This window comes from Mycobacterium sp. NTMscope_Eco_3, from assembly GCF_976985685.1.
The window spans coordinates 5,870,130-5,925,771 of the sequence record NZ_CDRJYZ010000001.1; the positions used below are offsets into that span (position 1 = coordinate 5,870,130).

Sequence of the window (55,642 nt, forward strand, 5' to 3'; positions counted from 1 at the left end):
CCCTCAAGGGCCTTGGTGGTCCCGGCCGTGAGCACGAGGCATTCGAGGAACGCCGGGCCTGGAACCAACATCTCGCCAAGGCCGGACTCACCTGCCTGGGCTGGCCGGTCGAGCACGGCGGCCGCGGTCTTTCCACCGCGCACCGGGTGGCGTTCTACGAGGAGTACGCCCGCGCCGACGCCCCGGACAAGGTCAATCACTTCGGCGAGGAGCTGCTGGGGCCGACGCTGATCGCGTTCGGGACGCCCGAGCAGCAGCAGCGTTTCCTGCCGCGGATTCTGGATGTCACCGAGCTGTGGTGCCAGGGTTATTCGGAGCCGGGCGCCGGCAGCGACCTGGCCAACGTGGCGACCACCGCCGAACTCGACGGCGACCACTGGGTGATCAACGGCCAGAAGGTGTGGACGTCGTTGGCGCACTGGGCGCAATGGTGCTTTGTGGTCGCGCGCACCGAAAAGGGCTCCAAGCGGCACGCGGGGCTGTCGTATCTGCTGGTGCCGCTGGACCAGCCGGGCGTTCAAGTGCGGCCGATCATCCAGCTGACCGGTGACTCGGAATTCAACGAGGTGTTCTTCGACGACGCCCGCACCGACGCGAACCTGGTGGTCGGCGAGCCCGGTGACGGCTGGCGGGTCGCCATGGGCACGCTGACCTTCGAGCGGGGCGTGTCGACGCTCGGGCAACAAATCCGTTACGCCCGTGAGCTTTCCAACCTGGCCGAGCTCGCGCAGCGCACCGGCGCGGCCGACGATCCGTTCATCCGCGAGCGGCTGACGCGGGCGTGGACCGGGTTGCGGGCCATGCGTTCGTACGCGCTGGCCACCATGGACGTCGAGCAGCCGGGGCAGGACAACGTGTCGAAGCTGTTGTGGGCCAACTGGCATCGCGATCTGGGCGAGCTGGCGATGGACGTCGTCGGCAAACCGGGCCTGACCCTGGCCGACGGCGAGTTCGACGAGTGGCAGCGGCTGTTCCTGTTCACCCGCGCCGACACCATCTATGGCGGGTCCAACGAGATCCAGCGCAACATCATTGCCGAGCGGGTGCTCGGCCTACCCCGAGAGGTCAAGGGATGAGTCTGTCCGAAGCTCCCAAAGAGATTGCCGGACACGGACTTCTGCAGGGCAAGGTGGTGGTCGTGACCGCCGCCGCCGGCACCGGGATCGGCGCGGCGACTGCGCGGCGGGCGCTGGCCGAGGGGGCCGACGTGCTGATCTCCGACCACCACGAACGGCGCCTGGGCGAGACGGCCGAGGAGCTGTCCGCGCTGGGCCAGGGCCGCGTCGAGCACGTGGTCTGCGACGTGACCTCGACCGCTCAAGTCGACGCCCTCATCGCTTCGACCACCGCCCGGATGGGCCGGATCGACGTGCTGGTCAACAACGCCGGGCTCGGCGGACAGACGCCGGTCGTCGACATGACCGACGAGGAATGGGATCGCGTCCTCAACGTGACGCTGACGTCGGTGCTGCGTGCCACGCGCGCGGCGCTGCGCTACTTCCGCGAGGCACCACACGGCGGCGTCATCGTCAACAACGCCAGCGTCCTGGGCTGGCGGGCCCAGCACTCGCAGTCGCACTACGCGGCCGCCAAGGCCGGCGTGATGGCCCTAACCCGGTGCAGCGCAATCGAAGCCGCCGAGTATGGGGTACGGATCAACGCGGTGTCGCCGAGCATCGCGCGGCACAAGTTCCTCGAGAAGACGTCCTCGTCGGAGTTACTCGATCGGCTCTCGGCCGGCGAAGCCTTCGGCCGGGCCGCCGAGCCGTGGGAGGTCGCGGCCACCATCGCCTTCCTCGCCAGCGACTACTCGAGCTACCTGACCGGCGAGGTCATCTCGGTATCCAGTCAGCACCCGTGAGCGCCGCCCGCTAGCCAAGCAAGCGCTTGGTTGATACTCTGGTCGAGTGGACCGAGTGACCGGTCAGGCCAACAGCCGGCGAGACGAGTTGCTGGAGCTTGCCGCGACCATGTTCGCCGAGCGTGGCCTGCGCGCCACCACCGTGCGCGACATCGCCGACAGTGCCGGCATCCTGTCCGGCAGTCTCTATCACCACTTCTCGTCCAAAGAGGAGATGGTCGACGAGCTGTTGCGCAGCTTCTTGGACTGGTTGTTCACCCGTTACCGCGAAATCGTCGACGGCGAGGCCAACCCCCTGGAGCGGCTCAAGGGGCTGTTCATGGCGTCGTTCGAGGCGATCGAGCACCGGCACGCGCAGGTCGTCATCTACCAGGACGAGGCCCAGCGGCTGCTGTCGCAACCCCGGTTCTCCTACATCGAGGACATGAACCGGCAGCAGCGCAAGATGTGGCTCGAGCTGCTCCATCAGGGCGTCGACGAGGGCTACTTCCGGCCCGACCTCGACGTCGACCTCGTCTACCGTTTCATCCGTGACACGACGTGGGTGTCGGTGCGCTGGTATCAGCCCGGCGGTCCGCTCACCGCGCAGCAGGTGGGTCAGCAATACCTCGCCATCGTTCTTGGCGGGATCACCAAAGAAGGAATCTGAACATGGCTCGTGTCGGCGACGATGCAGAGCGAAGCGATGAGGAGGAGCGACACAATGGCTGAGGCCTACGTCATCGACGCGGTGCGTACCGCGGTCGGCAAGCGCGGCGGATCGCTGGCCGGGGTGCATCCGGTCGACCTGGGTGCCCTGGGATGGCGCGGACTTCTCGACCGGGTCGACGTCGACCCCGCCGCCGTCGACGACGTGATCGCCGGCTGCGTCGATGCGATCGGCGCCCAGGCGGGCAACATCGCGCGGCTCTCGTGGCTGGCTGCCGGCTACCCCGAAGAGGTGCCCGGCGTCACCGTCGACCGGCAATGCGGATCCAGCCAGCAGGCCATTTCCTTTGGCGCACAGGCGATTCTGTCCGGCACCGCCGACCTCATCGTCGCCGGGGGCGTGCAGAACATGAGCCAGATCCCGATCTCGTCGGCCATGACCGTGGGCGAACAGTTCGGCTTCACCTCGCCGACCAACGAGTCCAAGCAGTGGCTGCACCGCTACGGCGATCAGGAGATCTCGCAGTTCCGCGGTTCGGAGCTGATCGCCGAGAAGTGGAACCTGTCGCGCGAAGAGATGGAGCGCTACGCGCTGACCAGTCACGAGCGAGCCTTCGCGGCGATCCGTGGCGGCCACTTCGACAACGAAATCATCACCGTCGAAACCGAATCCGGCCCGTTCCGGGTCGACGAGGGCCCGCGCGAGTCGTCGCTGGAGAAGATGGCCGGCCTCAAGCCGCTGGTCGAGGGCGGCCGGCTGACGGCGGCGATGGCCAGCCAGATCTCCGACGGGGCCAGCGCCGTGCTACTGGCGTCCGAGCGGGCCGTCAAGGAGCATGGGCTCAAGCCACGGGCCCGCATCCACCACATCAGTGCCCGCGCCGCCGACCCGGTGTTCATGCTGACCGGGCCGATTCCGGCGACCCGCTACGCGCTGGACAAGACCGGGCTGTCGATCGATGACATCGACACCGTCGAGATCAACGAGGCGTTCGCGCCGGTGGTCTTGGCGTGGCTCAAGGAGGTCAAGGCGGACCCGGAGAAGGTCAACCCCAACGGCGGCGCGATCGCGCTCGGGCACCCGCTGGGCGCCACCGGTGCCAAGCTGTTCACCACCATGCTCAACGAGCTCGAGCGCATCGGCGGCCGCTACGGCTTGCAGACGATGTGCGAAGGCGGGGGCACCGCCAACGTCACCATCATCGAGCGCCTGTAGCCTCTTGCGCCGAGTGTGAACCAGCCGACGCTTGCTCGGCGTGTCGCGTCGCAGAATTCACACTCGGCGGAGGCGTCGGTGGGTGGTGCCAGCATTCGCCCATGAAAGAACACCCGTGGCCATTCTTGGGCTCGGAGACGTTGGCAGCGAAGGCCCTGCCGGAGCGGGCGATGCGTGCCCTGCACGAACCCATCTATCCCGGCGTGTACGCGCCGGCCGGCATCGAGCTGACCGCCGCCCAGCGTGCATATGCGGCGTGGCTGTGGTCGCGACGCAAGGCAGTCGTCGCGGGCAATTCGGCGGCGGCGTTGCTGGGAACGAAGTGGGTAAGCCCGGTACTCGACGCCGAACTCGTGCACGACAACCGACGGCCTCCGCGCGGGATCACGGTCCACACGGATACCTTGAGCCCGCACGAAGTGCTCACGGTCAGCGACGTTGCGGTAACCACGCCGGCTCGAACCGCATTCGATATCGGGCGGCGCACCATCCCACGGCTGCAGGCCGTTCAGCGGCTCGACGCGCTCATGAACGCAACCGACGTGAAAGCCAGTGATGTCGAGGCCATCGCCGCCGAGAAAACCGGTGCGCGCGGTGTGGTTCGGTTGCGACGGATACTGCCGCTTGTCGACGGAGGCTCGGAGTCCCCACAGGAGACGCGAACTCGCTTGGTGCTCCTAGACGCAGGATTTCCTGTTCCTCGTACCCAGATCCCTGTTGTCGTTCCCGGCGGCTATCTCATTGCACGCATCGACATCGGTTGGGAGGAGTTCCTTGTCGGAGTGGAGTACGACGGCGCGCAGCATTGGACGGACCCGATGCAACGCAACCGCGACATCGATCGCCACGCCGAACTCTCTGAGAACGGCTGGACGATCATCCGGGTGAGCGGCGACATGCTCAGGTACCGCCAGGGCACCCTGACCCACCGGGTGGGCTCAGCGCTGACCGCCGCCGGCTGGCGTCCCTGACCGCCGATAGTGAATTCCGCGACGCCCCATCGGCGTGCCGCGTCGCAGAATTCACACTCGGCGGAGCTGTCAGTCCTCGATAAAGGACGAGGCTGCCCGCAGGTGCTCAATGGCGTCACGCACGATCGAATCGATCAGCTCGGCGCACGACGGCAGGTCCTCGAGAATGCCGGCCACCTGCCCGGAGGCCAGCACCCCGGCGTCCGTATTGCCATCCACCAGACCGGCTTTCAACAGCATCGGGGTGTTGGCCGCCATGACGACCTGCGACCAGGTCATCTCCTTGCCGTGCCGCATCGCCATGCCGTCGCTGATCATCGACCGCCAGGTCATCCGTGACATGTGCTTGAACTTGGCCGCGTTGCGCACCGCGGCGGTCAGACCCCGTACCGGCGACCCGTTTTCCAGCTTCTCGACCAGGCCGGTGCGCAGCACCCGGTGCGGCATGCCGTCGACGCGGGTGGTGACGACGGTGCCGTCCAGCGCCGATTCCAGGTAGCGCCGCTTGACCGCGTCGGGCACGGTCGAATCCGAGGTCAGCAGGAAGCGCGTGCCCATCGCGACGCCGGCGGCGCCGTAACTCAGGGCGGCCGCCAGGCCGCGCCCGTCGAAGAATCCGCCCGCGGCGATGACGGGGATGCCGGTGCCCCGCACGGCGTCCAGCACCGAGGGCAGCAGCAGCGTCGTGGCGACCGGGCCCGTGTGCCCGCCACCCTCGCCGCCCTGCACGATCATCGCGTCGGCGCCCCACCCGGCGACCTTGCGGGCGTGCTTGGCCGCGCCGATCGACGGAATCACCACCGCGCCGGCCTCTTTGAGCCGGGCGATGAGCTCCTGCTTGGGCGCCAGGGCAAAGGACGCCACCTTGACGCCTTCCCGGATCATCAGATCGACCCGATCGCCGGCGTCGGCTGCGTCGGCGCGGATGTTCACGCCGAACGGCTTGTCCGTGGCGGCCTTGACCTTGGCGATGGCCGTCGCCAATTCGTCCAGCGTCATGGTGGCCGACGCCAAAATGCCCAGCCCGCCCGCGTTCGCGGTGGCCGAAACCAGGCGCGCCCCGGCCACCCAGCCCATCCCGGTTTGCACCACCGGGTGCTCGACACCGACCAGCTCGGTCAGCGGCGTGCGCAATCTGGGCATCAGCGTATCTCTCGGTCGCGCAACGACTTCGGGTCGATCGTTTCGCGGATGAGGCGCAGTTCGTCCTCGGTGGGCAGCCGGGTCTCCTCGGCGTCCTCGAGCCCATGAATCTCGAACGAGGTAGCTTCGCGGACCTCCTCCGGCGCGACCCCGGGATGCAGGCTCAGCGCCCGCATAGTCCGGTCGGGCCCGCCGAAGTCGAACACGCCGAGGTTCGACACCACCCGGTACGTGTTGGCGAAGCGGAATGCCGGATTGCCGGAATCGACGTTGTCCCAGCCGATCCCGCAGACCACGTCCACCTTCTCGCTGAACACGCGCTTGGAGTGGTTACCCACCCAATAGCTGGTCGCGTGGTTGATGGCATTGCCGGGGGCGCCGCGGACGCCGAACATCTGACGTTTGGGCTGCTGCAACGGGCCGAACGCCGAGATGTTCTGATTGCCAAACCGGTCAACCTGATTGGCGCCCATCACCACGTGGCGGCGGCCCCAGGCCAGCGTCTCGAACACCCGGCCGAACGGCATCCAACCCTCCACGGCTCCGGTCGCACCGAGCGCCGGGGTGTCGGCCAGCAGCTGGGCCTCGCCGTCGGTCAGCAAGATGTCGGGGGAGAACGTCAATCGGGCCAGCCGCGCCCCGACCGAGGCCATGTTGGTCATCGGGCTGACCATGATCTCGCCTGCGTCCCTGAACAATTCGGCGCAGGCCACTGCGCACACCTCGGCGCGGGTGCTGCTCACTTGGACGCCTCCTCTGCGAATGCGCGGACCGCCGCCTGGTAGTCGTCCTCGCTGCCCGACAGGTAGGTCTGGGTGAACTTCTGCCAGCCCTCGTCGGTCGAGGCCGCCTCGGCGTAGTGCCGCTGGAATTTCTCGTCGCGCCGGTAATCCGGTGCGGCGGTGGTGAAGTGGGCCCCGTTGGGCGCCTCCACGACGCTGTCGACCATCATCCGGTTGACCAGCAGGGCCTGCGGTGGCACCGCCTTGACCAGCTCCTCGGTGGATACGACGCGCTCCACCGACAGGTGGCGCTTATCGGCGGCCATCAGGAACAGGTCGTCGAAGTACGGGTCGATGCCGGTGTAGGCGGCGTTGCCCTGGGCGTCGCCGAGGTTGAGGTGCACGAAGGCGGCGTCCAGGCGCAGCGCCGGCATGGCGATCAGCGTCTCGTGGCCGCCGCCGGGCGCCGGATACGGGCTGGTGACGGTCTGCAACTCGCCCTCCCAGAAGTCGGGCACCGAACTGCCCAGCCCGGCCCGGATCGGCAGGAACGGCAGTCGTTGTGCGGCGGCCTGCAGCCCGCAGCGCAGCATGCCCTCGTCCATTTCGCGGGCCTCGATCGCCCCGGCGGCCCGGGCCTTGGCGAACCACGGGTCGTAGAACGGCGGGGAGTCCAGCGAGACGAAGCCGTAGTAGACGCGCTTCACCTTGCCGGCCGAGCACAGCAGCCCCAGGTCGGGTCCGCCGTAGGTGACGACGGTCAGGTCGGTGACATCGGTGCGCAGCAGGGCGCGCACGAATGCCATTGGCTTGCGCCGCGATCCCCAGCCGCCGATGCCGATGGTCATGCCGCTGCGCACCTGCGCGACGGCCTCGTCGAGAGTGGTTCTCTTGTCGCTCACGCGTCCTTGCCCTTCGTCGTACCGGCGAACGCGTCGCGGTGCTCGTCGGCCACGCCGGCCAGGTTGAGTTCGAACGTAAAGCCTTGTTCCATGCGGTAACTCGAGTTGACCCGTTGCACGTCGATCAGGTTCAGCGCCTCCTTGGCCGCCCGGATGACCCGGGTGTCCTTGGCGGCGATGTCCCGCGCGACCCGCAATGCGGCCTCGTCCAGCTGGTCCCGCGGCACCACCTCATGCACCGAACCGAAGTGGTGCAGGGTGGCGGCGTCGACGGTGGCGGCGGTGAAGAACAGCCGCCGCATCAGGTGCTGGGGCACCAGCCGGGACAGATGGGTGGCCGCGCCGAGGGCGCCGCGTTCCACCTCCGGCAGCCCGAAGGTGGCATCCTCGGAGGCGACGATGACGTCGGAGTTGCCGACCAGGCCGATGCCGCCGCCGACGCAGAATCCGTTCACGGCCGCGACGACGGGCACCGCGCACTCATAGACCGCGCGGAACGCGGCGAAGCAGCCGCGGTTGGCGTCGATCAGCGCGGTGAATCCCTCGGTGCGCTGCATCTCCTTGATGTCGACCCCGGCGTTGAAGCCGCGGCCCTCGGCCCGCAGGATGACGACGTGGGTTTGCGGGTCGTGGCCGGCCGCAGTGATGGTGTCGGCCAGCTCGAACCAGCCGCGCGATGGGATGGCGTTGACGGGCGGGAAGTCGACGGTGACCGCGACGATGCCCGGTTCGGTGGTTTTGGATGTGATGGGCACGGTGCCACTTCCTTGTGGGGGTAACTACCTAAGCAAGCACTTGCTTGGTACGCTAGCACAGTGACTCGCGCCGAAGCATGCCCCCCATTTGAAGAAGTCATGAACTTGGGGCTGGCCGGGCGGGTGGTTCTGGTCACCGGCGGCGTTCGCGGGGTGGGCGCCGGCATCAGCGCGGTTTTCGCCGCCCAGGGTGCCACCGTCGTCACCTGCGCGCGACGGCCGGTCGAGGGGCTGCCGTATGAGTTCCACTCCTGCGACGTCCGCGATGACGACGCGGTCAAGGAATTGATCGACTCCGTCGCGGAGCGGCACGGCGGCCTCGACGTCGTGGTCAACAACGCCGGGGGATCGCCCTACGTGCTGACCGCGGAGTCCAGCGCCAAGTTCAACCGCAAGATCATCGAACTCAATCTGATTGGGGCGCTCTCGGTTTCGCAGCACGCCAACGACAAGATGCAAGGCCAGCCGCGCGGCGGGTCGATCGTCAACATCTGCAGCCTGTCCGGCCGGCGGCCCTCGCCCGGCACCGGCGCCTACGGGGCGGCCAAGGCGGGCCTGGAAAGCCTCACCCAGACCCTGGCGGTCGAATGGGGGCCGAAGGTCCGGGTGAACGCCTGTGTGGTCGGCATGGTGGAGACCGAGCAGTCGGAACTGTTCTACGGTGACGCCGAATCGATCGCCGCGATCTCGAAGAACGTGCCGTTGGGCCGGCTGGCCAAGCCCGATGACGTCGGTTGGGCCGCAGCGTTTTTGGCCTCGGACGCGGCCTCCTACATCAGCGGGGCCTCGTTGGAGGTACACGGCGGCGGCGAGCCGCCGCACTACCTGTCCACCACGACCGCGAGCGCGGTCAAGTAGAGGAGACAACAACTATGGGAGTGGTTGACGGCCGCGTCGTCATCGTCACCGGAGCCGGCGGAGGTATCGGTCGCGCGCATGCGCTGGCCTTCGCCGCCGAGGGTGCGCGGGTGGTGGTCAACGACATCGGGGTGGGCCTCGACGGTTCGCCGGCGGGCGGCGGCAGCGCGGCCCAGGGTGTGGTCGACGAGATCACCGCCGCCGGTGGCGAAGCCGTCGCCGATGGTTCCAACGTCGCCGACTGGGACCAGGCGGCCGGCCTGATCCGGACCGCGGTCGAAACCTTCGGCCGCCTGGACGTTTTGGTGAACAACGCCGGCATCGTGCGCGACAGGATGATGGCCAACACCAGCGAGGACGAGTTCGACGCCGTCGTCGCCGTGCACCTCAAGGGCCACTTCGCCACGATGCGGCACGCCGCGTCATATTGGCGTGGGCTGTCCAAAGAGGGCAAAACCGTTGACGCTCGGATCATCAACACCAGTTCGGGCGCCGGCCTGCAGGGCAGCGTCGGTCAGGGCAACTACAGCGCCGCCAAGGCGGGCATCGCGGCGATGACGCTCGTCGGCGCGGCGGAAATGGGGCGCTACGGCGTCACCGTCAACGCCATCGCGCCGTCGGCCCGCACCCGCATGACCGAGACCGTGTTCGCCGAGATGATGTCCACCCAGGACCAGGACTTCGATGCGATGGCCCCGGAAAACGTTTCGCCCCTGGTGGTTTGGCTGGGCAGCGCCGAATCGCGCGACGTGACCGGCAAGGTGTTCGAGGTCGAGGGCGGCAAGATCCGTGTCGCCGAGGGTTGGGCGCACGGGCCGGAGATCGACAAGGGGGCGCGGTGGGATCCCGCGGAGCTGGGGCGCGTCGTCGCCGACCTGCTCGCCAAGGCACGCCCGCCGGTTCCGGTCTACGGCGCCTAGCGCGGCGCCGAACGTGCACTCACGGCGATGATTTCGTCGATTTCTCGCCGTCAGTGCACGTTCGCCGAGGGGGTTCGCACACGACGAGCGGGATGACCCGGTCGGCGGCTTCGCGGTACCTGCGGTACGGCGGGTACATCCGCATCAGGGGCGGCCAATAGCGTTCGCGCTCGGCGTCGGTCGCGTCGCGCGCGATCAATTCCAGGCGCTGGGCACGGATCTGCACCCGCACCTCGGGATTCTCCTGAAGGTTGAGATACCACAGCGGATCCTCGTCGCGCCCGCCGAAGGAGGCGGGCAAGATCACCCGTTCTCCGTCGCGCAGGTAGAGCGTTGCGGTGGTCCGCGGCTCGTTCGACTTGCGTCCGGTCGTCGTCAGCAGCGCCGCCGGGAACCTCAGCAGTTTCGCGCCGATCCTGCCGTTGGTTCGGCGGTACACCCAAATGTGCGCGCGCGCGAAGTACTTGAGCAGCAGCGCAATCGGGCGAGAATTGCGGATCCAGTGACGGTCGGACATCTTGCCCAGGATGGTTCCCAATCCGGGCGAATCGAAACTTAGGGATCGCAGATGACGACCGGGATCACCCGATCGGTCCACGACTGGTAATCGTCGAACGAGGAATACATGGCGACCAACTTCGGCCAGTACTCCTTGCGCTCTTCTTCCGACGCGTCGCGCGCCTGCAGATGCAGCACCTCGTCCTTGATCTGCACCGAGACCTTCGGGTCCGCCTTGAGGTTGAGGTACCACAGTGGGTGCTTGTCGCGGCCGCCTTGAGATGCCACCAGGATCACCCGATTGCCCTCGCGCAAATAGAGCAGGGGGCTCACGCGTGGCTGCCCGGATTTGCGGCCCGTGGTGGTCAGCAGCGCGACCGGACTCTTCTGGAATGTGCCGCCCCACTTGCCCTTGCTGACGCGATACATCCAGGTGTTGACCCGCGACATCCACTTGATGAAGAAGCCGGTGACGGGCGAATTCAGAGATTTGGGCTTTTCCATTGCGGTCCTCTGTGCTCGATCTGGCCGGCTCCGCCGCACCCCGCCATGCGGGCCGCGTCGTTATCGGCGCTGCTGAATGAAGGGGTGGAAGCGAACCTTGATGTGGTGGATTTCGGCTTTCCCGCTTGGGCTTTCGGCCGGGATGACGAAGGTCTCGGTGACGTGCGCGGCGAGCCGACGGCCGCCGAACGCCGCCTTGGTCAGCACCTGGTACGCGGCGTGCACGTCGTCGCCGTCGATGCGGTACTCCGGCGTCGTCGTGTGCGCGAGCAACCGATACTGCGGCCCACGATTGAGGCTGCGCCGCAGATGATTTCCGGAGAACCCGTTCTTGATTCCCTGTTCGATGCGGGTGCAGCCGGCCGCGAACGGGACGGCGTCGCCGTCATGGCTGACCAGCGCGTCGATGTAGGACTGCGCCGCGGCGATGCGGCGCTCTTCGGAGACGAGCAAGGGGAACTAGATGCGCTCGATGATGGTGCCGGTCGACAATGCGCCGCCCGCGCACATCGTGATCAGCGCGGTGGTCTGGTCGGTGCGCTCCAGCTCGTGCAGGGCGGTGGTGATCAGCCGGCTGCCGGTCGATCCCACCGGGTGGCCCAGCGCGATGGCGCCGCCGTTGACGTTGACCCTGGCCATGTCCGGCTCGTGCACGCGCGCCCAGGACAACACCACCGAGGCGAAGGCCTCGTTGATCTCGACGAGGTCGATGTCGCCCATCTTCATGCCGGCCTTCTCCAGCACCTTGGCCGTCGACTGCACCGGTCCGTCGAGGTGGTAGTAGGGCTCGGCGCCGACCAGCGCCTGGCTGACGATGCGGGCGCGCGGCCGCAGCCCGAGGGCCTTGGCCTTGTCCTCGTCCATCCACAGCACGGCCGCCGCACCGTCGGAGATCTGCGACGACGTTCCCGCCGTGTGGATTCCGCCTTCGAGGACCGGCTTCAGCGCGCTCAGACCCGACAGGGTCGTCTCACGCAGGCCCTGGTCGCGGGAGATGGTGACGCGCTCCGACGTCGGCTGCTTGTTCTCGTCGAGCGCCGGGGCTTCGATCGGGGAGATCTCCCGGTCGAATCGGCCCTCGTCCCAGGCCTGCTTGGCCTTGGCCTGCGAGTAGAAGCCGAACTCGTCGATCTCTTCGCGGGTGATGCCGCGCCGCTTGGCGATGCGCTCCGCGGCGGTGAACTGGTCGGGCAGGTCGATGTCCCACGACGCGGGCCGCAGGATGCTGCGGTCGGGGCCGGCGTTGGCGCCGAGCCCGACGCGGCTCATGGCCTCGATTCCGCAGGCGATGCCGATGTCGATGGCACCCGCCGCGATCAGCCCGGCGACCAGGCCGTTGGCCTGCTGGCCGCTGCCGCACTGGCAGTCCACGGTCATGGCGCCGACGTGTTCCGGCAGGCCGGCCACCAGCCAGCTGACCCGGCTGATGTTGTTGGACTGCTCGCCGTACTGTGTGACGCAACCGCCGATGACCTGTTCGACGTCGCCGGCGTCGATGCCGGCCTTCTCGACGAGTGCCTTCTGCACCGCGCCGAGCAGTTCGGTGGCGTGGAGTCCTGAGAGCCATCCATTGCGCTTGCCGATCGGGCTGCGGGTGGCTTCGACGATTACCGGGTTACCCATTCCGTCAGGCTAGAACACGTTTCATTACTCTGACAAGCGAGGATGGTGACCTGCCTTTTATCTGCGCAGGAGCCGTGTTTTACTGGCACTAGAACACGTTGCAATTAGTGTTGTAAAAGGAGCGCACTCTACATGGCACCCCCAAACATTCCCGCCGACTTCGACTTCCTCGACCCTGACGTCAACCTCGCAGGGTTGCCCGTCGAGGAGCTCGCCTGGCTGCGCAAGGCGGAGCCGATCCACTGGGTCGACATCCCCGACGGCGCGGGCGGGTTCGAGGACCACGGCTACTGGCTCGTGACCAAGCACGCCGACGTCAAGGACGTGTCGAAGCGCAGCGAAGTCTTTTCGAGCTGGATGAACGGCGCCATCCCGACGTGGCCGCCGGAGATGAAGCGCGAGCAGGTCGAGTTGCAGCGCAGCGTCATGCTCAACATGGACGCGCCCCACCACACCCGGCTGCGCAAGATCATCTCCCGCGGGTTCACGCCACGGGCCATCGGGCGGCTGGAGGCCGAGCTGGACCAGCGGGCCCAGAACATTGCCAAGACCGCGGCGGCCGAGGGCGCCGGCGACTTCGTCGAGCAGGTGTCGTGCGAGCTGCCGCTGCAGGCCATCGCGGGTCTGCTCGGTGTCCCTCAGGAGGATCGCGACAAGCTCTTCCGGTGGTCCAACGAGATGACCGGCGGCACCGATCCGGAGTACGCGCACGTCGATCCCGCGCAGTCGTCGATGGAGCTGATCACGTACGCGATGGCGATGGCCGAGGAGCGGGGCAAGAATCCCACCGACGACATCGTCACCACGCTCATCGAAGCCGACATCGACGGCGAAAAGCTCTCCGATGACGAGTTCGGCTTCTTCGTGGTCATGCTCGCCGTGGCGGGCAACGAGACGACGCGAAACTCCATCACCCACGGCATGATCGCGATGGCGAACAACCCCGATCAGTGGGAGCTCTTCAAGAAGGAGCGCCCATCGACCGCCGCGGACGAGATCATCCGGTGGGCCACCCCGGTATCGGCCTTCCAGCGCACCGCCAACGAGGACACCGAGTTGGCCGGCGTGCGGATCAAGAAGGGCCAGCGGGTCGTCATGTCCTACCGGTCGGCCAATTTCGACGAAGAGGTCTTCGAAGACCCGCACACCTTCAACATTCTGCGCGACCCGAATCCCCATGTCGGCTTCGGCGGCACCGGCGCCCACTACTGCATCGGCGCGAACCTGGCGCGCATGACGATCAACCTGATCTTCAACGCCGTGGCCGACCACATGCCCGACCTGAAGCCGATTTCGGAGCCCGAGCGGCTGCGGTCGGGATGGCTCAACGGGATCAAGCATTGGCAGGTCGACTACACGGGTAAGTCCGCGGTGACGTCCTGATGGACTTCGATCTCACCGCGACGCAACAGGCGGTCGCCGACGTCGTGACGTCGGTGTCCGAGCGTGAATTGAGTTGGGACGCTTTGGTCGACGGGGGTGTGACGGCGCTGCCGGTGCCCGAGCGCCTCGGCGGCGACGGGGTGGGACTGCCCGAGGTCGCCACCGTGCTGACGGAGATCGGTCGCCACGGCGCCATCACACCGGCCCTGGCCACGCTGGGTTTCGGCGTGGTGCCGCTGCTTGATCTGGCTTCCGACGACCAGCAGGACCGGTTTTTGGCGGGCGTCGCGAAGGGCGGGGTGCTGACCGCGGCGCTCAACGAGCCCGGCGCCGCGCTGCCGGACCGGCCGTCGACCACGTTCGCGGGCGGCCGGTTGTCGGGCACCAAGGTCGGCGTCGGCTTTGCCGGACAAGCGGATTGGATGATCGTCACCGCCGACAGCGCGGTGGTCGTGGTGTCGCCGAAGGCCGGCGGCGTCGAGGTGGTCCAAACGCCGACATCGAACGACTCCGACGAGTACACGGTCACGTTCACCGACGTCGCCGTCGACGACTCCGATGTCTTGGCGGGTGCCACCGCACCCCGCGTCAACCAGCTGGCGCTGGCTTCCATCGGCGCCTACGCCGACGGGCTGGTGGCGGGCGCGCTGCGCCTCACCGCGGACTATGTGGCCAACCGGAAGCAATTCGGCAAGCCGCTGTCGACGTTCCAGACCGTGGCCGCCCAGCTCGCCGAGGTCTACATCGCCTCGCGCACCATCGATTTGGTGGCGAAGTCGGTCGTGTGGCGGCTGGCCGAAGGCCGCGATGCGGACGACGACCTCGATGTCCTCGGGTACTGGGTCACCTCGCAGGCGCCGCCGGTGATGCAGCTCTGCCACCACCTGCACGGCGGCATGGGGATGGACATCACCTATCCGATGCACCGGTACTACTCCACGATCAAGGACCTGACCCGGTTGCTCGGCGGTCCTTCTCATCGTCTCGATCTGGTGGGAGCGCAATGTTCATAGACCTGACTCCGGAGCAGCGTCAGCTGCAAGCGGAACTACGGGAATACTTTTCGAACCTGATCTCGTCCGACGAGATGAAGGCGATGGAGCAGGACCGCCACAACGAGGCCTACCGCGCGGTGATCCGGCGGATGGGCCGCGACGGCAAGCTCGGCGTCGGGTGGCCAAAGGAGTTCGGCGGCTTGGGCTTCGGCCCGATCGAGCAGTCGATCTTCGTCAACGAGGCGCATCGGGCCGACGTGCCCCTGCCCGCGGTCACGTTGCAGACGGTGGGTCCGACCCTGCAACAGTTCGGCAGTGAGATGCAGAAGAAGAAGTTCCTTCCGGCGATCCTGGCCGGCGAGGTGCACTTCGCGATCGGCTACACCGAGCCCGAGGCCGGTACCGACCTGGCTTCCCTGCGGACCACCGCCGTGCGTCAGGGCGACGAGTACATCGTCAACGGGCAGAAGATCTTCACCACCGGCGCCCACGATGCCGACTACATCTGGCTGGCCTGCCGCACGGACCCGGAAGCCGTGAAGCACAAGGGCATTTCGATCCTGATCGTCGACACCAAGGATCCCGGCTACTCCTGGACGCCGATCATCCTGTCCGACGGCGCCCACCACACCAACGCGACGTATTACAACGACGTGCGGGTGCCCGCCGACATGCTGGTCGGCGAGGAGAACGGCGGGTGGCGGTTGATCACCACCCAGCTCAACAACGAACGGGTCATGCTCGGCCCGGCCGGCCGCACCGCCGGCATCTACGACCGGGTACACGCCTGGGCGTCCAAGCCGGGCAGTGACGGGGTCACGCCGATCGACCACGCCGACGTCAAGCGGGCGCTCGGCGAGATTCACGCCATGTGGCGGATCAACGAACTGCTCAACTGGCAGGTGGCCGCAGCCGGCGAGGACATCAACGTCGCCGACGCCGCGTCGACCAAAGTCTTTGGCACGGAGCGGGTTCAGTACATCGGCCGGCTCGCCGAGGAAATCGTCGGCAAGTACGGCAACCCCGCGGACTCCGACACCGCCGACCTGCTCAACTGGCTGGACTCCCAGACCAAGCGCAACCTGGTGATCACGTTCGGGGGTGGCGTGAACGAAGTGATGCGCGAGATGATCGCCGCCGCCGGACTCAAAGTGCCGAGGGTGCCTCGATGACCGAAATCCAGGACGCCATCGCGGAAATCAACGCCGCCGGTGGGCCCAAGCCGCGCGCCGGCCGTGATGCCGTGAACCAGCCGATGATCAACAACTGGGTGGAGGCCATCGGCGACAGCAACCCGATCTATGTCGACGAGGCCGCCGCCCGCGCCGTCGGGCATCCCGGGATTGTGGCCCCACCGGCCATGATTCAGGTGTGGACCATGTTCGGCCTGGGCGGGGAGCGTCCGAAGGACGACCCCATGGGCCCCATCATGGAGCTGTTCGACAACGCCGGCTACATCGGCGTGGTCGCCACCAACTGCGAGCAGACCTATCACCGCTACCTGCAGCCCGGTGAGCAGGTCAGCATCACCTCGGAGATGGGTGATGTGGTCGGGCCCAAGCAGACCGGTTTGGGTGAAGGCTATTTCATCAACCAGCACATCATCTGGCGGGTGGGCGACGAGGACGTCGCCGAGATGAATTGGCGCATCCTCAAGTTCAAGCCCCGCGAGGCAGAGGCGCCCGCGTCGTCGGTGCCCGACGACCTCGACCCGGCCGCGATGATGCGGCCCTCGTCGTCGCGCGATACGGCGTTCTTCTGGGAAGGCGTCAAGGAGCACGAGCTGAGGATCCAGCGGCGTCCCGACGGCAGCCTGCAGCACCCGCCGGTGCCGGCGGTGTGGCAGGACAAGGCCGCGCCGATCGATTATGTGGTGGCCAGCGGCAAGGGCACGGTGTTCAGTTTTGTGGTGCACCACGCGCCGAAGGTGCCCGGCCGCACCCTGCCGTTCGTGATTGCCCTCGTCGAACTCGAGGAGGGCGTGCGCATGCTCGGCGAGTTGCGCAACGTCGAGGCCGCCAACGTGAAGATTGGAATGCTGGTGCGGGCAACCTATATCGACTTCCCGGCCGGTGACACCGGGCCGGAGTGGAGCCTTTATGCGTGGGAGCCCGCGGAGGCTCGGGCATGAGCGCGCCTGTCATCGAGGTCGGCGCCACGCTGCCGGAGCTCAAGCTTTACGGCGACCCGACGTTCATCATCTCAACCGCCTTGGCCACCAGGGACTTTCAGGACGTGCACCACGACCGTGATAAGGCGGTCGCGAAGGGCTCGAAGGATATTTTCGTCAATATCCTGACCGACACCGGGCTGGTGCAGCGCTACGTCACCGACTGGGCCGGGCCGTCGGCGCTGATCAAGTCGATCGGGTTGCGCCTCGGGGTGCCGTGGTACGCCTACGACACTGTGACGTTCTCCGGTGAGGTGACCGCCGTGGAGGATGGCCTGGCCACCGTGAAGGTGTTCGGGCGCAACAGCCTTGGCGACCACGTCATCGCGACCGTGACGCTGACGATGGGGGGTGCGTAGATGTCCGCGGGTTTATTGAACGGCCGAGCCGCGATCGTCGGCATCGGCGCGACCGACTTCTCGAAGGACTCCGGTCGCAGCGAGCTGCGGTTGGCCGCCGAGGCGGTCTTGGATGCACTGGACGACGCCGGGCTGAGCCCGTCCGACGTCGACGGGCTGACCACCTTCACGATGGACACCAACAACGAGACCGCGGTGGCGCGTGCGGTCGGCATCGGTGACCTGAAGTTCTTCTCGCAGATCGGTTACGGCGGCGGCGCCGCGTGCGCGACCGTTCAGCAGGCCGCGATCGCCGTCGCCACCGGGGTGGCCGACGTCGTCGTCGCGTACCGGGCGTTCAACGAGCGCTCCGGCATGCGGTTCGGTCAGGTCCAGACCCGGCTGGCGGGAGATGCCCGCGCACAAGCGGATTCGACCACGGCCGACAATTCCTTCTCCTACCCGCACGGGCTTTCGACGCCTGCGGCGCAGGTCGCAATGATCGCCCAGCGCTATATGCACCTGTCCGGGGCGACCAGCCGGGACTTCGGCGCGATTTCGGTGGCCGACCGCAAGCATGCGGCCAAGAACCCGAAGGCGTACTTCTACGAGAAGCCGATAACCATTGAGGACCACCAGAATTCGCGGTGGATCGCCGAGCCGCTGCGGCTGCTGGACTGCTGCCAGGAGACCGACGGTGCGGTCGCGATCGTGGTGACCTCGCCCGAGCGCGCGCGGGACCTCAAGCAGCGTCCGGCGATCATCGAGGCGGCGGCGCAGGGCTCCAGCCCCGACCAGTACACGATGGTCAGCTACTACCGGCCCGAACTCGGCCTGCCCGAGATGGGGGTCGTCGGCCGGCAGTTGTGGGCGCAATCGGGGTTGAAGCCGACCGACATCCAGACCGCTGTGCTGTACGACCACTTCACCCCGTTCACGCTGATTCAGTTGGAGGAGTTGGGGTTCTGCGGTCGTGGCGAGGCCAAGGACTTCATCGCCGACGGCGCGATCGAGATCGGCGGCCGGCTCCCCATCAACACCCATGGCGGCCAACTCGGTGAGGCCTACATCCACGGCATGAACGGCATCGCCGAAGGAGTGCGGCAACTGCGGGGCACCTCGGTGAACCCGGTGCCCGATGTCGAGCACGTCCTCGTCACCGCGGGTACGGGCGTGCCCACCTCCGGCCTCATCCTCGGCTAGCCGCCTTCGGCTGCCGGTTTGCCGCCGAGCGCCCGACTTGCCGCCGAGCGTGCGACTAGCCGCACGCTCGACGACGAACGTGAAACTAGCTTCACGTTCGTCAACTGAAGTGACGCCCTAGCGGTCGCATGCAACGCTGCGGTCATGGCCGAGCCGTTCATAGGCAGTGAGGCGGTTGCGCGTGGCATCGTGACCAAAAGCCGGCTGTACACGCGCTACATGCGGTTGTTCCGCGATGTCTACGTCGATCCCGACACCGACGTCACGGCGGCACTGAGGGCGAAGGCGGGGTGGTTGTGGGCCGGGCGTCGGGGAGTGGTCGCGGGATTTTCGGCGGCGGCCCTACACGGCAGCAAGTGGGTGGATGACCGGCGGGTGGTGGAGCTGATCCACGACAATCGCCACCGCGTTCCGGGAATCCAGGTGCATGGCGATTTCATCGAGGACGACGAAGTCGAAATCATTGGCGGGGTGCCGGTCACGACACCGGCAAGGACCGCACTCGATCTGGGTTGCTGGTACCCGCTCATGGCTGCTGTTGCGGGCATCGATGCGCTCGCCCGAGCGACGGAGATCAAAGCAGCGGATATCGACTTGTTGGGTCGCAGGTATGCGGGACGCAGGGGTATTGCGCGAGCACGACATGCGTTGGAGCTATTCGACGCTGGGGCCCAGTCACCCAAGGAGTCGTGGCTGCGCGTTGTCTTGATCCAAGCCGGCCTGCCGAAGCCGCAGACACAGATCCCGGTGCTCGACGAATTCGCCAGCGTGATCGGCTATCTGGATATGGGTTGGGAGGATGTCAAAGTCGCTGTTGAGTACGACGGCGACCACCATCGCAGCGATCGTTCGCAATACAACTGGGACATCACGCGATTAGAGAGAATGCAGCGTCGTGGATGGACGATAATCCGGGTGGTGGCTGGGAATCGACCGGCCGATATCGTTCGTCGGGTCCGAGCGGCCCGCGCCAGCCGAACGTGAAGCTGGCCGCACAGTAGAGCGCGAACGTGAAGCTAGCCGCGCGCTGGAGCTCGGCGGAAGGGCCGGAACCCTACGCCGGGACCAGCTCGACGCCGGAGAGCACGACGGCGTTGTCGCGCGAGGGCGCGACGACGCTGGCCACAAACCGGCCGCTCTCCTTCCAGATGCCGACCTTGAGCGTCTCGCCGGGGAATGCCACCCCGGCGAAACGCGCACCGTAGGCGGCCACCGCGGCGGTGTCACCGTCGAGCAGCGCGTCGGTGATCGCCTTGCAGGTCATCCCGTACGTGCACAGCCCATGCAGGATGGGCTGCGAAAAGCCTGCGGCAGCGGCGAATTCGGGATCGGAGTGCAGCGGGTTGCGGTCGCCGCACAGCCGGTAGAGCAGCGCCTGCTGCGGCAGGATCGGCACGTCGACCTCGAGATCGGGGGCGCGGTCGGGCGCGGCGTCGCCCCCCGACGGCCCGCGCTCACCACCGAAACCGCCTTCGCCGCGGGCGAAGATGGACCGTCGCTGCGTCCACAACAGCGTGCCGTCCGGCGCGGTCACCGTGGTCTCGCTCCAGATCACCGCGGCCTTGCCCTTGTCCCAGATGTCCGTGAACCGGGTGACGGCCTTCGCCGAGCCCGACGGCGGCAACGGCCCGGGCACCTCCACCCGCTCGCTGGCGTGCAGCACCTTGCCCAGTTCGATGTCGATGCCCGGGAACTGCACGGTTGGCGGTTTCGTGGCGTGGAAGGTGGCGGCCACGTTGCCGAACGTGGGCAGCACCTGCGGGGTGTCGTCGACCAGGTAGCGCAGCTCGCGCGGATCCATCGGATCGGCGCCCGCGCCCAGCCCGAGGTGGTAAAGCTGCACATCGCTACTGGCCCAAGAGAATTCGATGGGATCCAGCTCGGCGTTCAGCGCGACGTCTACGTCGATAGGCATTTCAGTTCTCTCCCGCTATATGCAATGCCGCCAGGTAGCCGAACGTCATGGCCGGACCGATGGTGCCACCCGGACCGGGATACGTGTGGCCCATCACCGGGGCACTGACATTGCCCGCGGCGTAAAGCCCTTCGATGATACTGCCGTCGTCGCGCAGCGCCCGGCCGTGGACATCGGTGCGGATTCCGCCCTTGGTCCCCAGGTCGCCGGGCACCATCTTGGCGGCGTAGTACGGCGCGTGGCTGATCTCGCCGAGGTTGGGGTTGGGCTTGTTGGTCGGGTCGCCGTAGTACCTGTCGTAGGCGCTCTCGCCGCGCTGGAAGTCCGCGTCCACACCGGAGCGCGCGAAACCGTTGAAACGTTCCACGGTCGCGGTGAATTCGTCCACCGGGAGTCCGGCCTTGGTCGCCAGCTCCGCCAGCGTGTCGGCCGTGATGATGACGCCCGACTCCAGCCACTTACGCGGAATGCGTTGTCCAGGTTGCAATCCCGCGAAGATGTAGCGGTCGCGGTACTGCTGGTCGAAGACCAGCCACGCGGGAATGTTCTCACCCGGCCCCGGCCCCTGGCCGTATTCGCCGCCGTACATGTGATGGCAGGCTTCCACGTAGGGCATCGACTCGTTCATGAACCGTTTGCCGGACATGTTGACGATGATCGATCCCGGCGAGTTGCGCTCCGACAGTGCGAACCACGGCGCACCGACCAACGGGACGGTGGGCCCCCACCAGGCGTCTTCCATCAATTCGAGTCCGGCGCCCAGCTTTTCGGCGGCGACGATGCCGTCGCCGGTGTTTGCCACCGCGCCGACGGTCCATTCGGTGGTGATCGGCGCGCGCTGGTACTTGACCCGCATCTGTTCGTTGTGCTCGAACCCGCCCGACGCCAGGATCACGCCGCGACGGGCCCGGATCAGTTGGGGCTCACCCGATTCGGCTTCGCCGGCGCCGCGTACGTAGACCCCGCGCACCACGCCGTCGTCGACGTACAGGTCGGTGAGGGCGGTGTTGAGCACCACCGGAACACCGGCCCGTTGCAACCCGATTCGCAGCGGCCCGATCAGCGCCCGGCCCATGCCGACGAGGTTCTTGCCGGTCGCCTTGGCCCACATCGTGCGGGCGCCGACCTTCAGGCTGCGCAGCACGCCGCGCGGGTGCCGCTTCAGCTGGTTCAACCGCACGTAATCCTGTTGCATCACCACGACGTTGAGCGGCACTTTGCCGTACGCGGGCTCCAGGCCGCGCTCGTCGGCCCCGAGCTTGCGGGCGTTGAACGGCTTCGGCTCGATCGAGCGGCCCTCCGCGCGCCCGCCCGGCGACTCGGGGTAGTAATCGGAGTACTTCGGCACCCAGCACATCTTCAGCGGCGTGTGCTTGAGCACGAACGACAACATCTCGGGCCCGCGCTCGAGGTAGGTGTCGATGCGTTCCGGCTCGACGACGTTGCCGATGATCCCGTGCAGATACGTGCGGGCGGCTTCCGCGGTGTCCTTGACCCCGTCACGCTTGAGCACTTCGTTATTTGGGATCCAAACGCCGCCGCCCGAGCGTGCGGTCGAGCCGCCAAAGTGCGGGGCCTTTTCGATGACTATTGTGGAAAGACCCCGGTGAGCGGCGGTAAGGGCGGCCACCATGCCGGCCCCGCCGCTCCCGACCACGACGACGTCGTACTCCTGCGCTGACATGTAGAACACGTTATAGAATTGCCCGGGGCGGCCGCTACTGGCCCGGTCGACCGTACGAGGAGACGTAGAGAAATGCTCAGTGTTGCTACCCGCGACGAGCTCGCTGCCGACTTGGCGCAGGCTGAGCGCAGCGGTGAGCCGATCCCGCCGCTGACCGCCGCCTATCCGGACATCGACGTCGTCGACGCCTACGAGATTCAGCTGATCAACATCCGCCAGCGGGTCGCCGAGGGCGCCCGCGTGCTGGGCCACAAGGTGGGGCTGTCGTCGTTGGCGATCCAGCAGATGATGGGCGTCGACGAGCCCGACTACGGGCATTTGCTCGACGAGATGCAGCTGTTCGAAGACACCCCGGTCAAGGCGAACCGCTACCTGTATCCGCGGGTGGAGGTCGAGGTCGGTTTCGTGTTGAACGCGGACCTGCCGGGGGCCGGTTGCACGGAGGACGACGTACTGGCGGCCACCGAGGCGCTGGTCCCGTCCATCGAGTTGATCGACACCCGGATCACCGACTGGAAGATCGAGCTGTGCGACACCATCGCCGATAACGCGTCGTCGGCCGGTTTCGTGCTGGGTCAGGCCCGGGTGTCCCCCCGCGACATCGACGTCAAGGGGATCGACGCGGTGCTGCGCTGCAACGGCGAGGTCGTCGCGGAGGGCCGCACCGACGCGGTGCTGGGCAACCCCGTCACCGCGGTGGCGTGGCTGGCCCGCAAGGTGGACGGGTTCGGCGTGCGGTTACGCAAGGGCGACGTCGTGCTGCCCGGATCGTGCACGCGGGCGATCGACGCGCACCCCGGCGACGAGTTCGTCGCCGACTTCGCAGGCCTCGGTTCGGTGCGTCTGGCGTTCGAATAGGCTCGAATTAAATCGACCAACTTAAATCTCAGTAGTTCGAAAAGGGGCATCATGCCGTCCAAGGCGAGTGTGGCCATTGTCGGGTCGGGCAACATCAGCACTGACCTGCTCTACAAGTTGTTGCGGTCGGACTGGCTGGAGCCGCGCTGGATGGTCGGCATCGACCCCGAAAGCGAGGGTCTGGCGCGGGCCCGCAAGCTGGGTTTGGAGACCACCCACGAGGGCGTGGACTGGCTGTTGGCGCAGTCGGACAAACCCGACCTGGTCTTCGAGGCGACCAGCGCCTACGTGCACCGCGACGCCGCACCCAAGTACGAGGCCGCCGGCATCCGGGCCATCGACCTGACGCCGGCCGCGGTGGGTCCGGCGGTGATCCCGCCGGCCAACCTGCGCCAGCACCTGGATGCGCCGAACGTCAACATGATCACCTGCGGTGGCCAGGCCACCATTCCGATCGTGTACGCGGTGTCGCGCGCGGTCGCCGACCTCGGTGGCGTGCCGTATGCCGAGATCGTCGCCTCGGTCGCCTCGCTGTCGGCGGGGCCGGGCACCCGGGCCAACATCGACGAGTTCACCAAGACCACCAGCAAGGGCGTGGAGACCATCGGCGGTGCCGCCCGCGGCAAGGCGATCATCATCTTGAACCCGGCCGACCCGCCGATGATCATGCGCGACACCATCTTCTGCGCCCTCCCCGAGGACGCCGACCGCGACGCGGTCGCCCAATCCATCCACGACGTGGTCGCCGAGGTGCAGACCTACGTGCCCGGCTACCGGCTGCTCAACGAACCCCAGTTCGACGATCCGTCGATCAACTCCGGAGGCCAGGCGCTGGTCACCACGTTCGTCGAAGTCGAGGGCGCCGGCGATTACCTGCCCCCCTATGCGGGCAACCTGGACATCATGACCGCCGCGGCGACCAAGGTCGGCGAGGAGATCGCCAAGGAATCCTTGACCGCGACGGCCGGAGGAGCGCAAGCATGAGTACCACCGACATCTTCTTCAACCCGGTCTGGGACGTCCGGATGACCGACACGTCGCTGCGCGACGGCTCGCACCACAAACGCCACCAGTTCACCAAGGACGAGGTCGGCGCCATCGTGGCCGCCCTGGACGCCGCGGGTGTGCCCGTCATCGAGGTCACCCACGGCGACGGGCTGGGCGGCTCGAGCTTCAACTACGGGTTCTCCAAGACCCCCGAGCAGGAGCTGATCAAGCTCGCCGCCGAAACCGCCAAAGAGGCCAAGATCGCCTTCTTGATGCTGCCCGGTGTGGGCACCAAGGAGGACATCAAAGAGGCCCAGAACAACGGCGGCTCGATCTGCCGGATCGCCACGCACTGCACCGAGGCCGACGTCTCGATCCAGCACTTCGGCCTGGCCCGCGAACTCGGCCTGGAAACCGTCGGCTTCTTGATGATGAGCCACACCATCTCCCCGGAGAAGCTGGCCGCCCAGGCCCGCATCATGGCCGATGCCGGCTGCCAGTGCGTCTACGTGGTCGACTCGGCCGGGGCGCTGGTCCTCGAAGGCGTGCGGGACCGGGTCGCCGCGCTGGTCGCCGAACTCGGCGACGACGCCCAGGTCGGCTTCCACGGCCACGAGAACCTCGGACTCGGGGTGGCCAACAGCGTCGAGGCCGTGCGCGCCGGCGCCAAGCAGATCGACGGCTCGTGCCGCCGCTTCGGCGCCGGGGCGGGCAACGCGCCCGTCGAGGCGCTGATCGGGGTGTTCGACAAGATCGGCGTCAAAACCGGCATCGACTTCTTCGACATCGCCGACGCCGCGGAAGAGGTCGTCGCCCCCGCCATGCCCGCCGAGTGCCTGCTCGACCGCAACGCCCTCATCATGGGCTACTCCGGGGTCTACTCCAGCTTCCTCAAGCACGCCATCCGCCAGGGTGAGCGCTACGGCGTCCCGCCGCATGAGCTGTTGCACCGGGCCGGCCAGCGCAAGCTCATCGGCGGCCAGGAGGACCAGCTGATCGACATCGCGCTGGAGATCAAGCGCGAGCAGGAAAGCGGCGCCGCGACCGCTCGCTAGCACACACAGGGCACGCAAAGGTAGCGCGAGTAACCTGGCGCGCATGAGCACATCCAAGACAGTCGGCGCCCGCCGCCGTGGGCTGCACGGCCTGCTCGTCGGGGGGCTACTAACCGCCACCGCGGCAACGTTGATCGCGCTGCCGGTGGCCAACGCGGATCCCGGGTGTAATCAGGACGTGGGTAGTTCCATCGACTCGTACCTGCAGCGCCATCCCGACCTCCACCAGCAACTGATCGACAAGTCAAAGGGCGAGGGCGGTAACGGCAGCGTGATCGACTACCTGAACCGGCATCCCGACGTGCGCCAGCACCTGATCGAGCTGTCCCACGCCTGCCCGCCGTAGCGAAGCTGCCTCGTCCTTGAACCCCGCGGCCGACGCGCCGGAATGTTCGCCATTGACGAAAAAGTAGAACACGTTCTAGCGTCTAGGCGTGTCCGCAAATTCCTTTTCCGGCCCGCTCACCCAAGCGATCGCTGAGGCCGAACAGCTGGTGGCCGATGCGCCGTTCATCGAGACCGAAGCCGACCTCCTCGAAGGGTTGCAGTACCTGGCCGGCTGCATCTCGGCCTGCATCCATCTGGCCGTGGACTACGACCGCGACCATCCCTTCCTGCAGTCGGGTACCGGGCCGTTCACCAAGATGGGCCTGGACAACCCCGACACCCTCTACTTCGGTACCCGGGTGCACGCCAACCACGATTACGTGGTCACCGGCAGGCGCGGAACCACCACCGATTTGAGTTTCCAGCTACTCGGCGGCGAATACACGGACGACTTCGTGCCCGTCAGCCAGGCCGCGTTCGACGATCGCGAGCTCGAGATCGCGCCCGACGGCAGCTTCGAGTGGCGGGTGCGACCCACCAGCCCCGGACAATTGGTGATCCGCGAGGTGTACGGGGACTGGTCGGCCCAGCGCGGCACGCTGGCGATCTCGCGGCTCGACACGGCGGGCACCGCACCGCCGCCGCTGACCCGCGAGCTCATCGAAAAGCGTTACGCCACGGCGGGAAAGCAGCTTGTCCAGCGAGTGAAGACCTGGCTGCAATTCCCGCAATGGTTTTATCTCGACCTGCCGGTCAACACCATGGTGGCGCCGCGGCTGACTCCGGGCGGACTGGCCACACAGTACTCGTCGGTCGGGCACTTCGACCTGCGACCGGATCAGGCGATGGTCATCACCATCCCGGTCACCGACGCGCCCTACCTCGGCTTCCAGCTGGGCAGCCTCTGGTACATCTCGCTGGACTACATCAACCACCAGACTTCGCTGAACAACACGCAGGCGCAGGCGGATCCGGACGGCAAGGTGCGCATCGTCGTCGCCGACCAGAACCCGGGAGTGACCAACTGGGTCGAGACGCTCGGCCATCGGCGGGGCTTCCTGCAGTTCCGCTGGCAGCGGGTGTCGCGTGAGCTCACCGATGCCGACGGTCCGAGCGTCGAGGTGGTCGACATCGACAAGGTTCCGGCCGCGTTGCCGTACTACGATCACAACAAGATCTCAGAGGGCGACTGGCGCGCGCGTATTGCGTTGCGCCACCAACAAATTCAGGCGAGGATGCTGGGATGACGAAGTTGCTCGACGGCAAGGTAGTGGTGATCAGCGGCGTCGGCCCGGGTCTGGGCACGACGCTGGCGCACCGATGCACGCGAGAAGGTGCCGACCTGGTGCTGGCGGCCCGCACGCCGGAACGCCTGGACGACGTCGCCAAGCAGATCGCCGACCTCGGAGGCCGGGCGACGACGGTGCGCACGGACATCACCGAGGACGACCAGGTGAGCAACCTGGTCGATGCCACCTTGGAGGCCTACGGCAAGGTCGACGTGCTGATCAACAACGCATTCCGGGTGCCGTCGCTGAAACCGTTCTCCGGCACCAGCTTTCAGCATATCCGCGACGCGATCGAACTCAGCGCGCTCGGCGCACTGCGGCTCATCCAGGGGTTCACGCCGGCGCTGGCCGAGTCGAAGGGCTCGATCGTCAACGTCAACTCCATGGTGTTGCGGCACTCGCAGGCGAAGTACGGCGCCTACAAGATGGCCAAGTCGGCGCTGCTGTCCATGTCGCATTCGCTGGCCACCGAGCTGGGCGAGCAGGGGATCCGGGTCAATTCCGTTGCACCCGGCTATATCTGGGGCGAGACATTGCAGGGCTACTTCAACCACCAGGCCGGCAAGTACGGCACCACGGCCGAGCAGATCTACGAGGCCACCGCGGCCGGCTCCGATCTGAAGCGGCTGCCAACCGAGGACGAGGTTGCCTCGGCGATCCTGTTCATGGCCAGCGATCTGTCCAGCGGCATCACCGGCCAGACATTGGACGTCAACTGCGGGGAGTATCACACGTGATGTCGGCGCTGACGATGCAGAAGCGATGAGGAGGAAGCGGCGCAACAATGAGTGATCGCACCGATATCGGTACCGTCGACGAGCTCCACGCATCGGCCACCAAGCTGACAGGGCTCGACGACTTCGGCGTCGACGACGACAACTATCGCGAAGCGCTCTCGGTGCTGCTGGACTCCTACCGGACCGAGGCCGGGCTTACGGTGTTGGGCAGCAAGATGAATCGCTTCTTCCTGCGTGGGGCGCTGGTGGCGCGGTTGCTGTCCGAGGCCGCCTGGAAGCAGTACCCGCAGTACGCCGACGTTGCCATCGAACGCCCCATCTTCGTCACCGGTCTGGTGCGCACCGGAACCACGGCGCTGCACCGGCTCCTGGGCGCCGATCCCGCGCATCAGGGCCTGCACATGTGGCTGGCGGAATTCCCGCAACCGCGCCCCCCGCGCGAGACTTGGGAGTCGCACCCGCTGTATCGCCAGCTCGACGCGCAATTCACCCAGCACCACCAGGAAAACCCCGGCTACACCGGGCTGCACTTCATGGCCGCCTACGAGCTGGAGGAGTGCTGGCAGCTGCTGCGGCAGTCGCTGCACTCGGTGTCCTACGAAACGCTGGCGCACCTGCCGAGCTACGCGCAGTGGCTCTCCGAGCAGGACTGGACGCCGTCATATCGGCGGCACCGCAAGAACCTTCAGCTGATCGGGCTCAACGACGCCGACAAGCGGTGGGTGCTGAAGAATCCCAGTCACCTGTTCGCGTTGGACGCGTTGATGGCGACCTACCCCGACGCGCTGGTGATCCAGACCCATCGGCCGGTCGAAACGATCATGGCCTCGATGTGCTCGCTCGCGCAGCACACCGCCGAGGGCTGGTCGACGACGTTCACAGGCGCCCAAATCGGTGCTGACGCAATGGAAACCTGGTCGCGGGGGTTGGAGCGGTTCAACACCGCCCGGGCCAGATACAGCCCGGACCAGTTCTACGACGTCGACTACAAGGAATTGATCGCCGACCCGATGGGCACCGTGGCCGACATCTACCGGCACTTCGGCCTGACCCTGACCGAAGAGGCCAAAGCCGCCATGGAAAAGACCCATGCCGACAGCCGGTCCGGCGAGCGGGCGCCCAAGCACACCTACTCGCTGGCCGACTATGGCCTCAGCACCGAGACGGTCAAGGAGCGGTTCGCGGGCCTGTGATCCGTCGCGAGACTGCAACTGGCGACACATTTCCCGAGTGGCGCCGTCGGTAGTTACAGTCTCGCGGAGTCAGTCTGCGTCCGGATCGTCGTCGAGGTAGCCCTCGGCGACGGCATGCTCGATGCTGTCGCTCAGTTTGGGGCAGGACCGGGTGCGCGCGGTGTCACCGCCGGCCTCCCGCACTTCGGTGAAGTGCGCGCAGCGCTGCCACGCCTCGGTGTTCCATTGCACCGCAGTGTGTCCGGGGCCAAGCCTGCGCACCGTGACGCGGACGTGGCAGAAGCGGCAGTCCACCGGCAGCAGGCCCGAGTTGAGGTAGCGCTCACGGTCGGCGCGGCTGGCTTCGGCCACGGCGGCCGCGCGCTGCGGATCGTTGGCGAAATCCCTTGACTTCGACCACGATCCGGAGCCGCTGTCGCGGCCCGGCTTCTCCTCGTGGTCGTGATGATCGCCGTGCAGCGCCAACATCGATCGCGCAAGCCGATCGACGTCAGGTACCTGCGGCTGATCGTCGCCCATGGGGTCCTTAGTGCTGCTCCGCCGGAACGTCTTCGGATTCCTTGGCCTTGAGGTTCTCGGAGACCTCGGAATTCCAGTACTCGTTGGCGCGGGTGGTGTCGACCTCGATCTCGAAGCGTTCCACCATTTCCGGCTCGATGTCGGCGACGTCGACGTAGAACTGCTGATACCAGCGGCGCAGCTGGTAGACCGCGCCGTCCTCTTCGACCAGCAGCGGATTGTCGATGCGAGTCTTGTGCTTCCAGATCTCGACGTCCTGCAGGAAGCCCTTGCTGACACCCTCGGTGAACACCTTCGCCAGCTTGTCGGTCATCTTTTCGTCCATGCCCTTGGGCTTTTCGACGATGACACCCCACTGCAGCACGAACGAGTTCTGGGTGACCGGGTAGTGGCAGTTGATCAGGATCGACTCGGCCTTGTAGCCGCCGTAGCTGTTGTGCAGCCAGTTGATCATGAACGACGGGCCGAAGTAGGACGCCTCGGAATCCAGGTGCGCCTCACCGTAAGACGTGCCGAGATCGTTGACATCGGGCCGGCCCACGTTGTGCAGGTACTGCGACGCGATGTGCCCCTCGAACACGTTCTTGAAGTACGTCGGCAATCCGAAATGGATGTAGAAGAAGTGCGCCATGTCGGTGACGTTGTCGATGATGTCGCGGCAGTTGGACCCCTCGATGAGGATGCTGTTCCACCGCCACTCGGTCCACTCGTCGCTGTGGGCTTCCGGGATGTCCGGAATCTGCACGGCGGGGTCCGGCGGATTGTTTTCGTGGTCGTGCCAGACGAACAGCAGGCCGCCGCGCACATCGGTCGCCCACGACCGGGTGCGGGCCGTCTTCGGCGTGCGCTTGGCGTACGGCACCAGCTTGCAGCGGCCATCACCGCCCCAGCGCCAGTCGTGGAACGGGCAGGCGACCTCGTCGCCCTTGATGGTGCCCTCCGACAGGTCTCCGCCCATGTGTCGGCAATAGCCGTCGAGGACCTTGATGTCCCCGTGGGAGTCGGCGAAGACCACAAGCTTGGTGCCGAAAGCCTCGATCGAATGCGGCTTACCGTCCTGAAAGTCCTTCGCGACGCCCAGGCAGTGCCAGCCGCGGGCGTACCTGGTCGGCAACGCGCCGGGATCAATCTCCCGGATGCCGACCGCCTTGGTGTCGGTACTCACCTGTCACCTCCAACTCGTAGCCCTCTAACTAGAACACGTTACAGTTTTGCGGCGGGGGCGCGCAACGACGGCGAGCCTGGCTGGGACATATGCGTGCTGGGGTATATGTAAACGATGCCGCTGTTTGCATTCGAGGGCCGGTCACCACGGGTCGATCCCACCGCTTTCGTGGCCCCCACGGCCACTCTGATCGGCGACGTTGTCGTGGAGGCGGGGGCCTCGATCTGGTTCAACGCCGTCCTGCGTGGCGACTACGCGCCCATCGTGGTCCGGGAGGGCGCCAACGTGCAGGACGGATCGGTGCTGCATGCCCCGCCCGGTATCCCGGTCGACATCGGTCCTGGCGCGACCGTGGCGCACCTGTGCGTCGTCCACGGGGTGCACGTGGGGCCCGAGGCGCTGATCGCCAACCACGCCACCGTGCTGGACGGCGCGGTCATCGGCGCGCGCAGCCTGGTCGCCGCGCACTCATTGGTCACCGCCGGCACCCAGATCCCGGCCGGGATGCTGGCGGTCGGCGCCCCCGCCCAAATCCGCGGCCCGGTCGCCGGCACCGGCGCGGAGATGTGGCTCAAGCTGAATCCACAGGCCTACCGCGACCTCGCACAGCGGCATCTGGCCGGGCTGGAACCGATTTAGACCTTGCGCGTGTTGGCCGCCGCGCGGTCCATCTCCCAATAGGCGCGCAGGGCCACCAGCTTGCCCTCGTCGTTGGCCTTGTAGGTGAACACGCCCTCGGCGGTCGTCTGGTATTCGCCCGTCGTGATGAGGATGTGCCCGACGTTGGCCTCCTCGTTGCCGCACTGATACGTGTCGCGGAACACGAACTCGATCTTCGCGGTCGGGGCGATCGCCTTGTCCCAGAACGCCGAAATCGCGTCGCGCCCCCGATGCCCTTTGCCTTCGGGGTCAAACGCGGAGGGGCCGATCGGGTCTTCGACGATGGCGTCGTCGGCGAACACCGCCAGCCAGGCGTCCTTGTCCCGGGCCGCCACCGCCTCGCGGGAGCGGCGGCCGGCCTCGTGCGCGGGATGCTCAGTCTTGGGCGCGCTCACGCCTCGACCTTTTGGGCCGCCGGCTTGTCGGCGCCGACGACCCACATGGAGTAGTACTGCGAGCCGCCGCCGTAGGCGTGTCCCAAGGCCTTTCGCGCGTTGGGTACTTGGTGGTCGCCACCCTTGCCCATGACCTGGATCGCCGCTTCGGCGAAGCGAATCAGGCCCGAGGCGCCGATCGGGTTGGACGACAGCACGCCGCCCGACGGGTTCACCGGCAGCCGACCGCCGATCCTGGTCTCGCCCGCTTCGGTGAGCTTCCAGCCTTCGCCCTCGGGCGCAAACCCCAGGTTTTCCAACCACATCGGCTCGAACCAGGAGAACGGAACGTAGATCTCCGCGGCGTCGATCTCATCGACGGGGCTCGTGATGCCGGCGGCCTTCCACAGCGCGGCGGCCGCGTCACGGCCGGCCTGCGGGCTGACCTGGTCGCGCCCGGAGAACTGCAGCGGCTCGGTGCGCAACGCGGTGGCGTGAATCCATGCCACCGGATTGCCTTGCGCCAGGCGGGCTTCGGCGGCCTCCTCGTTGCCGATCACGACCGCCGCCGCGCCGTCGGAGGACGGGCAGGTCTCGTCGTAACGGATCGGGTCCCACAGCATCGGCGACGCCATCACCTTCTCCACGGTGATGTCGGGCTGATGCAGGTGCGCCAGCGGGTTGCGGACGCCGTTGAGCCGGTCTTTGACCGCGACCATGGCACCGATGTTGGTCGGCGCCCCCGAGCGACGGATGTAGGAGCGCACGTGCGGGGCGAAGTAGCCGCCCGCGCCGGCGCCCACCGGCTTGATGAAGGGGATCGGAATTGACAACGCCCACATCGCGTTTGATTCCGACTGCTTCTCCCAGGCCATCGCCAGCACGCGCCGGTACTTGCCGGACTGCACCAGACTGGCGGCCACCACGCCGGTGGAGCCGCCGACCGATCCCGCGGTGTGCACCCGGATCAGCGGCTTGCCGGTCGCGCCCATGGCGTCGGCCATGAACAGCTCCGGCATCATGACGCCCTCGAAGAAGTCCGGCGCCTTGCCGACCACGACGGCGTCGATGTCGTCGAACGTGCAACCCGAGTCGGCCAGCGCCCGATCGATCGCCTCGCGCACCAGGCCGTTCATCGAAACGTCCTGGCGCTTGGCGACATACTTCGTCTGTCCGGTACCTAGTACCGCAGCGATGTTTGGCCCTGCACCGGCCATCAGTTCTTTCCTTCCATGACCGCGACCAGGTTCTGTTGTAGCGCAGGCCCGCTGGTGGCGTGCGCCAGCACCCGCTCAGCCGAACCATTCCAGATGTGTTGTGCTGCAAAGCCGATGCGCTCGAGGCCGGCGACGAACATGGGATTGGCCGCCAGAGCGCCGCCGGACGGGTTGACCTTGGTCGGTCCCGGAATCCGGATGGCTTCCTCGATGATCAGGTGCTGGTGGGTGAAGGGTGCGCAGATCTCGGCCACGTCCAGGTTGTCGGTCCTGCCGCCGGTGGCCACGTGGGCCGCGGCCTTGGTCGACGGGGACTCGGTGAGGTCGCGCGCGCCCAGCGACGGGGTTTCGATGCGATGCTCGATTCCCGTTATCCAGGCCGGGTTTTCGCGCAGTTCGCGTGCCCGGTCGCCGGCCGCGAGCACGATCGCCGCGGCACCGTCGGTGATCGGCGCGATGTCGTGGCGCCGCAGCGGGTCGGCGTAAAACGGCCGTTCGAGCAATTCGGCCACGCTGATCGACCCCTCGATCTTGTCGACCCGGCGCGCGTTCGCGAAGGAGTCGAAGGCCACGCGCGCCATCTGCTCCTCGGTCCACTTGCCGGTGTCGAGCCCGATGCGGGCCTGCAGCCCGGCCATCGAGATCGAATCGGGCCACAGCGGCGCGACGGTGTAAGGGTCGGTCTGCCGCGAGAGGATTTGGCGCAGGATCCCGGCCGAGGACTTGCCGAAGCCGTACACCAGTGCGGTGTCGACCTCACCGGTCAGGATTTTGATGTAGGCCTCGTAGAGGGCCCATGCCGCGTCCATTTCGACGTGCGATTCGTTGATCGGCGGAACGGCGCCGATGGAGTCGATCGCCGAGATGAACGAAAAGGCCCTTCCGGCAAGGTAATCCGACGATCCGGAACACCAGAAGCCGATGTCGGTCCTTTCGATGCCCAGCTCCTCGTACAGCTGGGCGAAGCACGGTATCAACATCTCGACGCCGTTGGTGGTGCCGTCGGTGCGGCGGACATGCGGGGCGTGGGCAAAGCCGACCACCGCAACGTTGCGAGCGCTCATGTGTTCGTAAGCCCTTTACAGGTGATGCTTGTAGGTGTCGTAGTCGGCGTCGGGTTCCCCGGTCGGCCGGAAGTACTCGATGTTGTCGATGCCAAAACCCCACTCCTCGCGGGGTTTCCACACCGCTTCGACGCGCATGCCCATCCGCACCTCGTGCGCGTCGATGTCGGCGACGAGATGCAGGAACGGGATGTCGGCCCCGTCGAGCAGCACGTAGGCGGCCACGTAGGGCGGCTTGATGCGCTGGCCCTGGAACGGGATGTTGATGATCGCGAACGTCGTCACGGTGCCCTTGTCCGGCAGCTCGACGAACTCGGTGGTCGGCTGACCGGTGGCCGGGTCGGCGCCGTGCGGCGGGAAGTAGACCTTCCCGCTTTCGCCGGTGCGCGCACCCAGCAGCTTGCCCTGGGCGATGGCGCGAAGGTAGGCGCTCTCCTCGTGCGAGGCGGTGTGCTGAATGGTCAGCGAGACCGGTGTGACGACCATGGTCACCGGGTCTTTGTCGCCGTCCGACCGCTCCGCGACGGCTTCAGCTTCCTCGCCGAGCGCGAAATACGCGATGTCGGTGATGGCGCCCACCGGCTCGTCGGCCCAGTGCACATGCACCCGGGTGCCGGACTTGATGGCGTTGGGCTCGCCCGCATCCACCGCGTGGATCAACGGGGTGTCGGCGCCGTCGAGCTTGATCAACGCCCAGGCGAACGGCCGGTCGAGCGGCTGGCCCTCGATCGGTTCGGGCTGCCAGGTCCACGAGACGACGGTGCCGACGCTGGAGACCGGTACCATCTCGCCCAGCGGCTCATAGGTGACCGGGTCATATTCCGGCGGCGGCACATGTACCCGGCCATCCGATCCGCGTACACCCAGGACGTGGCGGTCACGCAGTGCGGTGAAGAACTTACTCAGCGTGGGGCCGACTGAACGGGTGTAGTCGAAGGCCAACGTCAGTGGCGCGGAGAGCGGTGGCTCAGGGTGATCCATCAGGGGCGGGCTACTCGAGCTGGCTGTCACGCCATCGAGTAGAACAGGTTCTAAGAACGGATTCAACATCGGGTCTGCGGAAGGGCGAAGACGATGAAGCTGGGACTGCAGCTGGGATATTGGGGCGCGCAACCGCCGGAGAACCACGGTGAGCTCGTCGCCGCGGCCGAGGAGGCCGGGTACGACGCCGTCTTCACTGCCGAGGCGTGGGGATCCGACGCCTACACGCCGCTGGCCTGGTGGGGATCGTCGACGTCCCGGGTGCGGCTGGGCACCTCGGTGGTGCAGCTGTCCGCGCGGACCCCGACGGCCTGCGCGATGGCCGCCCTGACGCTCGACCACCTGTCCGGCGGCCGGCATGTGCTGGGCCTCGGAGTCTCCGGGCCGCAGGTGGTCGAGGGCTGGTACGGCCAGTCGTTCCCCAAGCCGCTGGCCCGTACCCGCGAATACATCGACATCATCCGGCAGGTGTGGGCGCGGGAGGCGCCGGTGACCAGCGGCGGGCCGCACTACCCGCTGCCGCTGAACGGCGAGCGCGCAACAGGTCTGGGCAAACCGCTCAAGCCGATCACCCATCCGCTGCGGGCCGACATCCCGATCATGCTGGGCGCCGAGGGGCCGAAGAACGTCGCGCTGGCCGCCGAGATCTGCGACGGCTGGCTGCCGATTTTCTACACGCCGCGCATGGCCGACACCTACAACGAATGGCTGGACGAGGGGTTCGCCCGCCCGGGCGCGCGCCGCAGCCGCGAGGACTTCGAGATCTGCGCGACGGCCAACATCGTCATCACCGAGGACCGCAGCGCCGCCTTCGCGGCCATGAAGCCCTACATCGCGCTCTACATGGGCGGGATGGGCGCCGAGGACACCAACTTCCACGCCGACGTCTACCGGCGGATGGGCTACTCCGAGGTCGTCGACGACGTGACGAAGCTGTTCCGCAGCAACCAGAAGGACAAGGCGGCGGAGATCATCCCGGACGAGGTGATCGATGACGCCGCGATCGTCGGCGACATCGACTACGTGCGTAAGCAGATCAAGGCCTGGGAGGCCGCCGGCGTGACCATGATGGTGGTGTCCGGGCGCAGTACAGAGCAGGTCCGCGAGCTGGCGAGCCTGATCTGACCCCAGCCCAGCGCGGACTAGAACACGTTCTAATTTTCTTGCCAGCGGGTGAGAACGCGTTCTAGATTGTCCGGATGACACGCCCGACGACGATGCCGAGCGCGCAGCGCGATGAGGCGGAGCCGGGCAATCGACACCGGCCCGACCGGTCAGCCGAGCGGGTGGGCGTCGCCGAATGTCATCTCGACGTGTCCGACGGATCCAGAGATCATGGCCCGCTTTGGCAGGCCCAGCGACGCCAGCTCCTTGGCGTAGGCGTGGTCGCCCAGTCGCAATCTCGCGCCGCCGGCCTGACCGCGCAGCCCGCGCACCCGCATCTCCCAGGGCACTTCCCGGGTGGTGCCGTCGGCGTAGGTGTAGGTCTTGAGGACCTGCGGGCGCGAGGTGAACAGCGACGGCACCGGCAATCCGCGGGCGAAGTCGATGCCCGCGATGTGTGCGCCGTCGGCGCTGACGTCGAATCCGAACCGGCCCTGCTCGCGAACGGTGAAGTCGGCCATGATCTTCGGGAACCCCCAAATGGAGCGTCCCGCTTCCAGGGTGAAGCTCTGATCGACCGGCAGATGGTGGATGAACGCGGCCGCATCACCCAGCGCGCGCCAGCCGCGCGCCGTCGAGCCGGGGGGATTGACCATCACGCAGGTGCCGAATTCGTGGTACTGCCCCAGGTCGCCGTCGATATAGCGGGCCAGCATCAGGTTGACCACCGCCCGGCCCGGGCGGTGCTGGCATACTCGCAGACCGCTGTAGTCGATAAGGCGTTGCGCCGCTTGCGCATCCACCGAAAACATCGCGGTGTGCACGTCCGCTTTTCGTATCCGCACCGGCATGGTGAGGACTGTCCCTGCAACGACGTGTTGTGACTCAGCCATGCCGGTTACTGTAATCCGTTCGTCAACATTTGGAGGCTGTAGATGACTTCGACCATCCCGGAAGCAATCTCGAACATCGACCTGACCGACGGCAATTTCTACGCCGACCGTCACACCTCGCGCGAGGCCTATCGCTGGATGCGCGCCAACCAGCCGGTGTTTCGCGATCGCAACGGGCTGGCCGGCGCCACCACGTATCAGGCCATCCTCGACGCCGAGCGCAATCCGGAGTTGTTCTCCAGCACGGGCGGCATCCGTCCCGACCAGCCGGGCATGCCCTACATGATCGACATGGACGATCCCGCACATCTGTTGCGGCGCAAGCTGGTCAACGCCGGCTTCACCCGCAAGCGGGTGAAGGAGAAGGAGCCGTCGATCGCGAGGCTGTGCGACACCCTGATCGACGCGGTGTGTGAGCGCGGCGAGTGTGACTTCGTCCGCGATATCGCCGCCCCGCTGCCGATGGCGGTGATCGGCGACATGCTGGGCGTGCTGCCCGACGAACGCAGCATGCTGTTGAAGTGGTCCGACGACCTGGTCTGCGGGCTGAGTTCGCACATCGACCCCACGTCGGACGTGGCCCAGGCGGTGATGGCCGCATTCGCCGCGTACACCGAGTTCACCACGGACATCATCACCAAGCGGCGCGCCGAGCCCACCGACGACCTTTTCTCCATCCTGGTCAACGCCGAGGTGGAGGGGCAGCGGATGTCCGACGACGAGATCGTCATGGAGACGCTGCTCATCCTCATCGGCGGCGACGAGACCACGAGGCACACGTTGAGCGGGGGGACAGAACAGCTGGTGCGCCACCGCGACCAGTGGGACGCCCTGGTGCGTGACCCGTCGTTGCTTCCGGGCGCCATCGAGGAGATGCTGCGCTGGACGTCGCCGGTCAAGAACATGTGCAGGACTTTGACGGCTGATACGGACTTCCACGGCACCTCGCTGCGTGAGGGCGAGAAGATCATGCTGCTGTTCGAGTCGGGCAACTTCGACGAGTCGGTGTTCGAGGACCCGGACAGCTTCGACATCCGGCGAAACCCGAACAGCCACATGGCTTTCGGCTTCGGCACCCACTTCTGCCTGGGGAACCAGCTGGCCCGCCTCGAGCTGTCGATGATGACCGAGCGGGTGCTCAAGCGGCTGCCGGATCTGAGACTGGCCGACGACGACTCGACCTTGCCGCTGCGGCCGGCGAACTTCGTCAGTGGCCTGGAGGCGATGCCGGTGGTGTTCACGCCGAGCGCGCCGCTGCTGGGCTGATCGCGTTTGGGCCCCGTTTCGCCCACGCCGCTGCCACCCTGGCGATGATGCCGCCCGGTGTGTCTTCGATCGTGACGCGAACGACCGTCCAACCAATCTCCGCCAGGGTCTCCGCGCGTCGAATGTCCTTGTTGAATTGCCGCTGATCGCTACGGTGATGATCTCCGTCGTACTCGACCGCGACTTTGATGTCTTCCCAACCCATATCGAGTACGGCGACAAGCTCGCCGTACGTGCCGTAGACGGGGATCTGCGTCTTCGGGCACGGATAACCGGCGTCAATGAGCAGCAATCGCAACCACGTCTCGCGTGGTGATTCGGCCCCCGCGTCGACCAGGGTCAGCGCGCGCCGCGCCCGGCGGACATTCCGATGGCCCTTGTAGCGTTCGGTGAGCAACTCGACTTCGGCGACGTCGAGTCTCGTCGCCCGAGCAAGCGCGTCGAGAGCCGCGACGGCCTTGCCGATGGGATTGCGGCAAGCGATATCGAAGGCCGTACGGGCCGCGGAGGTCGCGGGTATGTCGCCGATCAAGCGGATTTCGTTGTGTGCCAGCGAATCCGACCACGTGGTGATGCCGGCCGGCGGACGGCGGTGCTGGTAGACCAATTGCGCGGGCGCCCGGTGGTCGACCCATTTGGCCCCGTGCAGTGCCGAGGCGGAGCGTCCTGCGACGATGCCCCGCCGCCGCGACCACAGCCACGCGGCGCATGCGCGTCTTGTGGCGGTCAGTTCCGTGCCGGGGTCGACGTAGACGTCGGGGTGCAGCGCGACGAACCGGCTCCGCAGCCGATACCGGGTAAGGGTGCCGGCTGCGAGCGCCTCGCTGCCGATGAAGGGTTCGCGCACGCGAGCAGTGTCGCGTCAAGGACTGACAGCGACGCCGAGTGTGACGGCAGGGCGAAAAATCGGCCGAAAAATCGCCGTGACGTCACGTTCGGCGCAACCGGCCCCGCCGCTTACTTATTTTGGAAGTTGGGCTTGCGCTTCTCGGCGAACGCCCGGGGACCTTCCTTGGAGTCCTCGGAGAGGAACACCGGTATTCCGTTGGCGGTATCGGGCTTGAAGGCCTCTTCCTCGTGCATCCCCTCGGTCTCGCGGATCGTCTTGAGGATCGCCTGCACGGCCAGCGGCCCGTTGTTCTCGATCACCTCGGCGATTTCGAGGGCCTTGGCCAGCGCCTGCCCGTCGGGCACGACGTGGCCGATCAGGCCGATGTCCTTGGCCTCGGCGGCGGTGATGTGCCGCCCGGTCAGCAGCAGGTCGCACGCCACCGTGTAGGGGATCTGGCGCACCAGTCGCACCGCGGACCCGCCCATCGGGTACAGGCTCCACTTGGCCTCGGAGATGCCGAATTTGGCGCTCTCGCCGGCCACCCGGATGTCGGTGCCCTGCAGGATCTCGGTGCCCCCGGCGATGGCCGGGCCCTCGACGGCGGCGATGAGCGGCTTCTTGAGCCGGCGGCCCTTGAGAAGGGCGTCGATTCGTGACGGGTCGTAGCTGCCGTCCTTGAACGACTCCCCCGGCGGCTTCTGGGTCGCGGCCTTGAGGTCCATGCCCGCGCAGAAGTAGCCACCGGCGCCGGTCAGGATGCAGCAGCGGATGTCGGGATCGTTGTCGACGCGATCCCAGGCCTGGACCATGATTTCCATCATTTCGGTGCTCAGGGCGTTGCGGCGGTGGGGCCGGTTCATGGTCACGATGAGGGTGTGACCACGCTGCTCCACCAGCGCGTCAGGACCGGTTTCCTCGTTTGCTGACGCCACGGACACGGCTACCGCCTTTCCCTCGACAATGGTCACGAGCTTGCCTCGAAATGTAACACGTTCTAATTTGGTGGCCGTGGCCTTGAATATTGCCGATCTTGCAGAGCACGCCATCGACGCGGTGCCCGAGCGTGTCGCCCTGATCTGCGGCGACGAGAAGCTGACCTACGCCCAACTGGAGGAGAAGGCCAACCGCCTTGCCCACTACCTGCTCGAGCAGGGGGTGAAAAAGGACGACAAGGTGGGCCTCTACTGCCGGAACCGCATCGAGATCGTCATCGCGATGCTCGGCATCGTTAAGGCGGGCGCCATCCTGGTGAACGTCAACTACCGCTACGTCGAGGGCGAGCTGCGCTACCTGTTCGACAACTCCGACATGGTCGCGCTGGTCCACGAGCGCCAGTACTCCGACCGGGTGGCCAACGTGCTGCCCGAGACCCCAGGCGTCAAGACGATCCTGGTCGTCGAGGACGGCAGCGACAACGACTACCAGCGCTACGGCGGCGTCGAGTTCTACTCCGCGATCGCCCAGAGCTCACCCGAGCGCGACTTCGGCCCGCGCAGCGCCGACGACATCTACCTCCTCTACACCGGCGGCACCACCGGGTTCCCGAAGGGCGTGATGTGGCGCCACGAGGACATCTACCGGGTGCTGTTCGGCGGAACCGACTTCGCCACAGGCGAATTCGTCAAGGACGAGTACGACCTCGCCAAAGCCGCGGCCGCCAATCCGCCGATGGTCCGCCACCCGATTCCGCCGATGATCCACGGTGCCACCCAGTCGGCGACCTGGATGTCGATCTTCTCGGGCCAAACCACGGTGCTGGCACCGGAATTCAACGCCGACGAGGTCTGGCGCACGATTCACGACCACAAGGTGAACCTGCTGTTCTTCACCGGTGACGCGATGGCGCGACCGCTGCTGGACGCGCTGCTGGCGCACCAGGACAAGGGTAACGAGTACGACCTGTCGTCGCTGTTCCTGCTCGCCTCCACCGCGGCGCTGTTCTCGCCGAGCATCAAGGAGAAGTTCCTCGAGCTGCTGCCCAACCGGGTCATCACCGACTCGATCGGATCGTCGGAAACCGGATTCGGCGGCACCAGCGTCGTGGCCAAGGACGCGCCGCACAGCGGCGGCCCGCGCGTGACGATCGACCACCGCACCGTCGTCCTCGACGAGGACGGCAACGAGGTCAAGCCCGGCTCCGGTGTGCGCGGCTTCATCGCGAAAAAGGGCAACATTCCCGTCGGCTACTACAAGGACGAGAAGAAGACCGCCGAGACGTTCAAGACCATCAACGGCGTGCGCTACGCCATCCCCGGCGACTTCGCGACGGTCGAGGAGGACGGCACCGTCACGATGCTGGGCCGCGGCTCGGTGTCGATCAACAGCGGCGGCGAGAAGATCTACCCCGAGGAGGTCGAGGCCGCGCTCAAGGGGCACCCCGACGTCTTCGACGCCCTGGTGGTCGGCGTGCCCGACGCCCGATACGGCCAGCACGTCGCGGCCGTCGTCCAGCCGCGGCCGGGAACCCGGCCCCCGCTGTCGGAGCTGGACGCCTTCGTGCGTTCGGAGATCGCGGGATACAAAGTGCCGCGCAGCCTGTGGCTGGTCGACGAGGTCAAGCGTTCGCCCGCCGGCAAGCCTGACTACCGCTGGGCCAAGGAGCAGACCGAGGCGCGCCCGGCCGACGACGTGCACGCCGCTCACGTCACTGCGTGACGCGCTCCAAGCGCTAGGACCGCGCGCGGCGTGACCGACTTCGTCAAGCACAACCCGGACGCGCCCGCCCGTTTCTTCGCGGCGGAAGCCGCGGGCCTGCAATGGCTTTCCGGCGTCGACGGCGGTGTGCCGTGCGCGCAAGTCGTTTCCGTCACCGCGACCAGCCTGACGCTGCGGCGCCTCGATTCGGTGGGCCCGACGCCCGGTGCGGCGCGCGCGTTCGGCGGCCAGCTGGCCATCACGCACGATGCCGGCGCTGCGGGTTTCGGCGCGGGGCCCGACGGGTGGGACGGGCCCGGCTTCTTCGGGCCGCTGTCCCAGCCCCTGCCGATGTCGCTGCGGCCGCACCGACGCTGGGGCGAGTTCTACGCGCAGGAGCGGCTGGCCCCGATGGCCGAACTCGCGGCACCGCGGCTGGACGCGGCGACCCGCGAGGCCGTCGACGCCGTCGCGGCCCGTTGCCGTGCGGGCGATTTCGACGATGACGACCGGCCGGCGCGGCTGCATGGCGATCTGTGGAGCGGGAACGTGATGTGGACCCCCGGCGGGGTGGTGCTGATCGACCCGGCCGCGCACGGCGGCCACCGCGAGACTGACCTGGCGATGCTCGCGCTGTTCGGCTGCCCGCATCACGACGCCATCGTCGACGGTTACCAGCGGGTGCGGCCGCTGCGACCCGGCTGGCGTAACCGCATCGGGCTGCACCAGCTCTTCCCGCTGCTGGCCCACGTCGTGCTGTTCGGCGGCGGGTACGCGCGGCAGACCGCCGCCGCCGCCCGCGCCGCGCTGGCCGTCTGAACGCCGTCTACGGCAGCCGGGTTACTGTCGATCCCGATGACGATCGACGTCTGGATGCAACACCCGACGCTGCGGTTCCTGCGCAGCGACATGCTCGCGTCCCTGCGGCGCTGGACGGGCGGGTCGATCCCCGACACCGAGATCCCGATCGAGGCGTCGCTGGCGTCGATGGACGCCGCCGGCGTTCAACTGGGCATACTCAGCGCCTGGCGCGGCCCGAACGGCCAAGACCTCGTCTCCAACGACGAGGTGGCGCAATGGATTGCCGCGCATCCGGACCGGTTCGCCGGGCTTGCCACCGTCGACCTCGACCGCCCGATGGAGGCGGTCCGGGAGTTGAGACGGCGAGTCGAAGAGGGATTCGTCGGCCTGCGGGTGGTGCCGTGGTTGTGGAACGCCCCGCCCACCGATCGCCGCTACTATCCGCTGTTCGCCCAGTGCGTGGAGTCCGGCGTGCCGTTTTGCACCCAGGTCGGCCACACCGGCCCGCTGCGCCCGTCGGAGACCGGCCGGCCGATCCCCTACATCGACGAGGTGGCCCTCGACTTCCCGGAACTGGTGATCGTCTGCGGCCACGTCGGCTACCCGTGGACCGAGGAGATGGTCGCGGTGGCCCGCAAGCACCAAAATGTCTTCATCGACACCTCGGCGTACACGATCGCGCGCCTGCCCGATGAACTCATCAGGTTCATGAAAACCGGTACCGGGCAACGGAAGGTGTTGTTCGGCACCAATTACCCGATGATCGGCCACGAGCACGCGTTGGCGGGGCTGGACGACCTCGGGCTGTCCGACGAGGCTCGCCGAGACTTCTTGCGCGGCAATGCCGAACGAGTGTTCCGACTGGAGGTAAACACGTGAATGGCGCCCAGGCCCTGATCAAGACCCTGGTCGACGGCGGCGTCGACGTGTGCTTCGCCAACCCGGGCACGTCGGAGATGCACTTCGTCGCGGCCCTGGGCAGCGTTCCGCGGATGCGCGGCGTGCTGGCCTTGTTCGAGGGGGTCGCCACCGGCGCGGCCGACGGCTATGCCCGCATCGCCGATCGCCCGGCGGCGGTGCTGCTGCATCTGGGCCCCGGATTGGGCAACGGCCTGGCCAATCTACACAACGCGCGCCGCGCCCGGGTGCCGATGCTGGTGGTCGTCGGTGACCACGCCACGTATCACAAAAAGTACGACGCCCCACTGGAATCCGACATCGACGCCCTCGCCGGCACCGTCTCGGGGTGGGTGCGCCGAACGGGTGACGCCTCCCAGGTTTCGGCCGACGCCGTCGAGGGCATCGCCGCCAGCCGGTGGGGTTCGCAGATCTCGACGCTGATCCTGCCCGCCGACGTGTCCTGGTCCGACGGCGCCCAGCTGTTCTCCAACCTGGAGGCACAGCCGGCGGGCGCCGACCCCCTGCTGGCGCCGGAGGTGGCCGAGGTGCTCGGCTCCGGGGAGCCGACGGTGATCATGGTGGGCGGCGACGCCACCCGCCGCGCGGGCCTGGCCGCGGCCACCCGGATCGCCGCGGCCACCGGCGCGCGGGTGCTGTGCGAGACGTTCCCCGCCCGGCTCGAACGCGGCGCCGGCATCCCCGCCGTCGACCGGCTGGCCTATTTCGCCGAAGCCGCCACGGCCCAGCTGGACGGCGCCAAACATCTGGTGCTGGCCGGCGCCAAGTCGCCGGTGTCGTTCTTCGCCTACCCCGGCATGCCCAGCGACCTGGTGCCGGCCGGCTGCGAGGTGCACGTGCTCGCCGAACACAGCGGCGCGGCGGATGCGTTGACCGCCTTGGCGGATCAGGTCGCGCCCGGGACGGTGGCGGCGGTGGCGGCCGCGTCGCGCCCGAAGCTGCCGACCGGCGCGCTGACGTCGGCGTCGGCCGCCGACGTGATCGGGGCGCTGATGCCGGAACGGGCGATCGTGGTCGACGAGTCGAACACCTCCGGACTGCTGCTCGCGCAGGCCACCGCCGGGGCGCCGGCACACGACTGGCTGACCCTGACCGGTGGGGCGATCGGCTACGGCATTCCCGCGGCGGTCGGTGCGGCGATCGCCGCCCCGGACCGGCCGGTGCTGTGCCTGGAATCCGACGGCTCAGCCATGTACACGATTGCGGGGTTGTGGACCCAGGCGCGGGAGAACCTCAACGTCACCACCGTGGTGTACAACAACAGCGCCTACGACATCCTGCGCATCGAGCTGCAACGGGTCGGCGCCGGGTCGGCCCCCGGGCCCGAGGCCCTGTCCCTGCTCGACTTGTCCGACCCCACAATGGATTTCGTGAAACTCAGCGAGGGCATGGGGGTGCCGGCCCGTCGCGTCACCACCGCCGAGGAGTTCGCCGATGCGCTGCGCGCCGCGTTCGCAGAACCCGGCCCGCATCTGATCGACGCCGTGGTGCCGTCAATAACGGGCTAGGGTCGGCAGCCGGCTCAGCAACCAGTCAGTCATCGTATTGACCACGTCGACGCCGGTCTCGAACGCGCCGTCGTGCGCGTCCGCCGCCAGCGCCACGCCCCACTGCCCGGACGGGGTGGGAACGATCCCGAATTGCCGGACCAGGTACTCGCCGTGCACGCCCGGCCCCCAACCCCCTTTTGCGGCAATCCCTTTGGCCGCCAGCCCCCATTGGTCACCGCTGGTGAGTCGTTGCATCAGGTCGATCACCTCGCCGGCGTCGGGGATGGTCGGTAGCTCCGCGGCGAAGCGCGCCTGGCGCTGCAGGCTCCACTGCGTTTGGCCGAACGCGGTGAAGCCGCGACGAAGTCGGCGTGACTCGACCACCGTCGCGGTGTCACCGCCTTCGGCCACCACCGCCTGAACCTGCCGTGCCGCGTCGGCCGGCTCGCCCAACTGCGACCACAACTGTTCGGACGCGCGATTGTCGGATTCGGTGACGGCCTTCACGGCGAAATCGCGGGCGCCCAGCCAATCGTTGCGCAGCGCCGCCACCGCCAGGGGCACCTTGATCGTCGACCATGCCACGCCGGACCACCAGCTCCCCAGCGAAAATGTCCTATCCGGCCGGGCGATCGCGACGCCGACGTTCGCCGGCACCGCGGCGGAAAGCTGTTCGAAGCTGGCTTCCAACGCGAGCTCGAGAGGCCGTGCCGTCATGCGCTGGTGCCGATTTCGGCGTGCGGGACAGCGACGCCGAGGTGGGGGACCGGCGCATCAACCATCGGGTCTCCTTGTCGTTGCGGCGTGTTCGGTGCGGATCGGCGCTCAACTACGCCGTGCGCCGGGCGATAACCATCAGCCCGATGGCGGGGGCAGCGGCGGTAGCGGCGGTCCGTCCTCGGGCGGGGGAGGGGCTTCCCAGGGTTCGGGGTCCGGCGTCGGCGGCGACCACACCAGCGGCGGCGGTGGTGGAGGCAGGGGAGGCGGCGGGGGCGGTTCCGCCGCGGCGAAACCGGCGCCCAGCCCGAGTGCGGCGCCACCCAGCGACCCAACCAGGATCGAGCCGGCGATCATTTCGCGGATTTTCATCAAGCGCTGAGTTTACTGCTTGGACGGCGCATCCGGCCGCACCGCCCGCCCGCACCCTAGCGGTGGATCTTCCAGACCGGGTCGCCGCAGTCGACACCCTGAGCGGCCAACTGTCGCTTCAGCACTTTGAACGTCACCGTCCGCGGGAGCTCGGCGCTGACCCGCACGTACGACGGCCATTGCTTGGGTCCCAGGTCCGGCTGCTCGGCCAGGAAGGCGCGGAACTTCTCGTCGTCGAACTCGGTGCCCGGCGCCATCACCACCGCGGCCATGACTTGATCGCCGACGATCGCGTCGGGCACCGGGTACACCGCCACCTCGGTGAGATCGGGGTGGCGCAGCAACACCCGCTCGATGGGCGCGGCACCGAGGTTTTCGCCGTCGACTCGCATCCAATCACCCAGCCGCCCAGCGAAATACGCGTAGCCGGCGTCATCACGGTAGGCGAGATCACCGCTGTGGTAGACCCCGCCGGCCATCCGCTCGGCCTCCGCGGCGGCGTCGTTGTAGTAACCCTCGAAACGCCCAGGCCCCGCGGCGTTCACCAGTTCGCCGACCACGCCCGGCGGGCATGGCGTGCCGGTGTCGGGATCGACGATGTCGATGCCCGGCGGAAGGGGGCCCAATGAACCCGGCGGTGTGTCGGGGGTGCGTGCGATCGCCACGCCGCCTTCCGTGGAACCGAACCCGTCCTGCACGACACACCCGAATCGGCGGCCGAAGCGCTCGATGTCATCGGGCACACCCTCGTTGCCGTACACCGCGCGCAGCGGGTTGTCCGCGTCGTCGGGCCGCTCGGGTGTGGCGAGCACATAGGACAACGGCTTGCCCACGTAATTCGCGTACGTGGCGCCGTAGCGGCGGACGTCGGGCAAGAACCCCGAGGCGGAGAACTTGCGCCGCAACGCCATTGAGCCCGAGCAGGCCGCCGCCACCGCCCAGCCGACCAACACCGCATTGGAATGAAACAGCGGCATCGACACGTAGCAGACATCGTCGGGGCCGAGGCCGAAGCGCTGTGACATCGTCACGCCCGCGATCGCGACCTTGCCGTGGCTGCACTTGACCGCCTTGGGCTCGCCGCTGGTTCCCGACGTGAAGATCAACATGAACAGATCCGCCGGCGAGGCCTCCTGAAAGGAGATCTGCGCGTCACGGTGCGCGGCGACCTCCTCGGCCCACGCGGCGGAGTCGGCGTTGAGGTGCTCGATATCACCCAGCGTCTCAGCCGATTTGGAGTCGGCGAGTACCAATTGGCAGTCGGCACGGGCGATGTCGCGCCGCAGCGCCTCGCCGCGGCGCACCGGGTTGAGCCCGACCGGCACGATCCCCGACATTCCCGCCGCCACCAGCACCGCCGAGAAGAAGGGGGTGTTCTCCAGCAGCACGCCGACATGCGGCGGCCGGGCGGGGTCGAGCCGCTCACGCAGCGCCGCGGCGATCGCGGCGCCGTGCTGCAGGTGATCCCGCCAGCTGGTGAACGAGTCCTCGAAGTAGATACCGCGATCGTCGATCTCGGTCAGCGGCTCCAGCAGCTTGGTGACCGTCAGGTCATCGGTGAGGTCCATTGCGCCTAGGCGGGCGTCTCCGCCAGCTCGCGCCCTATGCGACGCAGCTGCCCGGTGGCGCCGCCCAAGGCGAACTCGATCTCCTTGGCGGCCAGGAAGTAGCGGTGCGCCGGGTGGTCGGTGTCGACGCCGACACCGCCGTGCACGTGCACGATGGTGTGCGCCACCCGGTGACCCGCGTCGGCCGCCCAGAACGCCGCGCTGGCGACGTCGATCTCGGCCGGAATGTCTTCCGAGACTCGCCAGGCCGCCTGGGTGAGCGTGAGTCGCAACCCCTTGACGTCGATGTAGCCGTCGGCGAGCCGCTGCGAGACCGCCTGGAAGCTGCCGATGGGTCGGTCGAACTGCTCGCGCTCGCGGGCGTATTCGGCGGTCATCTGCAGGCCACGCTCGAGCACCCCGAGCTGGAAAGCGCTGCGGCCCAAGGTCCCCAGCGTGCCGAGCCAGGTCACGACCTCGGCGCCGCCGACCTTGCGGGCGCCGTCCACCTCGGTTCCGTCCAGCGCGAGGTGCCCGACGCTGCCCAGGCCGGTGGTTTCCAGCGCGGTCAGCGTGACGCCGGGATCGTCGGCGGCAACCAGGAATACCGCTGTGCCGGAATCTGTTTCGGCCGGGACCAGGAACGCGTCGGCCACCGGCCCGAAGCCGACTTGGGTGCGGGTGCCGGTCAGCCGGTAGCCGGCGCCGCCGCTGACCGCCTGCACCGGGCCCTCGCCCATCTCACCGTCGAGGGCGACGGTCAGCGTCTTCTCGCCGTTGACCGCCGACACGCCCCAGCTCTGCTGCAACTCTTCGGAGCCGAACCGGGCCAGGGCCCCGGCGCCCAGCATCACCGACTCCAGGTAGGGCACCGCGGCCAGCTGATGCCCCAGGGCGACCAGGATTGCGATCTGCTCGAGCGCGCCGAAGCCGTCGCCGCCGAGCGACGGCGCGGACGCGCTGGACAGGATGCCGGCGTCGATCAGCTTTCGCCACAGGTCGCGGTCGAACCGCTGATCGAGCCCGTCGAGCTCACGCTGGTGTTCGGGTGTGCACACCGAGTCCACGATCGTGTCGACCAGGTTGCCGAGGTCGTTCGCCGCTTCGGTTGTCGTGAAATCCATGAACGTCCGTCCTTCTATTACGTAGCGGCTCAGCGGTTGCGGGGCAGACCGAGGGCGACCATGCCGATGATGTCGCGCTGCACTTCGTTGGTGCCGCCGCCGAAGGTCAGGATCAGGCAGGCCCGGTGCATCCGCTCGACCCGGCCGCGCAGCAACGCGCCCGGCGAATTCTGGCGCACCGTCGCCGCGGTACCGAGCACCTCCATCAGCAGCCGGTAGGCCTCGGTGGCCAGCTCGGTGCCGTAGACCTTGGCCGCCGACGCGTCGGCGGGCGACAGGTCTTCACTCGCCGCCGAGGCGAGTTCCCAGTTGATCAGCTTGAGGACCTCGGCCTTGGCGTGCACCCGGGCCAGGTTGAGCTGCACCCACTCCGAGTCGATGAGCCGGGCGCCCCCGGCATCCTTGGTGTTCTGCGCCCATTCGCGCACTTCGCGCAGGGCCAAAAAGATCGGTTGCGGCGACACCAGGGCGACGCGCTCGTGGTTGAGCTGGTTGGTCACCAGCTTCCAGCCGCCGTTCTCCTCGCCGATCAGGTTGGTCACCGGGACACGCACGTCGGAGTAGTAGGTGGCGCTGGTGTCCACGCCGGCCATGGTGTGCACCGGAGTCCAGGAGAAACCCTCCGCGGTGGTCGGCACGGTGAGCATCGAAATGCCGCGGTGCTTCTTGGCCTCGGGATTGGTGCGTACCGCCAGCCACACCCAGTCGGCGTAGGCGATCAGGCTGGTCCACATCTTCTGGCCGTTGATGACGTAGTCGTCGCCGTCGCGCACCGCGGTGGTGCGCAGATTGGCCAGGTCGGTGCCCGCGCCGGGCTCGGAGTAGCCGATCGAGAAGTGCAGCTCGCCCGCGGCGATCTTGGGCAGGAAGAACTTCTTCTGTTCCTCGGTGCCGAACGCCATGATCGTCGGCGCCACGCTGTTGATCGTCAGGAACGGCACCGGCACACCGGCGATGGCGGCCTCGTCGGTGAAGATCAGCGAGTCCATCGGCGAGCGGTCCTGGCCGCCGTACTCCGTGGGCCAGTTCAGGGTGAGCCACCCGTCTTTGCCCATCTGCGCGACGGTGTCGCGGTACGCGGTACCGGTGCCGACCTCGCCGCCACCTGAAGAGGTCAGCGCCTCGCGGCGCTCCGGGGTCATCAGGTTGGTGAAGTACGACCGCAGCTCGCGACGCAGCTCTTCCTGCTCCGGGGTGTAACTGATGCGCATTTCAGCCGTCCTTCAAGTCAACGACGTTTCCGATTACAACCCTCGTCACAGGCTGCAGCTCGACCAACGGCTACCCATTCGTCTTCCCGGTTGTAACACGTTCTAGTCTGGGAATCCAGCGACCGTTTCCCCATCGGTGTCGGGGTCTTATGGTGGACCTACATACTGATGGGGCGAGTCCTGCGGTGAAGGCCAGGTTCAAGGAGGGTGCTGTGCGGGTGATCGTGGACCGTGACCGGTGCGAAGGTAACGCAGTGTGCTTGGGAATCTCCCCGGATATCTTCGACCTGGACGACGAGGACTACGCCGTGGTGAAGCTGGACCCGATTCCGTCCGACAAAGAGCAGTTGGCCGAGCAGGCGATCGCGGAGTGCCCGCGCGCGGCTCTGCTGCGTGAAAACTAGAGGTATTCATAAATTGACTAGCAGCACGAACGCGACCGATCTCTCCGGAAAGGTCGCGGTGGTCACCGGTGCGGCCGCGGGCCTGGGACGGGCCGAGGCGCTCGGCCTGGCGCGCCTCGGAGCGACCGTGGTCGTCAATGACATCGCCGCCGCGTTGGATGCCTCCGACGTCATCGACGAGATCAACTCCTCCGGTTCGAAGGCCGTCGCCGTGGCCGGGGACATCAGCGAACGCTCCACCGCCGACGAACTCGTCGCCCAGGCCGACGGGCTGGGCGGGCTCGACATCGTCGTCAACAACGCCGGCATCACGCGCGACCGGATGCTGTTCAACATGTCCGACGAGGAGTGGGACCAGGTCATCGCCGTGCACCTGCGCGGCCACTTCCTGCTGACCCGCAACGCCGCCACCTACTGGCGCTCCAAGGCCAAGGAGGCGGGCGGCCAGGTCTTCGGCCGGATCGTCAACACCGCCTCGGAGGCCGGCCTGGTCGGCCCGGTCGGGCAGGCGAACTACGGTGCCGCCAAGGCGGGCATCATTTCGCTCACACTCACGGCCGCGCGGGCGCTGGGCCGCTACGGCGTGTGCGCCAACGCCATCTGCCCCCGCGCGCGCACCGCGATGACGGCCGACGTCTTCGGCGACGCACCGGAGGTGGAAACGGGCGGCGTCGATCCGCTGTCGCCAGAGCACGTAGTCAATCTGGTCACCTTCCTGTCCTCCCCGGCGGCCGCGGAAGTCAACGGCCAGGTGTTCATCGTCTACGGTCCACAGGTGACATTGGTCGCTGCCCCGACCGTCGAGCGCAAATTCAGCGCCAACGGCGCCGCTTGGGACCCTGCACAACTGAGTGCGACGCTGCAGGATTACTTTGCTGGACGTGATCCTGAGCACAATTTTTCGGCGAGCGCACTGATGGATCAATAGCCATTTTCGGCTCGTCGATCGGGGGGAATCGGCAGGTAGAACGTGTGTCAGTTTGACACGTGACAAGTGCTTCTGACCTGGCGAATTAACGGTTGGGATAAGAAATGCTGTTCATTGACATGGTGAACTTGTTCTGAGTTAATATGATCCGGCTCACACCGAGCCCCGTGCGACCGTAGACCACGCAAAGGCCAGCCATAGACTTCGCCGAGACCAGCCGAGGGGGGAGACCGAGTTGATGGAGCAACTTGCGGTTCCCGCCCGCGCGGTCGGCGGATTCTTCGAAATGATGATGGATACCGGCCGGGCCGCCTTCCGCCGGCCGTTCCAGTTTGGTGAGTTCCTCGATCAGACGTGGATGATCGCCCGCGTGTCGCTGGTCCCGACGCTGCTGGTGTCCATCCCGTTCACGGTGCTGGTGGCCTTCACCCTCAACATCCTGCTGCGCGAGATCGGCGCCGCCGACCTCTCGGGCGCCGGAACGGCATTCGGCACCATCACCCAGCTGGGTCCGGTGGTGACCGTGCTCGTCGTGGCCGGCGCCGGCGCCACCGCGATCTGCGCCGACCTCGGCGCCCGCACGATCCGCGAGGAGATCGACGCGATGCGCGTGCTCGGCATCGACCCGGTCCATCGGCTGGTCGTGCCCCGTGTGCTGGCGTCCACGGTGGTGGCACTGCTGCTCAACGGTTTGGTATGTGCCATCGGTCTTTCCGGTGGCTACGTGTTCTCGGTCTTCCTGCAGGGCGTCAACCCCGGCGCGTTCATCAACGGCTTGACCGTGCTGACGGGTCTGCGCGAGCTGGTGCTCGCCGAAGTCAAGGCGTTGCTGTTCGGGGTGATGGCCGGGATGGTGGGCTGTTACCGCGGCCTGACCGTCAAGGGTGGACCCAAGGGTGTCGGTAACGCGGTGAACGAAACCGTGGTCTACGCCTTCATTTGTCTGTTCGTGATCAACGTGGTGATGACCGCCATCGGCGTGCGAATTTCGGCGAAGTGATGAGACGGGTGAGCACGCGATGAGTTATGACGCCACACTGCGATTTCGTCGCGTCTTCTCGCGGCTGCAAGAGCCGGTTGACGACTTCGGCGAGCAGGCGTTGTTCTACGGGCAGACCATGCGCTACGTCCCCAACGCGCTGACCCGGTACCGCAAGGAGACGATCCGGCTGATCGCCGAGATGACCATGGGCGCGGGAGCCCTCGTCATGATCGGCGGCACGGTCGGTGTCGCGGCCTTCTTGACCCTGGCCTCCGGCGGTGTCATTGCGGTGCAGGGGTATTCGTCGCTGGGCAATATCGGCATCGAGGCGCTGACGGGATTCCTGTCGGCCTTTTTGAACGTCCGGGTGGTCGCCCCGGTGATCGCCGGTATCGCGCTGGCGGCCACCATCGGTGCCGGCGCCACCGCCCAATTGGGCGCCATGCGGGTGTCCGAGGAGATCGACGCCGTCGAGTGCATGGCGGTGCACTCGGTCTCTTACCTGGTGTCGACCCGCCTGATCGCCGGCCTGATCGCGATCATTCCGCTGTACTCGCTGTCCGTGCTCGCCGCCTTCTTCGCCGCCCGCTTCACCACGGTGTACATCAACGGGCAGTCAAAAGGCCTCTACGACCACTACTTCAATACGTTCCTGATCCCGTCGGATCTCCTGTGGTCGTTCCTGCAAGCCATCGTGATGTCCATCGCGGTCATGCTCGTACATACCTATTACGGCTACAACGCCAGCGGTGGCCCGGTCGGCGTCGGGATCGCGGTCGGCCAGGCCGTGCGGACGTCGTTGATCGTCGTGGTCGTCATCACTTTGTTCATCTCGCTCGCTGTGTATGGGGCGTCCGGTAACTTCAACCTCTCCGGCTAAGAGGACCGCTTAAAAGGGACATGGCAGACACAAGCGCGCGACGCACAACCGTCCGGCTGGCAGCAGCAGTGCTGGCCGGCCTGATGGTGGCTTTCGCTGTGCTGACTTACCTTTCCTACACGGCCGCCTTCGCGTCGATCGACACCGTCACCGTGTCGGCGCCCCGGGCCGGGTTGGTGATGGAAAAGGGCGCCAAGGTGAAATACCGGGGCATCCAGATCGGCAAGGTCGAGACCATCGACTACTCCGGTGACCAGGCGCGCCTCACGCTGGGAATCAACAGCGACGACATGCATTTCATTCCGTCCAACGCGACGGTGCACATCGCCGGCAACACCATCTTCGGTGCCAAGGCGGTGGAATTCATTCCGCCTCAAGCGCCGTCGCCGACCTCCCTGCGTCCGGACGCGCACGTCGCGGCGTCGTCGGTGCAGCTGGAAGTCAACACCTTGTTCCAGTCGCTGATCGACCTGTTGCACAAGATCGACCCCGTCGAACTCAACGGGACGCTGAGCGCGTTCGCCGAAGGCCTACGCGGCCACGGCGACGACCTGGGCGGCATCCTGTCGGGATTGAACACGCTGACGCGCCAAGCGAATCCGAAGCTGCCCGCCTTGCAGGAAGACCTCCGGAAGACGGCGGTCGTGGCCAACGTGTACGCCGACTCCGCCCCGAACCTGAACACCGTCGTCGACAACCTGCCGACGATCAACAAGACCGTCGTGGACGAGCAGAAGAATCTCGACAGCACGCTGTTGGCCACCATCGGCCTGTCCAACAACGCCTATGAGACGTTGGCGCCGGCCGAACAGGACTTCATCGACACCATCAACCGGCTGCGGGCCCCGCTCAAGGTGGCCGCCGACTATTCACCGGAATTCGGATGCCTGTTCGCCGGCATCGAGCGCGGTATCAAGGAATTCGCCCCGCTGCTCGGCGTCCGCAAGGCGGGGTTGTTCACGTCGTCGAGCTTCGTGCTGGGCGCGCCGTCGTACACGTTCCCGGAATCGCTGCCGATCGTCAACGCCTCCGGCGGCCCGAACTGCCGTGGGCTGCCCGACATCCCGACCAAGCAGACCGGCGGGTCGTTCTACCGGGCGCCGTTCCTGGTCACCGACAACGCCAACATCCCGTACGAGCCGTTCACCGAGCTGCAGGTCGACGCGCCCTCGACGCTGCAGTTCTTGTTCCACGGCGCCTTCGCGGAACGGGACGATTTCTGATGCCCAGCTCCGCGATGCCCTCGCACCGCTCGATGATGATCAAGGTCAGCATCTTCGCGGTGGCCATGCTGTTGGTCTCGGCGGGACTGGTGGTCGTCTTCGGCGACTTCCGGTTCGGCCCCGAAAGCACTTACCACGCAACGTTTACCGACATCTCGCGGCTGAAGGCCGGTCAAAAGGTGCGCATCGCCGGGGTGCCGGTCGGTGCGGTGTCGGATATCAAGCTCAACCACGACAACACCATCGACGTGAAGTTCGGGGTCGACAAGCGCTACACGCTCTACTCGTCGACCCGCGCGGTGATCCGGTACGAAAACCTGGTCGGCGACCGGTATTTGGAGATCACGTCGGGCCCGGGCGAGCTGCGGAGGCTACCCGCGGGCGGGACGATCAACAGCCAACACACCCAACCGGCGCTGGATCTCGATGCGCTGCTGGGCGGGCTTCGGCCGGTGCTCAAAGGCCTTGACGCCGACAAGGTCAACACCATCAGCAGTGCGGTCATCCAGCTGCTGCAGGGCCAGGGCGGGGCGTTGTCGAACGTGCTTGCCGACACGAGCGCGTTCTCCTCGGCGCTGGGCCAGCGCGACCAGCTCATCGGCGACGTGATCAACAACCTCAACACGGTGCTGACGACCGTGGACCAACGCAGCGCGCAATTTTCGACCAGTGTCGATCAGTTGCAACAACTGATCAGCGGGCTGGCCGAACACAAAGACGACATCGCCGGCGCCATCCCCCCGCTGGCCTCGACGACGACGGATCTGACGCAGCTGCTGAAGAATTCGCGCCGGCCGCTGCAAGGCATCCTGGAGAACACCCGTCCGCTGGCCACCGAGCTGGACAACCGCAAGGCCGAGGTGAACAACGACATCGAACAGCTGGGTGAGGACTATCTGCGGCTGGCCGCCCTCGGCGCCTACGGGTCGTTCTTCAACATCTATTTCTGCTCCGTGACGATCAAGATCAACGGCCCGGCCGGTGGCGACATCCTCCTGCCCCTGGGTGGCCAGGTGGATCCCAGCAAGGGGAGGTGCGCTTTTGCCAAGTAACGCAAAACATGAGCGCGATCCACTGCGCACCGGCATCTTCGGCGTGGTGCTGGTGGTCTGCGTCGTACTCATCGCATTCGGCTACGCCGGGTTGCCGTTCTGGCCGCAGGGCAAGATCTACGACGCCTACTTCAGCGACGCCGGTGGAATCAATCCCGGCAACGCCGTTTACGTCTCGGGTTTCAAGGTCGGCAAGGTGACCTCGGTGGGTCTGGCCGGCGACAGCGCCAAGATCAGCTTCAGCGTCGACCGCCACGTCGCGGTCGGCGACCAGTCGCTGGCCGCGATCCGCACCGACACCATCCTCGGTGAGCGCTCCATCTCGGTGACGCCGGCCGGCGGTGGCAAGGCAACCACCATCCCGCTCAGTCGCACCACGACGCCGTACACGCTGGCCGGCGCGCTCGAGGACCTGGGTTCCAACGCCAGCAACCTGAACAAGCCGCAGTTCGAGAAGGCGTTGAACGTGCTGACCGACACCCTGCACGACGCGACCCCCGAGCTGCGCGGTGCGCTGGACGGCGTGACG

General features: G+C 67.1%; 59 protein-coding genes (2 of these 59 only partly in view). 35 read left to right on the top strand and 24 right to left on the bottom strand.

Annotation, left to right across the window (positions count from 1 at the left end; genetic code table 11):
* From ipdE1 to AC0KTM_RS27530, 5 genes are all read left to right on the top strand, one after another.
* Positions 1–1,076, top strand: the 3' portion of a protein-coding gene (gene ipdE1 / locus AC0KTM_RS27510) for an acyl-CoA dehydrogenase IpdE1 (protein WP_238955680.1). The gene continues 73 nt to the left of window position 1, outside the view; 1,076 of the gene's 1,149 nt are visible here — the last part of the coding sequence; its start codon lies off the left edge, out of view; the stop codon is at positions 1,074–1,076.
* On the top strand, positions 1,073–1,861 hold the full coding sequence (gene ipdF, locus AC0KTM_RS27515) for a (5R,7aS)-5-hydroxy-7a-methyl-1-oxo-2,3,5,6,7,7a-hexahydro-1H-indene-carboxyl-CoA reductase (protein WP_225326251.1): 789 nt from the start codon (positions 1,073–1,075) through the stop codon (positions 1,859–1,861). Before ipdE1 ends, ipdF begins: the two co-directional genes overlap by 4 nt.
* Before the next feature lie 46 nt (positions 1,862–1,907).
* Entirely contained in the window at positions 1,908–2,510 is a 603-nt protein-coding gene (gene kstR2, locus AC0KTM_RS27520) for a TetR family transcriptional regulator KstR2 (protein WP_225326252.1), read from the top strand.
* A gap of 54 nt (positions 2,511–2,564) precedes the next feature.
* Positions 2,565–3,725 (top strand): steroid 3-ketoacyl-CoA thiolase FadA6, encoded by a 1,161-nt coding sequence (gene fadA6, locus AC0KTM_RS27525; RefSeq protein WP_238955681.1) that lies wholly within the window; start codon positions 2,565–2,567, stop codon positions 3,723–3,725.
* Between the two features lie 101 nt (positions 3,726–3,826).
* A complete protein-coding gene (locus AC0KTM_RS27530) occupies positions 3,827–4,696 on the top strand; it encodes a hypothetical protein (protein ID WP_238955682.1) in 870 nt (289 codons plus the stop codon).
* A gap of 69 nt (positions 4,697–4,765) precedes the next feature.
* On the opposite strand, the gene ipdC is transcribed toward AC0KTM_RS27530, so the two are convergent.
* The 4 genes from ipdC to echA20 are packed head-to-tail and all read right to left on the bottom strand — an operon-like array spanning position 4,766 to position 8,218.
* Positions 4,766–5,839, bottom strand: a complete 1,074-nt coding sequence (gene ipdC / locus AC0KTM_RS27535; RefSeq protein WP_225326254.1) for a (3aS,4S,5R,7aS)-5-hydroxy-7a-methyl-1-oxo-octahydro-1H-indene-4-carboxyl-CoA dehydrogenase — start codon at positions 5,837–5,839, stop codon at positions 4,766–4,768.
* Positions 5,839–6,582 (bottom strand): cholesterol ring-cleaving hydrolase subunit IpdB, encoded by a 744-nt coding sequence (gene ipdB / locus AC0KTM_RS27540; RefSeq protein ID WP_238955683.1) that lies wholly within the window; start codon positions 6,580–6,582, stop codon positions 5,839–5,841. The genes ipdC and ipdB overlap by 1 nt, the downstream gene beginning before the upstream one ends.
* Positions 6,579–7,463, bottom strand: coding sequence for a cholesterol ring-cleaving hydrolase subunit IpdA (gene ipdA / locus AC0KTM_RS27545; RefSeq protein ID WP_238955684.1), 885 nt, complete (start codon positions 7,461–7,463; stop codon positions 6,579–6,581). Before ipdA ends, ipdB begins: the two co-directional genes overlap by 4 nt.
* Positions 7,460–8,218 (bottom strand): (7aS)-7a-methyl-1,5-dioxo-2,3,5,6,7,7a-hexahydro-1H-indene-carboxyl-CoA hydrolase, encoded by a 759-nt coding sequence (gene echA20, locus AC0KTM_RS27550; protein WP_238955685.1) that lies wholly within the window; start codon positions 8,216–8,218, stop codon positions 7,460–7,462. Before echA20 ends, ipdA begins: the two co-directional genes overlap by 4 nt.
* 99 nt (positions 8,219–8,317) lie before the next feature.
* Here echA20 and AC0KTM_RS27555 point away from each other — a divergent pair, with 99 nt between their 5' ends.
* Positions 8,318–9,076, top strand: a complete 759-nt coding sequence (locus AC0KTM_RS27555) for an SDR family oxidoreductase (RefSeq protein WP_238955686.1) — start codon at positions 8,318–8,320, stop codon at positions 9,074–9,076.
* A gap of 14 nt (positions 9,077–9,090) precedes the next feature.
* Positions 9,091–9,996 carry an SDR family oxidoreductase gene (locus tag AC0KTM_RS27560; RefSeq protein ID WP_472417248.1) on the top strand — a complete coding sequence of 302 codons (906 nt, stop codon included), beginning with the start codon at positions 9,091–9,093 and terminating at the stop codon, positions 9,994–9,996.
* A 19-nt stretch (positions 9,997–10,015) separates the two neighbouring features.
* Here the strand turns inward: AC0KTM_RS27560 and AC0KTM_RS27565 are convergent, their stop codons facing one another.
* From AC0KTM_RS27565 to AC0KTM_RS27580, 4 genes are read right to left on the bottom strand one after another with little or no spacing between them, the layout of a single operon-like run.
* A complete protein-coding gene (locus AC0KTM_RS27565) occupies positions 10,016–10,513 on the bottom strand; it encodes a nitroreductase family deazaflavin-dependent oxidoreductase (RefSeq protein ID WP_472417250.1) in 498 nt (165 codons plus the stop codon).
* Positions 10,514–10,551: 38 nt separating this feature from the next.
* Positions 10,552–10,998, bottom strand: a complete 447-nt coding sequence (locus tag AC0KTM_RS27570) for a nitroreductase family deazaflavin-dependent oxidoreductase (RefSeq protein ID WP_225326261.1) — start codon at positions 10,996–10,998, stop codon at positions 10,552–10,554.
* A gap of 60 nt (positions 10,999–11,058) precedes the next feature.
* The gene (locus tag AC0KTM_RS27575) at positions 11,059–11,451 is read right to left on the bottom strand and encodes a DUF8021 domain-containing protein (protein WP_238955689.1); all 393 of its coding nucleotides are present in this window, start codon (positions 11,449–11,451) and stop codon (positions 11,059–11,061) included.
* Positions 11,452–11,457: 6 nt separating this feature from the next.
* Positions 11,458–12,621 (bottom strand): steroid 3-ketoacyl-CoA thiolase, encoded by a 1,164-nt coding sequence (locus tag AC0KTM_RS27580; protein WP_472417252.1) that lies wholly within the window; start codon positions 12,619–12,621, stop codon positions 11,458–11,460.
* Between the two features lie 132 nt (positions 12,622–12,753).
* Between AC0KTM_RS27580 and AC0KTM_RS27585 the strand changes: the two genes are divergently transcribed.
* From AC0KTM_RS27585 to AC0KTM_RS27615, 7 genes are all read left to right on the top strand, one after another.
* On the top strand, positions 12,754–14,004 hold the full coding sequence (locus tag AC0KTM_RS27585; protein ID WP_472417254.1) for a cytochrome P450: 1,251 nt from the start codon (positions 12,754–12,756) through the stop codon (positions 14,002–14,004).
* A complete protein-coding gene (locus AC0KTM_RS27590) occupies positions 14,004–15,017 on the top strand; it encodes an acyl-CoA dehydrogenase family protein (RefSeq protein WP_225326265.1) in 1,014 nt (337 codons plus the stop codon). The genes AC0KTM_RS27585 and AC0KTM_RS27590 overlap by 1 nt, the downstream gene beginning before the upstream one ends.
* On the top strand, positions 15,008–16,171 hold the full coding sequence (gene fadE29 / locus AC0KTM_RS27595; protein ID WP_225326266.1) for an acyl-CoA dehydrogenase FadE29: 1,164 nt from the start codon (positions 15,008–15,010) through the stop codon (positions 16,169–16,171). The genes AC0KTM_RS27590 and fadE29 overlap by 10 nt, the downstream gene beginning before the upstream one ends.
* Complete coding sequence (locus AC0KTM_RS27600; RefSeq protein WP_472417256.1) at positions 16,168–17,130, top strand: bifunctional MaoC family dehydratase N-terminal/OB-fold nucleic acid binding domain-containing protein; 963 nt, start codon at positions 16,168–16,170, stop codon at positions 17,128–17,130. Before fadE29 ends, AC0KTM_RS27600 begins: the two co-directional genes overlap by 4 nt.
* Positions 17,127–17,528, top strand: a complete 402-nt coding sequence (locus AC0KTM_RS27605; RefSeq protein ID WP_472417258.1) for a MaoC family dehydratase — start codon at positions 17,127–17,129, stop codon at positions 17,526–17,528. Before AC0KTM_RS27600 ends, AC0KTM_RS27605 begins: the two co-directional genes overlap by 4 nt.
* Positions 17,529–18,710, top strand: a complete 1,182-nt coding sequence (locus AC0KTM_RS27610; protein ID WP_225326269.1) for a lipid-transfer protein — start codon at positions 17,529–17,531, stop codon at positions 18,708–18,710.
* A 144-nt stretch (positions 18,711–18,854) separates the two neighbouring features.
* A complete protein-coding gene (locus AC0KTM_RS27615) occupies positions 18,855–19,694 on the top strand; it encodes a hypothetical protein (RefSeq protein WP_225326270.1) in 840 nt (279 codons plus the stop codon).
* 70 nt (positions 19,695–19,764) lie between these two features.
* Here the strand turns inward: AC0KTM_RS27615 and AC0KTM_RS27620 are convergent, their stop codons facing one another.
* Together AC0KTM_RS27620 and kstD are read right to left on the bottom strand one after the other, a co-directional pair.
* On the bottom strand, positions 19,765–20,625 hold the full coding sequence (locus AC0KTM_RS27620; protein WP_225326271.1) for a MaoC family dehydratase: 861 nt from the start codon (positions 20,623–20,625) through the stop codon (positions 19,765–19,767).
* Between the two features lies 1 nt (position 20,626).
* On the bottom strand, positions 20,627–22,309 hold the full coding sequence (kstD, locus tag AC0KTM_RS27625; RefSeq protein ID WP_225326272.1) for a 3-oxosteroid 1-dehydrogenase: 1,683 nt from the start codon (positions 22,307–22,309) through the stop codon (positions 20,627–20,629).
* 72 nt (positions 22,310–22,381) lie between these two features.
* Here kstD and AC0KTM_RS27630 point away from each other — a divergent pair, with 72 nt between their 5' ends.
* The 7 genes from AC0KTM_RS27630 to AC0KTM_RS27660 all read left to right on the top strand — a co-directional run bounded on the left by AC0KTM_RS27630 (position 22,382) and on the right by AC0KTM_RS27660 (position 28,755).
* Positions 22,382–23,167, top strand: coding sequence for a 2-keto-4-pentenoate hydratase (locus tag AC0KTM_RS27630; RefSeq protein WP_225326273.1), 786 nt, complete (start codon positions 22,382–22,384; stop codon positions 23,165–23,167).
* Between the two features lie 51 nt (positions 23,168–23,218).
* The gene (locus tag AC0KTM_RS27635; RefSeq protein ID WP_225326274.1) at positions 23,219–24,151 is read left to right on the top strand and encodes an acetaldehyde dehydrogenase (acetylating); all 933 of its coding nucleotides are present in this window, start codon (positions 23,219–23,221) and stop codon (positions 24,149–24,151) included.
* Positions 24,148–25,209 (top strand): 4-hydroxy-2-oxovalerate aldolase, encoded by a 1,062-nt coding sequence (dmpG, locus tag AC0KTM_RS27640; RefSeq protein ID WP_225326275.1) that lies wholly within the window; start codon positions 24,148–24,150, stop codon positions 25,207–25,209. The genes AC0KTM_RS27635 and dmpG overlap by 4 nt, the downstream gene beginning before the upstream one ends.
* 43 nt (positions 25,210–25,252) lie before the next feature.
* Complete coding sequence (locus tag AC0KTM_RS27645; RefSeq protein ID WP_225326276.1) at positions 25,253–25,555, top strand: hypothetical protein; 303 nt, start codon at positions 25,253–25,255, stop codon at positions 25,553–25,555.
* An 88-nt stretch (positions 25,556–25,643) separates the two neighbouring features.
* A complete protein-coding gene (locus AC0KTM_RS27650) occupies positions 25,644–26,783 on the top strand; it encodes a hypothetical protein (RefSeq protein WP_225326277.1) in 1,140 nt (379 codons plus the stop codon).
* On the top strand, positions 26,780–27,562 hold the full coding sequence (locus AC0KTM_RS27655) for an SDR family oxidoreductase (protein ID WP_225326278.1): 783 nt from the start codon (positions 26,780–26,782) through the stop codon (positions 27,560–27,562). The genes AC0KTM_RS27650 and AC0KTM_RS27655 overlap by 4 nt, the downstream gene beginning before the upstream one ends.
* Positions 27,563–27,609: 47 nt before the next feature.
* Positions 27,610–28,755 carry a sulfotransferase family protein gene (locus AC0KTM_RS27660; protein ID WP_238955694.1) on the top strand — a complete coding sequence of 382 codons (1,146 nt, stop codon included), beginning with the start codon at positions 27,610–27,612 and terminating at the stop codon, positions 28,753–28,755.
* Between the two features lie 69 nt (positions 28,756–28,824).
* Here the strand turns inward: AC0KTM_RS27660 and AC0KTM_RS27665 are convergent, their stop codons facing one another.
* Positions 28,825–29,274, bottom strand: a complete 450-nt coding sequence (locus AC0KTM_RS27665) for a hypothetical protein (protein WP_225326280.1) — start codon at positions 29,272–29,274, stop codon at positions 28,825–28,827.
* A gap of 7 nt (positions 29,275–29,281) precedes the next feature.
* Complete coding sequence (locus AC0KTM_RS27670) at positions 29,282–30,439, bottom strand: Rieske 2Fe-2S domain-containing protein (protein ID WP_225326281.1); 1,158 nt, start codon at positions 30,437–30,439, stop codon at positions 29,282–29,284.
* A 114-nt stretch (positions 30,440–30,553) separates the two neighbouring features.
* Between AC0KTM_RS27670 and AC0KTM_RS27675 the strand changes: the two genes are divergently transcribed.
* Positions 30,554–31,078 carry a gamma carbonic anhydrase family protein gene (locus AC0KTM_RS27675; RefSeq protein ID WP_225326282.1) on the top strand — a complete coding sequence of 175 codons (525 nt, stop codon included), beginning with the start codon at positions 30,554–30,556 and terminating at the stop codon, positions 31,076–31,078.
* On the opposite strand, the gene AC0KTM_RS27680 is transcribed toward AC0KTM_RS27675, so the two are convergent.
* From AC0KTM_RS27680 to AC0KTM_RS27695, 4 genes are read right to left on the bottom strand one after another with little or no spacing between them, the layout of a single operon-like run.
* Positions 31,075–31,494, bottom strand: a complete 420-nt coding sequence (locus AC0KTM_RS27680; protein ID WP_225326283.1) for a nuclear transport factor 2 family protein — start codon at positions 31,492–31,494, stop codon at positions 31,075–31,077. The two genes, AC0KTM_RS27675 and AC0KTM_RS27680, sit on opposite strands and share 4 nt — an antisense overlap.
* Positions 31,491–32,690 carry a thiolase domain-containing protein gene (locus AC0KTM_RS27685; RefSeq protein ID WP_225326284.1) on the bottom strand — a complete coding sequence of 400 codons (1,200 nt, stop codon included), beginning with the start codon at positions 32,688–32,690 and terminating at the stop codon, positions 31,491–31,493. The genes AC0KTM_RS27680 and AC0KTM_RS27685 overlap by 4 nt, the downstream gene beginning before the upstream one ends.
* Positions 32,690–33,754 carry a thiolase domain-containing protein gene (locus AC0KTM_RS27690; RefSeq protein ID WP_225326285.1) on the bottom strand — a complete coding sequence of 355 codons (1,065 nt, stop codon included), beginning with the start codon at positions 33,752–33,754 and terminating at the stop codon, positions 32,690–32,692. Before AC0KTM_RS27690 ends, AC0KTM_RS27685 begins: the two co-directional genes overlap by 1 nt.
* A gap of 15 nt (positions 33,755–33,769) precedes the next feature.
* Complete coding sequence (locus tag AC0KTM_RS27695; RefSeq protein WP_225326286.1) at positions 33,770–34,765, bottom strand: Zn-ribbon domain-containing OB-fold protein; 996 nt, start codon at positions 34,763–34,765, stop codon at positions 33,770–33,772.
* Between the two features lie 63 nt (positions 34,766–34,828).
* Between AC0KTM_RS27695 and AC0KTM_RS27700 the strand changes: the two genes are divergently transcribed.
* Positions 34,829–35,860: an LLM class F420-dependent oxidoreductase gene (locus tag AC0KTM_RS27700; protein WP_238955695.1), complete on the top strand. Its 1,032-nt coding sequence runs from the start codon at positions 34,829–34,831 to the stop codon at positions 35,858–35,860.
* Positions 35,861–36,009: 149 nt separating this feature from the next.
* Here the strand turns inward: AC0KTM_RS27700 and AC0KTM_RS27705 are convergent, their stop codons facing one another.
* Entirely contained in the window at positions 36,010–36,732 is a 723-nt protein-coding gene (locus AC0KTM_RS27705) for an acetoacetate decarboxylase family protein (protein WP_225326288.1), read from the bottom strand.
* 42 nt (positions 36,733–36,774) lie between these two features.
* On the opposite strand from AC0KTM_RS27705, the gene AC0KTM_RS27710 reads away from it, so the two are divergent.
* Entirely contained in the window at positions 36,775–37,998 is a 1,224-nt protein-coding gene (locus tag AC0KTM_RS27710; RefSeq protein ID WP_255641059.1) for a cytochrome P450, read from the top strand.
* Here the strand turns inward: AC0KTM_RS27710 and AC0KTM_RS27715 are convergent.
* Both AC0KTM_RS27715 and AC0KTM_RS27720 read right to left on the bottom strand, forming a co-directional pair.
* Positions 37,970–38,845: an endonuclease domain-containing protein gene (locus AC0KTM_RS27715; RefSeq protein ID WP_225326289.1), complete on the bottom strand. Its 876-nt coding sequence runs from the start codon at positions 38,843–38,845 to the stop codon at positions 37,970–37,972. The two genes, AC0KTM_RS27710 and AC0KTM_RS27715, sit on opposite strands and share 29 nt — an antisense overlap.
* A 110-nt stretch (positions 38,846–38,955) precedes the next feature.
* Positions 38,956–39,768: a crotonase/enoyl-CoA hydratase family protein gene (locus AC0KTM_RS27720; protein ID WP_225326325.1), complete on the bottom strand. Its 813-nt coding sequence runs from the start codon at positions 39,766–39,768 to the stop codon at positions 38,956–38,958.
* Between the two features lie 64 nt (positions 39,769–39,832).
* Here AC0KTM_RS27720 and AC0KTM_RS27725 point away from each other — a divergent pair, with 64 nt between their 5' ends.
* Genes AC0KTM_RS27725 through AC0KTM_RS27740 form a run of 4 tightly spaced genes read left to right on the top strand, consistent with a single transcriptional unit; the run spans position 39,833 to position 44,691 of the window.
* Positions 39,833–41,485, top strand: a complete 1,653-nt coding sequence (locus AC0KTM_RS27725; protein WP_472417261.1) for an acyl-CoA synthetase — start codon at positions 39,833–39,835, stop codon at positions 41,483–41,485.
* Between the two features lie 30 nt (positions 41,486–41,515).
* A complete protein-coding gene (locus tag AC0KTM_RS27730) occupies positions 41,516–42,283 on the top strand; it encodes a fructosamine kinase family protein (RefSeq protein WP_238955698.1) in 768 nt (255 codons plus the stop codon).
* Between the two features lie 36 nt (positions 42,284–42,319).
* The gene (locus tag AC0KTM_RS27735) at positions 42,320–43,144 is read left to right on the top strand and encodes an amidohydrolase family protein (protein ID WP_472417263.1); all 825 of its coding nucleotides are present in this window, start codon (positions 42,320–42,322) and stop codon (positions 43,142–43,144) included.
* Positions 43,141–44,691 carry an acetolactate synthase large subunit gene (locus AC0KTM_RS27740; protein WP_472417265.1) on the top strand — a complete coding sequence of 517 codons (1,551 nt, stop codon included), beginning with the start codon at positions 43,141–43,143 and terminating at the stop codon, positions 44,689–44,691. Before AC0KTM_RS27735 ends, AC0KTM_RS27740 begins: the two co-directional genes overlap by 4 nt.
* On the opposite strand, the gene AC0KTM_RS27745 is transcribed toward AC0KTM_RS27740, so the two are convergent.
* The 5 genes from AC0KTM_RS27745 to AC0KTM_RS27765 form a co-directional block, all read right to left on the bottom strand.
* A complete protein-coding gene (locus tag AC0KTM_RS27745) occupies positions 44,677–45,390 on the bottom strand; it encodes a serine hydrolase (RefSeq protein ID WP_472417267.1) in 714 nt (237 codons plus the stop codon). The genes AC0KTM_RS27740 and AC0KTM_RS27745 overlap by 15 nt on opposite strands.
* A gap of 138 nt (positions 45,391–45,528) precedes the next feature.
* Positions 45,529–45,762: a hypothetical protein gene (locus tag AC0KTM_RS27750; protein WP_472417269.1), complete on the bottom strand. Its 234-nt coding sequence runs from the start codon at positions 45,760–45,762 to the stop codon at positions 45,529–45,531.
* A 56-nt stretch (positions 45,763–45,818) separates the two neighbouring features.
* Positions 45,819–47,330, bottom strand: coding sequence for a long-chain-fatty-acid--CoA ligase FadD17 (fadD17, locus tag AC0KTM_RS27755; RefSeq protein ID WP_472417271.1), 1,512 nt, complete (start codon positions 47,328–47,330; stop codon positions 45,819–45,821).
* A 5-nt stretch (positions 47,331–47,335) separates the two neighbouring features.
* Positions 47,336–48,433, bottom strand: coding sequence for an acyl-CoA dehydrogenase family protein (locus AC0KTM_RS27760; RefSeq protein WP_238955704.1), 1,098 nt, complete (start codon positions 48,431–48,433; stop codon positions 47,336–47,338).
* 29 nt (positions 48,434–48,462) lie between these two features.
* Positions 48,463–49,644: an acyl-CoA dehydrogenase gene (locus tag AC0KTM_RS27765; protein WP_225326297.1), complete on the bottom strand. Its 1,182-nt coding sequence runs from the start codon at positions 49,642–49,644 to the stop codon at positions 48,463–48,465.
* 212 nt (positions 49,645–49,856) lie between these two features.
* Between AC0KTM_RS27765 and AC0KTM_RS27770 the strand changes: the two genes are divergently transcribed.
* The 7 genes from AC0KTM_RS27770 to AC0KTM_RS27800 all read left to right on the top strand — a co-directional run.
* Entirely contained in the window at positions 49,857–50,048 is a 192-nt protein-coding gene (locus AC0KTM_RS27770) for a ferredoxin (RefSeq protein ID WP_225326326.1), read from the top strand.
* 13 nt (positions 50,049–50,061) lie between these two features.
* On the top strand, positions 50,062–50,976 hold the full coding sequence (locus AC0KTM_RS27775) for a 3-oxoacyl-ACP reductase (RefSeq protein WP_472417273.1): 915 nt from the start codon (positions 50,062–50,064) through the stop codon (positions 50,974–50,976).
* 235 nt (positions 50,977–51,211) lie between these two features.
* The gene (locus AC0KTM_RS27780) at positions 51,212–51,976 is read left to right on the top strand and encodes an MlaE family ABC transporter permease (protein ID WP_225326299.1); all 765 of its coding nucleotides are present in this window, start codon (positions 51,212–51,214) and stop codon (positions 51,974–51,976) included.
* Between the two features lie 19 nt (positions 51,977–51,995).
* Positions 51,996–52,838, top strand: a complete 843-nt coding sequence (locus AC0KTM_RS27785; protein WP_225326300.1) for an MlaE family ABC transporter permease — start codon at positions 51,996–51,998, stop codon at positions 52,836–52,838.
* Positions 52,839–52,858: 20 nt separating this feature from the next.
* Positions 52,859–54,061, top strand: a complete 1,203-nt coding sequence (locus tag AC0KTM_RS27790) for a virulence factor Mce family protein (RefSeq protein ID WP_225326301.1) — start codon at positions 52,859–52,861, stop codon at positions 54,059–54,061.
* On the top strand, positions 54,061–55,113 hold the full coding sequence (locus tag AC0KTM_RS27795; protein WP_225326302.1) for a virulence factor Mce family protein: 1,053 nt from the start codon (positions 54,061–54,063) through the stop codon (positions 55,111–55,113). The genes AC0KTM_RS27790 and AC0KTM_RS27795 overlap by 1 nt, the downstream gene beginning before the upstream one ends.
* A protein-coding gene (locus AC0KTM_RS27800; protein ID WP_225326303.1) for a virulence factor Mce family protein crosses the window boundary here: on the top strand, positions 55,103–55,642 show its 5' portion. The gene runs 525 nt beyond the window's last position; only the first 540 of its 1,065 coding nucleotides appear in the window; it begins with the start codon at positions 55,103–55,105; the stop codon falls past the right edge of the window. Before AC0KTM_RS27795 ends, AC0KTM_RS27800 begins: the two co-directional genes overlap by 11 nt.

Coding starts and splice junctions, on each gene's coding strand:
- AC0KTM_RS27555 (WP_238955686.1), top strand. CDS start 8,318: ATGAACTTGGGGCTGGCCGGGCGGGTGGTTCTGGTCACCGGCGGCGTT.
- AC0KTM_RS27765 (WP_225326297.1), bottom strand. CDS start 49,644: ATGCGCATCAGTTACACCCCGGAGCAGGAAGAGCTGCGTCGCGAGCTG.
- AC0KTM_RS27570 (WP_225326261.1), bottom strand. CDS start 10,998: ATGGAAAAGCCCAAATCTCTGAATTCGCCCGTCACCGGCTTCTTCATC.
- AC0KTM_RS27605 (WP_472417258.1), top strand. CDS start 17,127: ATGAGCGCGCCTGTCATCGAGGTCGGCGCCACGCTGCCGGAGCTCAAG.
- AC0KTM_RS27750 (WP_472417269.1), bottom strand. CDS start 45,762: ATGAAAATCCGCGAAATGATCGCCGGCTCGATCCTGGTTGGGTCGCTG.
- fadA6 (WP_238955681.1), top strand. CDS start 2,565: ATGGCTGAGGCCTACGTCATCGACGCGGTGCGTACCGCGGTCGGCAAG.
- AC0KTM_RS27615 (WP_225326270.1), top strand. CDS start 18,855: ATGGCCGAGCCGTTCATAGGCAGTGAGGCGGTTGCGCGTGGCATCGTG.
- AC0KTM_RS27735 (WP_472417263.1), top strand. CDS start 42,320: ATGACGATCGACGTCTGGATGCAACACCCGACGCTGCGGTTCCTGCGC.
- fadD17 (WP_472417271.1), bottom strand. CDS start 47,330: ATGGACCTCACCGATGACCTGACGGTCACCAAGCTGCTGGAGCCGCTG.
- AC0KTM_RS27655 (WP_225326278.1), top strand. CDS start 26,780: ATGACGAAGTTGCTCGACGGCAAGGTAGTGGTGATCAGCGGCGTCGGC.
- AC0KTM_RS27665 (WP_225326280.1), bottom strand. CDS start 29,274: ATGGGCGACGATCAGCCGCAGGTACCTGACGTCGATCGGCTTGCGCGA.
- ipdC (WP_225326254.1), bottom strand. CDS start 5,839: ATGCCCAGATTGCGCACGCCGCTGACCGAGCTGGTCGGTGTCGAGCAC.
- AC0KTM_RS27790 (WP_225326301.1), top strand. CDS start 52,859: ATGGCAGACACAAGCGCGCGACGCACAACCGTCCGGCTGGCAGCAGCA.
- AC0KTM_RS27585 (WP_472417254.1), top strand. CDS start 12,754: ATGGCACCCCCAAACATTCCCGCCGACTTCGACTTCCTCGACCCTGAC.
- AC0KTM_RS27760 (WP_238955704.1), bottom strand. CDS start 48,433: ATGGATTTCACGACAACCGAAGCGGCGAACGACCTCGGCAACCTGGTC.
- AC0KTM_RS27600 (WP_472417256.1), top strand. CDS start 16,168: ATGACCGAAATCCAGGACGCCATCGCGGAAATCAACGCCGCCGGTGGG.
- AC0KTM_RS27610 (WP_225326269.1), top strand. CDS start 17,529: ATGTCCGCGGGTTTATTGAACGGCCGAGCCGCGATCGTCGGCATCGGC.
- AC0KTM_RS27685 (WP_225326284.1), bottom strand. CDS start 32,690: ATGGCCGGTGCAGGGCCAAACATCGCTGCGGTACTAGGTACCGGACAG.
- AC0KTM_RS27630 (WP_225326273.1), top strand. CDS start 22,382: ATGCTCAGTGTTGCTACCCGCGACGAGCTCGCTGCCGACTTGGCGCAG.
- AC0KTM_RS27645 (WP_225326276.1), top strand. CDS start 25,253: ATGAGCACATCCAAGACAGTCGGCGCCCGCCGCCGTGGGCTGCACGGC.
- AC0KTM_RS27710 (WP_255641059.1), top strand. CDS start 36,775: ATGACTTCGACCATCCCGGAAGCAATCTCGAACATCGACCTGACCGAC.
- AC0KTM_RS27700 (WP_238955695.1), top strand. CDS start 34,829: ATGAAGCTGGGACTGCAGCTGGGATATTGGGGCGCGCAACCGCCGGAG.
- kstD (WP_225326272.1), bottom strand. CDS start 22,309: ATGTCAGCGCAGGAGTACGACGTCGTCGTGGTCGGGAGCGGCGGGGCC.
- AC0KTM_RS27590 (WP_225326265.1), top strand. CDS start 14,004: ATGGACTTCGATCTCACCGCGACGCAACAGGCGGTCGCCGACGTCGTG.
- AC0KTM_RS27785 (WP_225326300.1), top strand. CDS start 51,996: ATGAGTTATGACGCCACACTGCGATTTCGTCGCGTCTTCTCGCGGCTG.
- AC0KTM_RS27560 (WP_472417248.1), top strand. CDS start 9,091: ATGGGAGTGGTTGACGGCCGCGTCGTCATCGTCACCGGAGCCGGCGGA.
- AC0KTM_RS27635 (WP_225326274.1), top strand. CDS start 23,219: ATGCCGTCCAAGGCGAGTGTGGCCATTGTCGGGTCGGGCAACATCAGC.
- AC0KTM_RS27580 (WP_472417252.1), bottom strand. CDS start 12,621: ATGGGTAACCCGGTAATCGTCGAAGCCACCCGCAGCCCGATCGGCAAG.
- dmpG (WP_225326275.1), top strand. CDS start 24,148: ATGAGTACCACCGACATCTTCTTCAACCCGGTCTGGGACGTCCGGATG.
- ipdF (WP_225326251.1), top strand. CDS start 1,073: ATGAGTCTGTCCGAAGCTCCCAAAGAGATTGCCGGACACGGACTTCTG.
- AC0KTM_RS27620 (WP_225326271.1), bottom strand. CDS start 20,625: ATGCCTATCGACGTAGACGTCGCGCTGAACGCCGAGCTGGATCCCATC.
- AC0KTM_RS27795 (WP_225326302.1), top strand. CDS start 54,061: ATGCCCAGCTCCGCGATGCCCTCGCACCGCTCGATGATGATCAAGGTC.
- AC0KTM_RS27565 (WP_472417250.1), bottom strand. CDS start 10,513: ATGTCCGACCGTCACTGGATCCGCAATTCTCGCCCGATTGCGCTGCTG.
- AC0KTM_RS27705 (WP_225326288.1), bottom strand. CDS start 36,732: ATGGCTGAGTCACAACACGTCGTTGCAGGGACAGTCCTCACCATGCCG.
- AC0KTM_RS27745 (WP_472417267.1), bottom strand. CDS start 45,390: ATGACGGCACGGCCTCTCGAGCTCGCGTTGGAAGCCAGCTTCGAACAG.
- fadE29 (WP_225326266.1), top strand. CDS start 15,008: ATGTTCATAGACCTGACTCCGGAGCAGCGTCAGCTGCAAGCGGAACTA.
- AC0KTM_RS27690 (WP_225326285.1), bottom strand. CDS start 33,754: ATGAGCGCTCGCAACGTTGCGGTGGTCGGCTTTGCCCACGCCCCGCAT.
- AC0KTM_RS27660 (WP_238955694.1), top strand. CDS start 27,610: ATGAGTGATCGCACCGATATCGGTACCGTCGACGAGCTCCACGCATCG.
- AC0KTM_RS27675 (WP_225326282.1), top strand. CDS start 30,554: ATGCCGCTGTTTGCATTCGAGGGCCGGTCACCACGGGTCGATCCCACC.
- AC0KTM_RS27530 (WP_238955682.1), top strand. CDS start 3,827: ATGAAAGAACACCCGTGGCCATTCTTGGGCTCGGAGACGTTGGCAGCG.